43 protein-coding genes, 2 tRNA genes, 2 rRNA genes and 1 pseudogene (2 of these 48 cut by a window edge) are annotated in these 57671 nt (G+C 39.7%); 7 read left to right on the plus strand and 41 right to left on the minus strand.

What is annotated here, in order from left to right:
* The 9 genes from ABWU87_RS10005 to ABWU87_RS10045 form a co-directional block, all read right to left on the minus strand.
* Nucleotides 1-707, minus strand: the 5' portion of a protein-coding gene (locus ABWU87_RS10005; RefSeq protein ID WP_353334452.1) for a branched-chain amino acid aminotransferase. The gene continues 316 nt to the left of window position 1, outside the view; 707 of the gene's 1023 nt are visible here — the first part of the coding sequence; its start codon is at nt 705-707; the stop codon falls past the left edge of the window.
* Nucleotides 708-826: 119 nt separating this feature from the next.
* Nucleotides 827-1027 carry an exodeoxyribonuclease VII small subunit gene (gene xseB, locus ABWU87_RS10010; protein WP_353330370.1) on the minus strand — a complete coding sequence of 67 codons (201 nt, stop codon included), beginning with the start codon at nt 1025-1027 and terminating at the stop codon, nt 827-829.
* Between the two features lie 16 nt (nt 1028-1043).
* Complete coding sequence (xseA, locus tag ABWU87_RS10015) at nt 1044-2279, minus strand: exodeoxyribonuclease VII large subunit (RefSeq protein ID WP_353330372.1); 1236 nt, start codon at nt 2277-2279, stop codon at nt 1044-1046.
* Nucleotides 2280-2290: 11 nt separating this feature from the next.
* Nucleotides 2291-3661, minus strand: coding sequence for a S8 family peptidase (locus ABWU87_RS10020; protein ID WP_353330374.1), 1371 nt, complete (start codon nt 3659-3661; stop codon nt 2291-2293).
* Between the two features lie 240 nt (nt 3662-3901).
* On the minus strand, nt 3902-4381 hold the full coding sequence (ispF, locus tag ABWU87_RS10025) for a 2-C-methyl-D-erythritol 2,4-cyclodiphosphate synthase (protein ID WP_353330376.1): 480 nt from the start codon (nt 4379-4381) through the stop codon (nt 3902-3904).
* Complete coding sequence (porV, locus tag ABWU87_RS10030; protein WP_353330378.1) at nt 4378-5556, minus strand: type IX secretion system outer membrane channel protein PorV; 1179 nt, start codon at nt 5554-5556, stop codon at nt 4378-4380. The genes ispF and porV overlap by 4 nt, the downstream gene beginning before the upstream one ends.
* Before the next feature lie 42 nt (nt 5557-5598).
* Nucleotides 5599-9324, minus strand: coding sequence for a type IX secretion system sortase PorU (gene porU, locus ABWU87_RS10035; protein WP_353330380.1), 3726 nt, complete (start codon nt 9322-9324; stop codon nt 5599-5601).
* Between the two features lie 132 nt (nt 9325-9456).
* Complete coding sequence (locus ABWU87_RS10040; RefSeq protein ID WP_353330382.1) at nt 9457-10074, minus strand: fumarylacetoacetate hydrolase family protein; 618 nt, start codon at nt 10072-10074, stop codon at nt 9457-9459.
* Entirely contained in the window at nt 10071-10724 is a 654-nt protein-coding gene (locus tag ABWU87_RS10045) for a redox-sensing transcriptional repressor Rex (RefSeq protein WP_353330384.1), read from the minus strand. Before ABWU87_RS10045 ends, ABWU87_RS10040 begins: the two co-directional genes overlap by 4 nt.
* 127 nt (nt 10725-10851) lie before the next feature.
* Here ABWU87_RS10045 and ABWU87_RS10050 point away from each other — a divergent pair, with 127 nt between their 5' ends.
* Entirely contained in the window at nt 10852-11199 is a 348-nt protein-coding gene (locus ABWU87_RS10050) for a translation initiation factor (protein WP_353330386.1), read from the plus strand.
* A 172-nt stretch (nt 11200-11371) separates the two neighbouring features.
* On the opposite strand, the gene tsf is transcribed toward ABWU87_RS10050, so the two are convergent.
* The 9 genes from tsf to ABWU87_RS10095 form a co-directional block, all read right to left on the minus strand.
* The gene (gene tsf, locus ABWU87_RS10055) at nt 11372-12196 is read right to left on the minus strand and encodes a translation elongation factor Ts (protein WP_353330387.1); all 825 of its coding nucleotides are present in this window, start codon (nt 12194-12196) and stop codon (nt 11372-11374) included.
* A 29-nt stretch (nt 12197-12225) separates the two neighbouring features.
* Nucleotides 12226-13065, minus strand: a complete 840-nt coding sequence (gene rpsB, locus ABWU87_RS10060; RefSeq protein WP_353330389.1) for a 30S ribosomal protein S2 — start codon at nt 13063-13065, stop codon at nt 12226-12228.
* Nucleotides 13066-13186: 121 nt separating this feature from the next.
* A complete protein-coding gene (rpsI, locus tag ABWU87_RS10065; RefSeq protein WP_353330391.1) occupies nt 13187-13573 on the minus strand; it encodes a 30S ribosomal protein S9 in 387 nt (128 codons plus the stop codon).
* A gap of 6 nt (nt 13574-13579) precedes the next feature.
* On the minus strand, nt 13580-14041 hold the full coding sequence (rplM, locus tag ABWU87_RS10070; RefSeq protein ID WP_353330393.1) for a 50S ribosomal protein L13: 462 nt from the start codon (nt 14039-14041) through the stop codon (nt 13580-13582).
* A gap of 457 nt (nt 14042-14498) precedes the next feature.
* On the minus strand, nt 14499-15905 hold the full coding sequence (asnS, locus tag ABWU87_RS10075; protein ID WP_353330395.1) for an asparagine--tRNA ligase: 1407 nt from the start codon (nt 15903-15905) through the stop codon (nt 14499-14501).
* 64 nt (nt 15906-15969) lie between these two features.
* A complete protein-coding gene (locus ABWU87_RS10080) occupies nt 15970-17463 on the minus strand; it encodes a pseudouridine synthase (RefSeq protein ID WP_353330397.1) in 1494 nt (497 codons plus the stop codon).
* 66 nt (nt 17464-17529) lie between these two features.
* Entirely contained in the window at nt 17530-18876 is a 1347-nt protein-coding gene (gene purB / locus ABWU87_RS10085) for an adenylosuccinate lyase (RefSeq protein ID WP_353330399.1), read from the minus strand.
* Between the two features lie 137 nt (nt 18877-19013).
* Nucleotides 19014-19088: transfer RNA gene (locus ABWU87_RS10090), tRNA-Val, on the minus strand.
* Between the two features lie 32 nt (nt 19089-19120).
* Nucleotides 19121-19195, minus strand: a tRNA-Val gene (locus ABWU87_RS10095).
* A gap of 407 nt (nt 19196-19602) precedes the next feature.
* Here ABWU87_RS10095 and ABWU87_RS10100 point away from each other — a divergent pair.
* Nucleotides 19603-21918 carry a TonB-dependent receptor gene (locus ABWU87_RS10100; RefSeq protein ID WP_353330401.1) on the plus strand — a complete coding sequence of 772 codons (2316 nt, stop codon included), beginning with the start codon at nt 19603-19605 and terminating at the stop codon, nt 21916-21918.
* Nucleotides 21919-22365: 447 nt separating this feature from the next.
* Here ABWU87_RS10100 and ABWU87_RS10105 read toward each other — a convergent pair whose 3' ends face one another.
* The 4 genes and pseudogenes from ABWU87_RS10105 to ABWU87_RS10120 all read right to left on the minus strand — a co-directional run.
* A complete protein-coding gene (locus ABWU87_RS10105; RefSeq protein WP_353330403.1) occupies nt 22366-23571 on the minus strand; it encodes an MFS transporter in 1206 nt (401 codons plus the stop codon).
* 191 nt (nt 23572-23762) lie between these two features.
* Complete coding sequence (locus tag ABWU87_RS10110) at nt 23763-24323, minus strand: sugar O-acetyltransferase (protein WP_353330405.1); 561 nt, start codon at nt 24321-24323, stop codon at nt 23763-23765.
* Between the two features lie 102 nt (nt 24324-24425).
* A complete protein-coding gene (locus tag ABWU87_RS10115) occupies nt 24426-25187 on the minus strand; it encodes a YaaA family protein (RefSeq protein WP_353330407.1) in 762 nt (253 codons plus the stop codon).
* A gap of 234 nt (nt 25188-25421) precedes the next feature.
* Nucleotides 25422-25775: pseudogene (locus ABWU87_RS10120) on the minus strand (glycoside hydrolase domain-containing protein); the annotation flags it as partial.
* 184 nt (nt 25776-25959) lie between these two features.
* Between ABWU87_RS10120 and trpS the strand changes: the two are divergent.
* Nucleotides 25960-26949 carry a tryptophan--tRNA ligase gene (gene trpS / locus ABWU87_RS10125; RefSeq protein WP_353330409.1) on the plus strand — a complete coding sequence of 330 codons (990 nt, stop codon included), beginning with the start codon at nt 25960-25962 and terminating at the stop codon, nt 26947-26949.
* 1399 nt (nt 26950-28348) lie between these two features.
* Here the strand turns inward: trpS and ABWU87_RS10130 are convergent.
* The 10 genes from ABWU87_RS10130 to tig all read right to left on the minus strand — a co-directional run bounded on the left by ABWU87_RS10130 (nt 28349) and on the right by tig (nt 44194).
* On the minus strand, nt 28349-29119 hold the full coding sequence (locus ABWU87_RS10130; protein ID WP_353330411.1) for a C40 family peptidase: 771 nt from the start codon (nt 29117-29119) through the stop codon (nt 28349-28351).
* Nucleotides 29120-29147: 28 nt separating this feature from the next.
* On the minus strand, nt 29148-31004 hold the full coding sequence (mutL, locus tag ABWU87_RS10135) for a DNA mismatch repair endonuclease MutL (RefSeq protein ID WP_353330413.1): 1857 nt from the start codon (nt 31002-31004) through the stop codon (nt 29148-29150).
* Nucleotides 31005-31031: 27 nt separating this feature from the next.
* Nucleotides 31032-32690 carry an OstA-like protein gene (locus ABWU87_RS10140; protein ID WP_353330415.1) on the minus strand — a complete coding sequence of 553 codons (1659 nt, stop codon included), beginning with the start codon at nt 32688-32690 and terminating at the stop codon, nt 31032-31034.
* Between the two features lie 24 nt (nt 32691-32714).
* A complete protein-coding gene (locus tag ABWU87_RS10145) occupies nt 32715-34088 on the minus strand; it encodes a peptidylprolyl isomerase (protein ID WP_353330417.1) in 1374 nt (457 codons plus the stop codon).
* 313 nt (nt 34089-34401) lie between these two features.
* Complete coding sequence (locus ABWU87_RS10150; protein ID WP_353330419.1) at nt 34402-36324, minus strand: peptidylprolyl isomerase; 1923 nt, start codon at nt 36322-36324, stop codon at nt 34402-34404.
* Nucleotides 36325-36670: 346 nt separating this feature from the next.
* On the minus strand, nt 36671-38146 hold the full coding sequence (gene guaB / locus ABWU87_RS10155) for an IMP dehydrogenase (RefSeq protein ID WP_353330420.1): 1476 nt from the start codon (nt 38144-38146) through the stop codon (nt 36671-36673).
* A 206-nt stretch (nt 38147-38352) separates the two neighbouring features.
* Nucleotides 38353-40533 carry a DNA helicase RecQ gene (recQ, locus tag ABWU87_RS10160; RefSeq protein ID WP_353330422.1) on the minus strand — a complete coding sequence of 727 codons (2181 nt, stop codon included), beginning with the start codon at nt 40531-40533 and terminating at the stop codon, nt 38353-38355.
* 158 nt (nt 40534-40691) lie between these two features.
* The gene (gene clpX / locus ABWU87_RS10165; protein WP_353330424.1) at nt 40692-41945 is read right to left on the minus strand and encodes an ATP-dependent Clp protease ATP-binding subunit ClpX; all 1254 of its coding nucleotides are present in this window, start codon (nt 41943-41945) and stop codon (nt 40692-40694) included.
* Nucleotides 41946-41979: 34 nt separating this feature from the next.
* Nucleotides 41980-42654: an ATP-dependent Clp endopeptidase proteolytic subunit ClpP gene (clpP, locus tag ABWU87_RS10170; RefSeq protein ID WP_353334453.1), complete on the minus strand. Its 675-nt coding sequence runs from the start codon at nt 42652-42654 to the stop codon at nt 41980-41982.
* A gap of 184 nt (nt 42655-42838) precedes the next feature.
* The gene (gene tig, locus ABWU87_RS10175; RefSeq protein WP_353330426.1) at nt 42839-44194 is read right to left on the minus strand and encodes a trigger factor; all 1356 of its coding nucleotides are present in this window, start codon (nt 44192-44194) and stop codon (nt 42839-42841) included.
* A 574-nt stretch (nt 44195-44768) separates the two neighbouring features.
* Here tig and ABWU87_RS10180 point away from each other — a divergent pair.
* Nucleotides 44769-45014 (plus strand): RNA recognition motif domain-containing protein, encoded by a 246-nt coding sequence (locus ABWU87_RS10180; RefSeq protein ID WP_353330427.1) that lies wholly within the window; start codon nt 44769-44771, stop codon nt 45012-45014.
* Nucleotides 45015-45107: 93 nt separating this feature from the next.
* Nucleotides 45108-45998: a CPBP family intramembrane glutamic endopeptidase gene (locus ABWU87_RS10185; RefSeq protein ID WP_353330429.1), complete on the plus strand. Its 891-nt coding sequence runs from the start codon at nt 45108-45110 to the stop codon at nt 45996-45998.
* A gap of 116 nt (nt 45999-46114) precedes the next feature.
* Here the strand turns inward: ABWU87_RS10185 and lptB are convergent, their stop codons facing one another.
* The gene (lptB, locus tag ABWU87_RS10190; RefSeq protein ID WP_353334454.1) at nt 46115-46876 is read right to left on the minus strand and encodes an LPS export ABC transporter ATP-binding protein; all 762 of its coding nucleotides are present in this window, start codon (nt 46874-46876) and stop codon (nt 46115-46117) included.
* A 167-nt stretch (nt 46877-47043) separates the two neighbouring features.
* Between lptB and ABWU87_RS10195 the strand changes: the two genes are divergently transcribed.
* Entirely contained in the window at nt 47044-47787 is a 744-nt protein-coding gene (locus tag ABWU87_RS10195; RefSeq protein ID WP_353330431.1) for an MlaE family ABC transporter permease, read from the plus strand.
* Entirely contained in the window at nt 47784-48557 is a 774-nt protein-coding gene (locus ABWU87_RS10200) for an ABC transporter ATP-binding protein (RefSeq protein ID WP_353330433.1), read from the plus strand. Before ABWU87_RS10195 ends, ABWU87_RS10200 begins: the two co-directional genes overlap by 4 nt.
* A 164-nt stretch (nt 48558-48721) precedes the next feature.
* On the opposite strand, the gene der is transcribed toward ABWU87_RS10200, so the two are convergent.
* The 8 genes from der to ABWU87_RS10240 form a co-directional block, all read right to left on the minus strand.
* Entirely contained in the window at nt 48722-50035 is a 1314-nt protein-coding gene (gene der / locus ABWU87_RS10205) for a ribosome biogenesis GTPase Der (RefSeq protein ID WP_353330435.1), read from the minus strand.
* Nucleotides 50036-50076: 41 nt separating this feature from the next.
* A complete protein-coding gene (era, locus tag ABWU87_RS10210) occupies nt 50077-50958 on the minus strand; it encodes a GTPase Era (protein ID WP_353330437.1) in 882 nt (293 codons plus the stop codon).
* 75 nt (nt 50959-51033) lie between these two features.
* Nucleotides 51034-52038 carry a beta-ketoacyl-ACP synthase III gene (locus ABWU87_RS10215; protein ID WP_353330438.1) on the minus strand — a complete coding sequence of 335 codons (1005 nt, stop codon included), beginning with the start codon at nt 52036-52038 and terminating at the stop codon, nt 51034-51036.
* An 89-nt stretch (nt 52039-52127) separates the two neighbouring features.
* Complete coding sequence (gene rpmF, locus ABWU87_RS10220) at nt 52128-52313, minus strand: 50S ribosomal protein L32 (protein WP_073403522.1); 186 nt, start codon at nt 52311-52313, stop codon at nt 52128-52130.
* A gap of 11 nt (nt 52314-52324) precedes the next feature.
* Nucleotides 52325-52900, minus strand: coding sequence for a YceD family protein (locus ABWU87_RS10225; protein ID WP_353330440.1), 576 nt, complete (start codon nt 52898-52900; stop codon nt 52325-52327).
* Nucleotides 52901-53055: 155 nt separating this feature from the next.
* On the minus strand, nt 53056-54228 hold the full coding sequence (locus ABWU87_RS10230) for a sensor histidine kinase (RefSeq protein WP_353330441.1): 1173 nt from the start codon (nt 54226-54228) through the stop codon (nt 53056-53058).
* 392 nt (nt 54229-54620) lie between these two features.
* Nucleotides 54621-54731: ribosomal RNA gene (gene rrf / locus ABWU87_RS10235) — 5S ribosomal RNA — on the minus strand.
* Between the two features lie 106 nt (nt 54732-54837).
* Nucleotides 54838-57671 (minus strand): 23S ribosomal RNA (locus tag ABWU87_RS10240); it runs 48 nt beyond the window's last position.

Here is a 57671-nt window from a genome sequence, read left to right on the forward strand (position 1 = left end):
GTGACATATGTATTGTTCTTGACACCAAAGAAATTGGCAGCTCCACATTCGTCAATGTACTTTTTCTCTTTTGCATCAAGATAAAACTCGGAAGAGTAACCCATATCATGAGCTTTTTTGTTGGCTCTCAAACTGGCCGCATAATTTCCACCAATCTTGAAAATTCCCGTTCCAAGGGGAGCAGCACGATCGAATTCACGGAAAATTACATAAGGATTACATGAGAATCCGCCTTTAAAATATGGACCAACCGGAGTTACGAAGATAATAAAGGTATATTCTGACGCAGGATGTACCCCCACCTGAGCGCTTGTTCCTATCAAAAGCGGACGGATATAAAGTGATGCACCGCTTTCATAAGGTGGAACGAATCGTTCGTTAAGTTTTACCACTTTCAGAACTGCCTCTTTGTACATCTCTACTGGAAGTTTTTCCATTAGAATTCCATCGCAGGACGCTTGCAGACGTTTCGCATTTTCTTCCAGACGGAAAATACGTATTTTACCATCTTTTCCTCTAAAGGCTTTCATTCCTTCAAAGGCTTCCTGCCCATAATGTAAACATGTAGCAGCCATATGCAGATTAATGTATTCGCTACTACTGATTTCAAGTTCTCCCCACTTGCCGTCACGGAAATTGTACCGTACGTTATAATCTGTTTTTATGTAACCAAAAGACAGATTAGCCCAATCTATTTGTTCCATTATGTTTATTGTTTTAGTAAGTTCGTTATTGAGTAGCAAAAATAACTTTTTAATTTCATATTTCCACTTAATAGTCTAAGAAAATTACAAAACCCGGCCTCTCAGGCTTGCAGTAATATAAATCAGTCAGATTCCTCCTCCATTATTCGCTTTATTTCCTGATCTGTTTTGTAAAGTTTATCTTTGCAAAAGCTAACCAGTTTCTGTGCTTCTTTAAGCTTCTCACTCAACCGGTCGATGTCAAGTTCATCTTTTTCCACCGCAGAAACGATATCTTCCAGTTTTTTCATTGCTTCTGCATAGGATTGTTTTTTCTCTGCCATATCTGTTTCTATTTGGTTATTTAACTTCACTAATCACCTCTCCTTTTGCAAGACGAGTGGTAATTGTATCACCCAGCCTCAACTGTGCACTATCCGTCACGACTTTTCCATCTTTAAGGGTCAGACTGAATCCACGTTTAAGCACCCTTTCAGGAGATGCATCACTCACCTTCTGCTCAAGTAACAGCAGCCTGTGCTGTTTCCGGGTAAGAATCTGGATAATTCCGTTATATATTTGTTGCATCTTCTGCTTTATCTGATACTCTTCCCGAAGTATACGGTTTTCCACAACCAATGGCAACCGACTGGTGAGATCAGTTAGCCGGCGTCGTTCCTGCTCCATTCTACCGGTCAGGGAAGAAGTCAGGGTGCCAGCCATCTCTTCAAGCAATACAGCAGCCTGATGCATGTGAGTTATCAGAAACTGCGCTGCCGCCGTCGGGGTTTTTACCCGAGTATGTGCAACAGAATCAATCACCGTATCGTCTCTTTCGTGTCCTATTCCAGTAATAACAGGCAAAGGAAACTGGGCACAATTGGCTGCCAACAGGTAAGTATCAAAGCCGGAAAGGTCGGATGTGGCTCCCCCGCCCCGGATAATCACCACAGCATCGAAATCGTCTCGCCTGCTGTTCACGGCATTCAGGGCAGAGATTACCGATTCCTCAACCTGATTTCCCTGCATTAGAGCCGGGAAAAGATGTGGGTAAAAGACAAATCCATAAGGGTTTTCCAGTAGCTGGTTACAGAAATCACCATATCCGGCAGCCGTTGAAGAAGATATCACGGCAATTCTTTGAGTAAGCATTGGCATCTCGAGTTCCTTGTTGAGTGTAAGCACCCCTTCCTCTTCCAGTTGCTTCAGAATTTCCCGTCTCTTCCGGGCCATATCTCCCAGCGTGTAAGTGGGGTCGATATCGGTTACAGTAAGACTGTAGCCATAAAGTTCGTGAAACTCAACAGACACCTGTACCAAAACCTTAATGCCCGAAACGAATGCCTGACCGGTGCTTTCCTCAAAATAGGGTTTCAACAGTCGGAAAACATTGGCCCAGATTGTTCCTCTTGCTTTAGCAATGAGATTATTGCCCCGTGCATCTTTCTGCACAAACTCCAGGTAACAATGACCCGAAGAATTAGAACGCACATCGCTCAACTCGGCCTGAATCCAATAAGTATCGGGCAAAGCTTCATTTAATGCCTGTCTTACCAAAGCATTTAGTTCGTAAAGAGTGAGCGGAGCTCTTTCCATATCAAGGAGTTTTATTGATTGGCTACTTCAGGATGAACAGTTCGGTATGCTTTATATACATCAGGTATTCCATATCCGTACACATTATTGGGTGTAGCAGAATTATCGCACGAATGACGGACCAGTTCAATCAACTGCTTCGCAGTCAGTTCAGGACAAGATTGCCATAAGCAGGTGAGCAAGCCACAGAAGGTGGGAGCCGAGAAAGAGGTTCCATTGGCATTCCCTATCTCTCCATTTGTTCTAAGTAAAGACGTTTTTTGACCAATAGCCGAAACATCAGGTTTCACACGGTTATCGGTAGTATTACCAACCGAAGAGAAAGGAGCCAACAGTAACTCTGAGTCAATTGCCCCTACGGTAATTACATTAAATGCATCGGCCGGAGGAGTAATTTTCTTCCAAGAATTACGTCCTTCGTTACCGGCACTGCACACCACAACCATTCCTTTATCGGCAGCCATACCAGCCGAACGTGAAATCATTGCCTTACGTCCATCCAAGTCCTGATAATTATAGTTTTTTGAAGTATCATCAAACTTCTGGTAACCAAGAGAGGTGTTTACAACATCAACTCCCACACTGTCGGCAAATTCAACAGCAGCTGCCCAGTAATCCTGTTCAACCAGGCTCTCTGAATCGATATCTTCTGAGCGTAATAGCCAGTAAGAGGCCTCGGGAGCAGTTCCTACAATAGAGAAAGGAGCATTGGATGCCATGCAGGAAAGCACCATCATTCCATGACTATTCTCCTCGTAAATGTCCGAATTGGGTTGTACAAAATCACGTGTGCCCAACAATTTTATAGATTTCAGTGCAGCTAGTTTATTGGCATTCTTATAACCACCGTCTATGATTGCAACCGTCATCCCTTCGCCACGGAATCCTGCCTGATGCAGTTTCTGTCCGTTATGAATCTCTATCTGCCGAAACGCTTTTCCATAGAAGTTTTCTGTTCTTTCCATTTTGTTCGTCACCGAATCCTTGCGTGCGGCATCCGAAGACATTGCTCGTTCTTCTCCTCTCCATACAAGCTCCACCCCTGAGACAAATGGAAGTTTTATTAGTTTCTTAACCAGCATGGAATCGGCACAACTAACAGTCACGGTGTTGTTCCACTTGCTTGTCACCAAGACCTGAGCCCCGGTAGAACGAATAGCCTTGATGTATTGGCCACATACGGGAATATCGGTAGAGTCGACCGCCAGCTTTTGTTTTGCACGGCGTTCCAATGACTTCTCTGAAAGAAACTTCTCGGGTTTGTTAAGTGAATACTCCGTACATTTCTTGTCAGCCAGAGTGATGCGGAACTTATAGCTTACTTTTGAGCTAGCGATAGTCGAAAGCAAAAGAGCCATCGCTATCAGACTTATTTTTTTCATTTTTCAAGTATATTTAATTACATATTGGTCGTCTATGCAAAGATAGTGTTTGGATAGATGATAAAGAACAGTTATCACCAATAATTTAGAAAAGAATAACCATCAATTGATAAAAGCTTGTACAAAAGATTGCATTCTTTTGTACAAAAGAATAATTTGTTCTGTACAGAAGAATGCAATCTTCTGTACAAGGAAATAAAAAAAGAGCCCGAAGCTCTTTTTTTCTATGACTATAACTTATTATTCTTTAGTGATAAGTACCGTAGCGTAGGCTGATATTCCTTCTTCCCTACCTGTAAAACCAAGCTTCTCGGTGGTGGTAGCCTTAATAGAAATATCTTCCTCGTCTACCTTCATTACTTCCGCCATCGCTTTTTTCATGGCCGGGATATGAGGATTCAGCTTGGGACGTTCGGCACATACGGTGATATCCATATTCCCCAACTCGTACCCTTTGGAACGTACTAGCTCTATTGTACGCGAAAGCAGAATTTTACTGTCAATATTCTTGTATTCTCCGGCAGTATCGGGAAAATGAAAGCCAATATCCCGCATGTTTGCAGCTCCCAGTAAAGCATCGCACACTGCGTGTAACAGGACATCCGCATCAGAATGTCCCTGCAATCCTTTTTCATGTTCGAGCTTTACGCCCCCAAGCCATAATTCACGACCAGAAACCAATGCATGCACATCAAACCCAAAACCGACTCTTACTTTCATTTCTTGCCAAAAATATCTTTAATACCATCTAAATCAAATGAGAGGGAGAAGCGAAGCGTCTGGTCGAGCGGATTGCTTTGTGCTGTTGAAATAAGGTATGCTGCATCAAGAGAGAATACATTCATCTTGAAACCAGCTCCTACAGAGAAATATTTTCGATTGCCCTTATTCGCATTCTCATAGTGGTAACCACCACGAACGGAGAATTGCTGGTGATAAGTATATTCTGCCCCAACAGACCACTGAACCTCCTGGAGCTCTTCCTTGAAGCCACCCGGGGCATCGCTGAACGACTTAAAGATTCCGGAAATGGGCGACAGGTCTTTATAATCTCTCTGGAGACGGTCTTCATAATCAGTAGCACTTTCATTTGCTCCCTGTATCGGACGTGTGGGAACCAGCAATTTGTTCGCATCTGCACTAATGGCAAAGGTGTTATACTCATCCATCGGGACCAATAAAGAGGCACCCAGACGAAGGTTCGTAGGAATAAATTCGCTGCTGTTGCCACTATCATACGAAATTTTGCTACCGATATTGGAGATGTTCATACCCCAGGCAAAGTTACATTCACGTTGTCCAAGGATTACATATCGATTGTAATACATAGCCACATCAGCTGCAAAAGCCGATCCCGGAGTTACATCCTCTTCCTGTTTGTAAGCCAGGTCAGAATAAATGAAACGGAGAGCTACTGCCGCAGAAAAATGTTCTGAAAGCATACGTGAATAGCCTACATCAAAAGACATTTCGTAAGGGTTAATGGAATACCCCCCATTACCGCTTCCATCTTGTCCCACGGTAACTTCACCCAACGAAAAATATCTCAGTGAAGTACTCAGGGCCTGGTATTCACCAATACGATAGTATCCTGCCAGATATGCAAGATCGATGTCGTTAACAAGTTTACGCAACCACGGAGTGTACGAAAGCGAAACTCCGGCACGGCTGATGGTAAACGGATACTTTGCCGGATTCCAGTATTGTGAGTTCACATCCGGATCGGTGGCAACACCAACATCTCCCATACCACCACCTCTTGAATCGGGTGCAATGGAAAGAGAAGTCACACCGGTATTAACCGGGTTGAACTGGTTCTTTGTTTCTTGTGCAATCAAGCGCACATTTACCAGAAGCAAAGCTGCAAATAGGATATATACTTTCGATTTTCTCATATATAATATATTCTGTTCTTATAAAACTTTTTATCTAAACAATTATTGTGCAAGGATAACTATTTTTCCTGCACTGCTATCAGTTTTGCTTCCTCCTGATGAAATGGATGCACGGAACAGGTAGACTCCCGGAGCTAGTCTCTGGCCACCGTTGCTTGTGAGATTCCAATCCACATAATAATAGCTATTTGCGCTCATGCCGCTTTCGGTATGCGTCCACATCACACGGCCGGAGAAATCGTATACCATTAATTTAACATCAATATTCGATTCTGGCCTATCATGGCTTAATACAAAGGTTGTATTTTCACGTGCCGGACTCTTGGTACATACTACGTTGAACAAATCCGGACTCAGGCCTTTTACCACCTCAAACTCCAAGGAGGTTGAGGAAGAGTTATTCAGGATATCCCATGCACGAAAGAATAATGTATGTTTCCCCTCTGGCAAAGCAGAAAAGCCATAACGCACCTGCCCTTTAGTAAAATCGCCAAAATAAGATTCATAATAATTATTGAGCACATAAGTATAGGCTGGTGAATTATCAATCATCACAACGATATCGTGACCTATTCCGTTTCCTACCGTATTGATGCCATCTTTATCTTCAAGCTCTGCGACTAGATAAGGTGTTTCATTCGTCTTTCCTCCATAGACAAAATCGGGCGTATTAAGATAAAGGTTGATTTTCGGCCCCAAAGTATCGGCATTTTCCATTCCAGACTCTGTTCCTCCAATCAGGAAATTACTGTATGCACCATTTGCCTCCCGCCCTGTTGTGCCATCAGCAGCATAGAGATTAACCAATCCCTGAAGGTCTGAATAGTTTATATCTTTTGGAACGGGGAAATTAAATGTGAAATTACCTGATTTAATGGAATCACTACCCGAGAAAAGTTTTTTCACTCGCTGAGAAAATGTAAAACCTCCCGGGATGGTTTCTCCCAAATTGTTTGGATCAGGTATTCGTCCTGTTCCATCATTATTCAGGGTTGTGACACTCTCTTTATTGTCAAACACAGTAGGATATACTTTCCCATTAAAATCAGTCAGCGTATTTCCATCATTGTCGGTAACACGTCCTTCTACTGTTACTTTCCCACCGGCCTTAATGGAGATATCACTAGCCGAAGCCTCTTTGCCATTAAACTTATCCACTACAATCTTACAATCGGGATAGGTCAGCATTAGTGCAGGATCGCCAATCAATGAAAACTTGAGTTTATTTAAATCGCCACTCAAATTTGGATCGCATTTTGATAAGCGCATAATATCGCCCAAACGCAATCTATTCCCATTTTGTTTAGAGAACAAGTAATTACATATAACCTTATTAAGATTTGAATTATTTTGGGCATACACAACTCTGGAAGTCGTAAATAGGCCAATAGCTCCGCCTTTTTCATTTAAAAATGCGAGTTCACCTGCGGATGTACTAACATCATCGTACCGACAGAAATCACAAGTTGCAGTTATCCAAAGTGGTAATTTTGGCGAATTCAGACCAATTATATCCGATGATGTCAGCAAATTCTCTGCCGACCATCCACCCGGACCTCCGTGACCTGTATAGTTAACTACGAACATTCCTTCCTTGAAAAGCTCAAGTAACCGTTTGGTTGCTTGTTTATAAGTGTGTCCGGTAGCAGTCGTTTCCCATTTATAGGCATCTTGATAAATTCGATTTACCTGATATTCCGGATAGAGTCTTTCAATTTTACCCGCAAGTTCCTCGGCTTGGCTCATATGAAGATTATTGTCACCATCATCGGCGGCAAAGCAAAGAGTGTTTTTCCATGGAGCCAGCTCTTTATTATTCATATAGGCAATTGTTTTGTCAACCATCCTGGAGGCATCAGTAATTGTACGAACCGGGAATCGACCTACTCCGATATCCATCCCGTCATATTCCAGACTTGTACCTTCACTATCATCCAAAACTCCCATATAATCATCTGTTACATAAGAATAGGTTTCCCATGTAGAGTTTTTAGATTGATAACACAAAAGAAAATCATCCGGCGAATATCCTTGCCAGGATGGGGTAATCATCCGATTGTCCCAACTGCAGTCTCCGAAGAGTAAAAGATAGCGCGGCAACTTATTGGCAGATTCCGAAGATACGGCACGATCATAAAACATCTTCATCAACCAACGGTATGCAGTAACATCCGGGGTGCCGGAAGAAAATTCATTATAAACCTGATCGGCCTTTAACACGTGCACAATCATTCCATCTTTGGTCCGATGAGCCTCGGCCAATCGTTCAGCCTGCGAAAGGAATGCGCCGTTCGAAGGCACTATTATCACCATATCGCATTGCTGTAATGCATGCAGATTCTGACTGCTGACGGGGCCAACGACTTCAACACTCTTGAAAGCAGCACCGGTAACATCAACAGCTACCAGTTCACGCAATGAAGAGTTATCAACAGTCACAGAGTAAGTACCATTTGCAAGAGAACCATTCACCTGTTTATAGTCGCCAACATCTGTCACATCCCATATCTTCACGTTACTATTTGCTCCAGATAGTTTATATGTTACCGTTTTACCAAGAGAAGAGGCATCTCGGAAAGCCGTATACGAGCCATACAATGAGAGATTGCGTCTATAGTTCAACTGAATATAATTCAGCCTTCCGGAAGCTCCCGACTCCCGAGTATGTGTCAAAGTTACGGTTGTCTGTTCACTCTTATCTCCGCTCCAAAGCAAGGTTCCACTTCCTGGCTGAGCTTTACAGTAGGAGTCTCCAGATGGTGTTGGACTTATAGCAAATTGTCCGCGTCCGGTTCCGTTGATATCTACAGATACGGAACTTACTGCAGATGTTCTCGCCGCAAATGCAACTGTGCAATAAGCATCTTCATTTGTTATTCCTGGTAAAGTAAAAGTATAGCTTTTCTTATTACCGGAAATATAATCATAGCTATCATAAAGTTCTCTTCCCGAAGAGGTCCAGTTATACACATCTTTTTCATACAATGCATAATCATCAAAACTGTTTACGATAGTAGCATTATCTGAAGAGAGCGATTCCTGAACAGGAAAAGATATTGGTGTTTCCTCCCCTTCTGACAAGAAGTAATATCCGTAACTTGAGTAATAATTGTCTGTATGCATAAAACGGGAAAGAGCGCTTGTTGCATCCCAGCTTACAACTCCTCTGCCGTAAAATAGCACATAATCTTTCTCACGCCATAATGGAACTTCAGGCAAATCGTCATTCTTGGTTTGAGTGAAACTTTCGGGCAAAAGTGCTCCTCCGTATCCATACAATCTTACTTTAGCCGGATTAGTGAATCCCATTTTTGTCAGTTCAGCATTGGTAATTTTATAAACACCTGATTCAGCAATACGAATCTTTACCCATTTTCCTGTTGCCAGAACAGAGTTTGTGATGAAAGAATGCCTCTTGGATGCTGTTCTTTTCTGGATTATGGGAGTTTTTACCAATGTGAGTTTAAACGAATTAATTCGCTGATACGTTTTATCCCGATAGACTATTGGGACAAAAGAGACTTCGAGAATTCCTTTTTTTGCTGAAACAAAAAGTCGGGTTTGAGGTACGGGGTATTCATTCAGCGATTCATTTGCAACGGGAAGTAGAGCACTCTCATTTTTCGACAATAGCTGAAACTCGGGATATTCAATTTTTACCTGATATGTATAGTTTGCATAATCGTCACCCAATTCAATATTCTGAATGTAACGTGGTAAAGAACTTCCGGGAACATAGTGGGCATCATCAAAGGAGAGTTGTTTCATCACCGATGCATTTTGCCATTTCAGCGAAATAAAATTCTGCGCTGACACCGACAAAGCAAAAAAGAAAAGTAAAAGGGAAAAAATAGAGTATCGGCTACACATACACCCTCCTGTTATTAAAATGCAATTTAATTATCTGATATCGAAGTCGAGTACCTTTTCTTCATCCAAATAACCTTGCAAATTTTGACCGATTGCCACAGGGCCAACCCCAACCGGAGTTCCTGTAAATAATAAGTCACCTATTTTCAGCGTAAAGAAACGGCTGATATAAGCTATTATCTCATCAACCTTAAATAGCATATCCGCTGTATTCCCTTGTTGAACCCTTTTCCCATCAATATTCAGATGAAAGTTTATTTCCTGAATATTATTGAACTTATTGACAGGAACGAATTTGCCAATCACAGCAGAATTATCAAATCCTTTACATATCTCCCAAGGATTTCCTGATTCACGCAGCTTACGCTGAAGATCTCTGGCAGTAAAATCAATGCCAACCGTTGCCTCATCATAATATCGATGAGCAAAACGTTTTGGAATGTTTTTACCCAATCTGCTTATTTTGACAACCAATTCTGTTTCATAATGAATTTCCTTTGAGAAATCGGGGATAAAGAACGGTTTGCCATCTTTGAGCAAGGCAGAATCTGGTTTCATAAAGATAACCGGCTCTTCCGGTAGAATTAACGTAGAATCCAGCTCTTTATTGTGTTCAGCGTAGTTCATCCCTACGGCTATAATCTTCATTTACTTGACCTGTTAAAATTTAAACGATTAAACATCACCGCCAGATGGGCATACAAAGAAGTATTCTGTACCACGATATTTTCAGGAACACGGATACGGAATGGCGTAAAATTCCAAACTGCTTTTATACCACCTTCGACCATTTTGTCTGTTATATCCTGAGCAATTTCAATTGGGACAGTAAGTACACCGATATTCACATCGTACTCTTCCATTTTTTTCTGAAAATCATCGGAATGAAAAATGGGAATGCCATTTATTGCCTGTCCGATAAGTTCGGGATTGACATCAAATGCGGCTACAATCTTAAGACCGAAATGATTCAAACCGGTGTCACGCAGAAGGGCTCCACCCAGGCTACCAACTCCAAACAAGAATGCCCTGTGCTCGTTTGTGAAGCCCAAAAAGTCTTCAAGCACAGCAATCAGTTCGTCCACTTCATAACCCACGCGTGTACGTCCTGAGATATTTACATACGATAAATCTTTTGCTATCTGAGATGCATCAATGTTTGTTTCCTTTGAAATTTGTGTAGAAGAGACATAATGCTCACCTTTCTTTTTCAACAGCTTCACATTGGAAAGATACCAGGGAAGCCTGCGCAAAGAAGGTTCAGGTACTTTTATCGCTTTTAGTTCGTTATCGCTCATAGCACTCCATCTATAATTTGGTAACTACAAAAATACACTATTTTTTGAAAACTTACCATCAATAAAGAAAAGATTATTTTGAACATATCTTTAAGTTTGTTACATTTGGAATCAAAATATGAAAATTATGAAAAAGAATGATTGGAAAGACCGTTTGAACATTGTCTATTCAACCAACCCTGACTTCAATTATGAAGAAGATAACGACGAAGAAAAGGCGACTATAGATCCTGCAAAGCAAAACCTCAGAGTTTCGATTGATAAGAAAAACAGAGGTGGAAAAGTAGTAACATTAATTACCGGATTTATTGGCACAGAAGAAGACCTGAAAGAACTGGGTAAATTTCTGAAAACAAAATGCGGAGTGGGTGGTGCGGCCAAAGATGGTGAAATTATCATTCAGGGAGATTTCAAGCTCAAAATTATTGAGCTATTGAAGAAGGAAGGATATACCAAGACAAAACCTGTTGGATAGGCAATTACATCTATTGATAAATAAAAGATGTTCAGAAAATGGGGAATGCTTAATAATAGCATTCCCCATTCTGTTTTATTGAGAACATCTCCTGTATAAAATCCTGCAATAAAAAAAGCGGCTGAACAGTTAAATCCATTCAGCCGCCATATAGTTTTCTAAAATCTTCTTATTAGTCTGCGTTCAAAGTGAAACGTTTGAAGTTAAGCACTGTCAGATCTTTGTTTACGCTCTTCAGATACTGAGCAACAGTAACCTTAGGATCTTTCACGTATTCCTGTTCCAACAAGCAAACTTCTTTGTAGAACTTAGCAATACGACCTTGAGCGATACGTTCGATCAGGTTTTCAGGTTTACCTTCTTCACGTGCTTTGTCAGCTGCGATTTCTTTTTCACGAGCCAGAATGTCAGCAGGAACACCTTCTTCGTTTACTGCGATAGGGTTCATTGCAGCTATCTGCATTGCAACTTCGTGAGCAACTTGTGCATCAACGCCAGCAATATTGAAAGAAACTGCAGTAGCCAAACGGTTTCCCGGGTGAATATAGATTGCAGTAGAAGAACCTTCTACAACACCGTATCCATCCAATTCCATTTTTTCTCCAGTAATACCGCTTCTGTCAGTAACAGCATCAGCAACTGTTCCTTTACCAAGAGGAAGAGCTTTTACTTCGTCAAGAGAAGCACATTTATTTGCGATAGCAAGATCAAGGATTTCGTTAGTCAAAGCAACGAAATCTGCATTCTTTGCAACGAAGTCTGTTTCACATTTCAATGCGATAACTGCAGCAAATTCGCCTGCAGCTTTTGCTATTACACAACCTTCTGAAGCTTCACGATCAGAACGTTTTGCAGCAACAGCCTGTCCTTTTTTACGAATAATTTCAATTGCCTTGTCAAAATCGCCTTCTGCTTCTGTTAAAGCATTCTTGCAATCCATCATACCGGCACCTGTCATTTTACGCAGGTGGGTAATATCTGCCATTGTTACAGCCATAGTCTTTTATGTATTAATTGATCTAGTTATTAAGCTTCTTCATCATCTTTCAAGAAAGCAGCAGCTTTAGCAGCATTGATTGCTTCCTCATCGTTTTTGTCCAATCGTGCTTTAGCAGCCGATTTTCTCTTTCCCTTGTTTGCAGGAGCTTCACCAGCCGCTTCCATATCAATCTTTTCAGCTTTTCTTTCTTCGAGACCTTCGCTCATTGCAGTGCAGCAAGCTTCCAGGATCACTTCGATAGATTTTGTAGCGTCATCATTTGCAGGGATCACGAAATCGATGTTTGAAGGATCAGAGTTTGTATCAACGATAGCAAATACTGGAATACCTAAACGATTAGCTTCACGAACTGCAATATTTTCCTTCATTACATCTACAACAAACAGTGCAGAAGGAAGACGAGTCAAGTCGGCGATTGAACCTAAGTTCTTGTCCAACTTAGCACGTTGACGAGAAATTTGAAGAACTTCTCTTTTAGAAAGGTTTGAATATGTACCATCGTTAGTCAATTTGTCGATAGTAGCCATCTTCTTTACAGCCTTACGGATAGTTGGGAAGTTAGTCAACATACCACCTGGCCAGCGCTCGATTACATAAGGCATATTAACAGAAGCTGCTTTTTCAGCAACCACCTGTTTTGCTTGTTTTTTAGTAGCAACAAAAAGTACTTTCTTTCCTGATTTAGCAATTTGCTTCAAAGCTTCAGCAGCTTCTTCAACTTTTGCAACAGTTTTGTGGAGATCGATAATGTGGATACCATTACGTTCCATGAAAATATAAGGAGCCATAGCAGGGTTCCACTTTCTTCTTAAGTGTCCGAAGTGACAACCGGCTTCTAATAAATTATCAAAATTTGTTCTTGACATTTTTTTAATTTTTAATCGTTTACTTTCTTTTTTGTTTTATAACCAACCGTCGGGTAGCCTGCCTAAGAGTCCCGATAGTTTAGATACTAAACGCTTACTCCTGAAAATTATCCAGCAAGTATTAACGTTTACTGAACTGGAATCTTCTACGAGCTTTTGGTTGACCCGGTTTCTTACGTTCAACAGAACGTGGATCGCGTGTCATGAAGCCTTCAGAACGAAGAGCCTTCTTATCTTCAGGGTTGATTTTCACAAGAGCACGAGCAATTGCTAAACGCAGAGCTTGTGATTGTCCTGTGAAACCACCACCGTACAAATTAACCTTGATGTCATACTTCTCAGCTGCACCTAATTTGTTCAATGGTTGTTTTACAACATATTGAAGAATGGTTGATGGAAAGTACTTTGCAAGGTCTCTCTTGTTAATAGTAATCTTTCCGGTACCTTCGCTTACGAATACGCGAGCAATTGCGCGTTTACGTCTGCCTAATGCATTTACTACTTCCATTATTTATTATTTAAGTAAGTTAATATCAATTGACTTAGGGTTCTGTGCAGCATGTTTGTGTTCGCTTCCTGCGTAAACGTACATGTTACCTAAAAGCTTTGCACCTAATTTATTTTTAGGAAGCATACCCTTTACTACTTTTCTCAATAACTTGTCTTCACCATTAGGTCTTGCGATCAAACGGGCAGGAGTTATTTCTCTCTGACCACCAGGGTAGCCTGTATATGACAAATAAACTCTGTCATTCCATTTGTTTCCTGTCAACTTCACCTTGTCGGCATTGATAATAATTACATTGTCACCACAGTCTACGTGAGGAGTGAAGTTTGGTTTGTACTTACCTCTCAACAGTTTGGCAACTTTTGCACCTAAGCGTCCCAACACCTGGTCTGTCGCATCAACTACGACCCATTCCTTTGTTGCGGTTGCTTTGTTTGCAGAAATGGTCTTATAACTTAAAGTATCCACTGCTTAATTGTTTTTAAATTGTTAACTACTAATAAACATAAATATTCATGCTGATTACAGGCTCCCCGGACAAAGGAACCTTAATTAGCTATGAATTAATCTCTTATCCTTTTAGATAATAATCGGCTTGCAAAAGTACTGCTTTTCTTTGAAACGGCAAACTATTTCACTTATTTTTTCTTTTTAACGACTTTGAGCTAAAAGCTTATAAAGGAATATATTATGAAACAAGCTAATAGACAACACCCAGTACAACAAGTTTCAATAAGTTATACATCGAAGTCCAATATATTAAAGCAAGCTTCTCAATAATCTCTCTTACTCAACGAAGTTGTATATTTTTAACAACAAATCAGAAAATCAAGTTCTTTAGTAGCACTCCTCTAAAAACAGATAAAGGATGGCGCAAATTATGAAAAGCGCCATCCTTTATTATTGCAACAAAGAAAAAATCTCGTTAAAACTCTGCATTGCGAGGTGTTCTCGGGAAAGGAATCACGTCGCGGATATTGGTCATTCCGGTTACAAAGAGCAACAAACGCTCAAATCCTAGTCCAAAACCTGAGTGAGGAGCAGTACCGAAGCGTCGGGTATCGAGGTACCACCAGATATCTTTGGTTGGCACTCCCATCTCTTCAGCCCTTTTCGACAATTTATCATAATCTTCCTCGCGCTGTGATCCACCTATAATCTCTCCAATTTTCGGGAATAATACATCCATCGCACGAACAGTCTTGCCATCATCGTTCTGTTTCATATAGAACGATTTTATCTCTTTCGGATAATCAGTTAAAATTACCGGGCGTTTAAAATGATCCTCAACCAAATAGCGTTCGTGCTCAGAAGCGAGGTCTGCACCCCAATATATCGGGAATTCAAATTTATGACCGTTAGCAACAGCCTCTTCAAGAATTCTGATACCATCGGTATAAGGCAGGCGCACAAATTCATGTTCAAGAACAAATTCCAGGCGTGAAACTAGTTCTTTATCAAACATATTGTTCAGGAATTGAATATCTTCCATGCAGTTATCCAATGCCCATTTCACACAATATTTAATAAAGTCTTCCGCCAACTGCATATTTTCTTCAATTTCATTGAAGGCAACTTCTGGTTCAATCATCCAGAATTCGGCCAAGTGACGGGGAGTATTTGAATTTTCTGCACGGAAAGTAGGACCAAAGGTATAAATTGACCCCATGGACATTGCAGCAAGTTCTCCTTCCAGCTGCCCTGACACAGTCAAACTAGCTTGTTTTCCGAAGAAATCGTTATCGTAATTGATAGACCCATCTTCATTTTTCTTCAAATCATACAGATTCATCGTAGTTACCTGGAACATCTGTCCAGCACCTTCACAATCGGATGCAGTGATAATCGGCGTATGAAAATAGAAAAAACCACGTTCATGGAAGAATTTATGAATTGCAATAGCCATATTATGGCGAATTCTGAACACCGCACCAAACGTATTTGTACGTGGACGAAGGTGTGCAATTTCACGAAGAAACTCCATAGAATGTCCCTTTTTCTGCAAAGGATAAGTGTTTGGATCGGCAGTACCAAGTATTTCAATTTCATTTGCGTGAAGCTCAGCTGCCTGCCCTTGTCCCATCGACTCCACAAGCTCTCCGTTTACACTGATACAAGCTCCTGTAGTGATCGGTTTCAGGAATTCTTCTCCAAATTTATTTATATCAATTACAATCTGAATATTATTGATGGTAGAACCGTCGTTTAAGGCGATAAAGTTTACTTGTTTACTGCCCCGGCGAGTTCTGACCCATCCCTTCACGTTGACAATTTTCCCGAAGCAATCCATCTTCAGGACATCAACAACTCTTGTTCTACTAATCTTTTCCATAAAATCTTTACTATATTATTATATAAGTCAGGGGCATATTTGCATACACCCCTCTCTTTTACTATTATTCAAAAGCACCCATGCGAAGCATATTCACTTCCTGTTCAGTAAGATATCTCCATTCGCCACGACGAAGTCCTTTTTTGGTAAGACCGGCAAAGAATACGCGGTCCAGTTTTATAACTTTATATCCTAGTGATTCGAATATACGGCGAACAATACGATTCTTTCCTGAGTGAATTTCAATTCCCACTTGGTCCTTATCGTTTTCTGTTGCATAGCTAATTGCATCAGCATGGATCTCACCGTCATCAAGTGTAACACCAGCGGCAATCTGCTCCATATCATGTTTAGTTACATTTTTATCCAGATAAACATGATAAATTTTCTTCTTTAAATACTGAGGATGAGTTAGTTTAGATGCCAAATCGCCATCGTTTGTAAGCAGCAGCACACCGGTAGTGTTACGGTCAAGGCGACCAACCGGATAAATTCTCTCTGTGCAGGCTCCTTTCACTAAATCCATCACTGTTAGTCTTGCCTGAGGATCATCAGATGTTGTCACACAATCTTTTGGTTTGTTAAGCAAAACATAAACCTTACCCTCAATGCTCACAGTTTGATCATGGAATTTAACCACATCGCTGCGCTTCACTTTGGTTCCAAGTTCAGTTACTACTTCTCCATTTACAGACACAACTCCGGCTGAGATAAACTCATCAGCTTCACGACGAGAACAAACTCCAGCATTAGCCAGGTATTTGTTAAGTCGAATTGGTTCGTTCGGATCTGTAAATTGTTCTTTATATTGAATCCGTTTCTTTTCGCTGTACTTAGCGTTCGGATCATAATCATCTGTTCTTCTACGGATTGGACGGGCAAAAGATTGCGATCTGCCTTCACCTGTGGAGAATCTTGGACGACGTGGCCTGTCATCTCCCTCTCTTTGGATAGATGGGCCTCCGTAATTGCTGTCTGGTCGACGGAATCTAGGACGATTTCCGTTTTCACCCTCCTGATTTTCATTTCTTCTCCAGGGCTTATCTTCGCGATTGAATGACGGACGATAAGGTCTGTCACCTCCTTCGCGGTTAAAGCGTGGTCTATCACCACCCTCACGATTGAAAGAAGGACGTGGACGATCACCACCTTCGCGATTGAAGGAAGGGCGTGGTCTATCACCACCTTCACGATTATAGCGTGGACGGTCGCCACCTTCACGATTAAAAGAAGGACGCGGTCTGTCACCACCCTCACGATTGAAAGAAGGACGTGGTCTATCACCCCCCTCACGATTGAAACGTGGCCTGTCACCGCCTTCACGATTGAAGCGTGAACGATCACCACCTTCACGGTTAAAAGAAGGACGTGGTCTGTCACCACCTTCACGGTTGAAACGTGGGCGATCTCCCCCTTCACGGTTAAATCTACTGTTAAAAGAAGGTCTACTGTCATCACGACGGCCAAAGCCCTCTCTGTTAAATGACTTATTACCATCACGGCTGGCGCTTCTATCATCATTGTTAGAATCTCGCCAATTTTCTCTGTCTGTGCTCATTTTTATTCGAATAAAATTAGAACTTATGGCCTCGCGGCCTTTTTTTTAAATAACTCTCAATATAAATTAAACTCCTGTATAACTATGAGGTGTTATACGTCTTAACTCTTTCTTAATCTCTTCGCTCACATCAAGCCCCTCGATAAAATCTTTAATTGAAGATTCAGTGATAGCCTGATTGGTTCTCGTCAGAGCTTTAAGCGCTTCATACGGATTTGGATATGCTTCTCTGCGAAGAATGGTCTGAATAGCCTCAGCCACTACACTCCAGCAGTTATCCAAATCATTATATATAGCTGTTTCATTCAGGATTAACTTACGCAATCCCTTCAATGAACTCTGAATTGCAATTATAATATGCCCAAATGGAACGCCTACATTACGGAGCACCGTTGAATCAGTCAAATCGCGTTGTAGACGGGAAACCGGCAACTTAGAAGATAAATGATCAAGAATGGCAGTTGCAATTCCAAGATTTCCTTCTGCATTTTCAAAATCAATCGGGTTTACCTTGTGAGGCATTGCACTTGATCCAACTTCGCCGGCTTTAATTTTCTGCTTGAAATATTCCATAGAGATATACATCCAGAAGTCACGGTTCATATCAATCATAATTGTATTGATACGTTTCATCGCGTCAAAAATAGCCGATAAGTTATCGTAGTTTGAAATCTGGGTTGTATATTCTTCACGCTCCAATCCCAACTTTTCTGAAACAAAGCTATTTCCAAAAGCTTTCCAGTCAATAGACGGATAAGCCACATGATGCGCATTGTAATTGCCGGTTGCTCCACCAAATTTAGCTGTTACTGGACATGCTTTCAATACAGCCAACTGACGTTCCAGACGATAAGCAAACACCATAACCTCCTTACCCAAACGGGTTGGCGAAGCAGGTTGTCCATGAGTTTTCGCAAGCATGGAAACTTCCGACCAGTCGTCAGCATATTGCTTCAATTGTGCTATCAACTCTTCCACTAATGGATAATATGCATTTTGCAATGCTTCTTTTACTGATAATGGAACAGATGTGTTGTTAATGTCCTGCGAAGTCAATCCGAAATGTATAAACTCTTTATACTCATCCAGACCACCCAGTTTGTCAAACTCCTCTTTCAAGAAGTATTCAACAGCCTTCACATCGTGATTTGTAACACCTTCAATATCTTTAATTCGTTGTGCATCAGTCTCAGAAAAATTACGATAGATATTTCTCAAAGATTCAAATACTTCGGTACCAACACCTTTCAATTGCGGTAACGGCAGTTCACACAAGGTGATAAAATACTCCACCTCTACCTGCACACGATATTTAATCAATGCAAATTCAGAAAAGTAAGAAGCCAAAGCTTCAGCTTTGCCCCTATATCGGCCATCAATCGGTGAGATCGCCGTAAGTAAATCAAGTTTCATAGTGTAATGATAATTATCAGGTTGCAAAATTAACTCTTTTATTTGAATAGGGAGATATGGTTTTGAAAAAAAAATTGTATTAAAGAGGTAAAGAAATAAAAAAAGCCCTGCAAGAAACACTTGCAAGGCTTGATAAGTGGGCGTTGACGGATTCGAACCGCCGACCCTCTGCTTGTAAGGCAGATGCTCTGAACCAGCTGAGCTAAACGCCCGTTTGATCAACGAAAGTCTCTGGGTTTTGAAGTGGGCGTTGACGGATTCGAACCGCCGACCCTCTGCTTGTAAGGCAGATGCTCTGAACCAGCTGAGCTAAACGCCCGAGACACTTTCGTTTTCAAAAGCGATGCAAAGATATGGCTTTTCCTGAAACCTGCAAAACTTTTAGCACTTATTTTTCTAATTATTTTTTGCAAAAACAGACAATCACCTGTTCTTCAGCAATAAATGAACCAAAGTTTTTTTAACCCATTTTAGACATCCAGAACCTTCCATCCTGTTTTATTTCCTCCAACCATAATTTATAGTCTTCGATTATCCAATAATTCGGATTATATGTATCAGTAAGTAACAATGGTGTTTTGCTGATTACATTAACTTGATGCAGACAAATCATTTTCTGTCTAAAGAATAAAATCATTGCAACCTTTTTCCTGTTCATTCCGTCTAAAGAAATGTAGCGCTTACAAAGTAATCTGATTTCTATTAATTACAAATGATTTTACTGAAATGAAAAAGATATATTGTTTATTAGTTGCAATAATTGTTTGCCAGGCTTTATCAGCCCAGTCATTACAAATTAAAGGGCGAATTATGTCAGCAGCTCTCGAACCAATTGAGTTCGCAAATGTAATTCTAAAAAAAAGCGACTCTAGCTTTGTCACTGGAGGAATGACCGACATTAAAGGAAAATTCAGCATGGAGAATCTTAAATCAGGTGTTTATAGTCTTCAAATTTCAAGCCTTGGATTTAAAACAAAAAATCTTCCAATAGCCGATTTTACTAAAGATATTGATTTAGGTAACATTAAAATAGACTCAGCAGCAGTAGCACTTAATGAAGTGGTGGTAAGCGCCGCCAATGTTATTAACAAAAATGACAGAAAAATTATCCTTCCCTCTTCGGCCCAGATGAAAGCTTCAAGCAACGGATTCAATCTTTTGCAGCAGTTACAGCTTAAGCGTATTCAGGTGGATGTAGTAAGAAATACCATTAGTGCGTCGGGAGGAGGAGAAGTTCAGCTCCGGATTAATGGAGTAAAAGCCAGTGTCCAGGAGGTGATAGCATTGCGTCCTGAAGATATTCTTCGCATTGAGCATCACGAAGATCCGGGATTACGTTATGAAAACGCCGAAGCTGTAATCAATTATATTACTCGTCGACACGAGAGCGGAGGTTTTATTTCCTTCGATTTGAATAACTCTCCCCATACTTTCTTCAGCAACAACAGCTTTAATGCTAAAGTCAATCACAAAAAATCAGAACTGGATTTATTCTATTACGGAGGCATCAGAGACAGATTTCATATGTGGAGAGAAAACTCCGAGACCTTTAATTACCCTGAAGAAAAGAGCTTTACACGTTTAGAAGACGGAATTTCAGATCTTTTTTCCACGAACTGGCACTACATGCACCTGAATTATAATTATCAGGAACCAAACAAATGGTTCTTCAATGCCACGGTTCGAGGCAATCTTCACAATAACCCTAAAGCTAATTTTCAAAGTTTGCTTTATCCGGCAGGAAATAAAGAGCAAGGAGTACACATGACCGATAAATCATCAAGCTGGGAACACGCGCCATCACTTGATCTCTATTTCCAACGTAACCTCAAAAATCAACAATCAATTATACTGAACGTAGTAGGAACTTATATAGATACAAACTCCAAAAGATCTTATCAGGAAGTAAAAAGCAATGAAACTCTGACCAACTTCTTTACGAACGTGGATGGAAACAAATATTCACTCATTGGCGAGGGTATTTACGAAAAGGAGTTTAAAGCCGGAAAATTAAGCGCAGGGATAAAACACACCCAAAGTTTCACTAATAATGACTATTTTTCGGATAGCAGAATAACGAAAACTGAGATGAAACAAGCTGATACATATATATACACTGAATTTCAGGGGAAAATGGAGAAGTTTAATTATTCTTTCGGGATAGGCGGTTCACGGTCATGGTTCAGTCAGGCTGGCGATGGATACCAACGATACACATTCCGACCTACCTTAAGCCTAAAATACAATTTCAGTGATAACTCTTTTCTTCGTTACCGAGGAAACATATACAGTAACCCGCCTTCATTATCTGAATTAAGTGATGTGACACAGGCTATTGATTCATTACAAGTTCGCAGAGGGAACAGCAATCTGAAACCATATACAGCTTATACCAATTCGCTGACTTACGATTTCCGCAAAGGGATATTCAGTGGGAGTTTAATGGCCGCACATTGGTATTACACCAAACCCATTATGGAAGAAACACGGTTTGTAGATAATATGTTTGTCCGTACCAAAGACAATCAAAAAAGTTGGCAAAAACTGAACACGGAGGCAGAGCTCACAATCAGTCCGATTAAGGACCATCTTTCCGTGAAGTTGGTAACCGGAGTCAACTACTTTGATAGTAAGGGAAACAACTATCACCATAGTTATACAAATTGGTATTATAGAGTAGAGGCGAATGCTTCTTACAAAAACTGGTCAGCTTTCTTCCAGGCGCAGAATCACGAAAACGATTTTTATGGAGAGACTCTAAATTATGGTGAAAACTTCCACATTGTTGGTTTGATGTACAAGCACAAGCAATTATGCATTGGAACATATATGCTTGACCCATTTGTAAACGATTACAAAGTTGGAGGTGAAAACAGAAACGCTTTAGCTCCTTCCAAAAACTGGAAATATATTAAGGAAAGTTCGCAATTGTTTGTGCTTAAGATATCCTACAATTTCAGCTTCGGTCGAAAATATCAATCGGCACAAAAGAAATTAAATAACCAGGATACTGACTCTGGTGTAATGAGTGGAAGTAAATAATAGTTTTCAGAAGCCGGATATAATGAATTCCCGGCATAAAAAAGGGCGTTGAGATAACGCCTTTTTTTATTTTATCCTTCACTAGATCGTTTATTTTAGATAATTTAATAAAATATTTAGTTGCTGATGCAATTTTTGGTTTTAAATTGCGACTAATAACTATAAACTCTGAAAAAATAAAAAATTTCATCATCAGAAACCAATCTTTATTATGCAACATATAAAAAAGAAAGGTTGCATAATACTAATGAAACTTCAAAGGAGCCGTTATGGCTCTTATAAGTTAGGGTTAGGTAAAACGGGATGTTGTGATAACATTCCGTTTTTTAATTATAATCCATAGTGAAATTAGACAATACAGATTCCCAAGTTTTTATTTTTCTTTTTAATGATCTCAATTCTTTGCCTAAATTTCATAAAGTATCATCATAAGTAATATGTATGCTTTTATATGCTTATTTTATGAATTTTGTAGTGCTGCATAATAGATAAAAAAATCAGGATAAAGAAAAATCCAATCAAGGTCTCTCCAAAAAGCATCATTTTAACACCTCCATAATCATGTAGCCATCCGTCAATGGCCGTCATATATGCAAGCGGAATATTACCAATTGAAGACAGTAATGCATATTTGGTAGCAGCAAGTCCATGACCAATAGCATGTAAAATAATTGTGGAGTATGCTGCACAGTTTACACCACACATAAAGCCATAAGTCAAAACCCCTATTATGTATGAAGACTGAACGAAGTCAGATATACCCATTAAAAGCGTTATTACAGCCAAAGAAGCACCAGAACCAAAATAAGCACTCCATCGGCCATACTTATCAGAAATATAACCTCCAAACAGTCCCCCCAATCCGCTGGCAATTCCAAACATTGTTCCGGAGATAAGCGCTACCAGATCAGGATTCACAGACCAATCCTTTGCTACTGAGGACCAAAGAAATTGAGCTGCTCCTACACCTATTGGGGTAAAGATTATTATGGAAGAAAACAAAGAAACAGGAGAATGAACAAGTTCCTTAATATCAACACCAATAAGCTTTATTCTTTCTAGTATCTTTTTATCCGATACCGCGTTTACAGATGGTACATAATAAAGAGCAAAAGTACAAAAGAGTATTGCCAAAACAAGTACAATAATAGCCACCTGATACGAAAAATGATTAGAAAGCCATAAACCGGCCCCACCACCAATTCCAACTCCTGCTAAATTAGCAGCCTGAGAGCAACCTGAAGCCATACCCTTCCGTTCTTTTTTCACGGTTTTTGCCATAAATCCACCTACAGGCGACACAATAAACGTAGATGCTGTTGATGATACAAAAGCAAGAACCATTATTATTGCTTTACAACTCAGAGTAAGAGGGACAAAACAAAATAATAATAAAGTAAAAGAACTTGAAGTAATTCCGATGATATACCATTTATGCAAAGTTAAAGATAAATCAGTCATTGGCCCCCAAAGAAAACGCCACACATTCGAAAATACAGCCAAGGCCGTAACAACAGCTGCTGTTGAAACTGTAAATCCATTTTTCACTAGCAAGAATGGCAAAGTTACACCTGTAAAACCACCACTAATTCCATATGGCAAAACAAGAATCAAATAGATAAATGGGCTTGAATACTCTCGTTGGATTGACATATTACTTCAAGATTTATAAGAAGCGGAGGTTTACTTATAAGCATTAGTCTATTACAGCTTTTCCGATGTAACAACCCAAATCACATTGTGCACTAAAAGTGTTATTTACTACAAATTATTCCATTATAAAACAATAATAAACTATATAAAGTTGCAAAAAAGGGATATCAAATAATAGCTAAAACTCATATTCAATCTCCATTCAGCTTTCTTTTTACAATCGCCGGATTCCCTACCGCAAGTGAATCATCGGGCAGGTCTTTTGTTACCACACTTCCTGCACCGATAATGCAACGATTGCCGATAGTAACTCCCGGACAAATAATAGCACCACCGCCTATCCAACAATCATCTCCTATTGTTACTGGGTGGGCGCTCTCAACCGGTTGGCGACGATCCAGATAGTTCATCGGATGTTGTGGCGTATAAATTTGCACTGATGGGCCAATCAAGGTATGATGTCCAATTTTAACAGGTGCTCCGTCAAGAATTACACAATTAAAATTAATAAAGACATTTTCGCCTAACTCAATATTATAGCCATAGTCACAATAAAAAGGAGGACAAACCATAGCGGTCGAATGGCTATTGGGAAGCAGCTCATCCAAGGTCACCCGCAAATCTGGGGATCCCAAATATAACGTATTTAGTTTTGCGATCAGCACCTTTGCTTTTGAAAGTTCAGCCATCAACTCCGGATCGGAAGTGTTTGCCAGCTCTCCATTTCGCATCTTTTCTTTTTCCGTCGCCATTTTGTATTAATTTATAAAAGGATCAAAAACATATCAATCAGAGCATAGAGGTTATTCTATCATCAACAACACACTTGCATCGCTCAATGTTTCACGATTCAATCAATTGGTAAAAACAGGCCGCTTTTCATTAGATAATTCAGCATTGAAAGAAAATCCTTCCCAGCTGAACCCTTTCAAATCTTCAGACTTCTCAATACGGTTTTTCAGAATAAATCGGGTCATCTCACCCCGCGCCATCTTTGCATAGATAGTTACGGTTTCAAGTTTCCCATTTCTCCACATTTTAAATTCGGGTGTAACAACCGTTATTTCTTTTTCCATTCTTTTCCAGTCAAACGAAGGCTGCACATCCATACTAGCCAGATTAACCAGCACTCCTCCACTCGCACGAATCTCTTCAATGAAAGGAGTGGCAAGTCTTGACCGCCAAAAATCAGACATCGTCACACCACCAAGTTCCGGAAGCTTCACATCATATTCCATACGATAAGCCTTTATTCTGTCCAGCGGACGCAACATTCCGTAAAAAGGAGAAGCAATGCGTAGATGTTTCTGCGCATAAAAGAAATCTGAATCCGTAAAATCGGACGGAGCAATGTGCTGAAATACCATCCCTGTATATGCCAATAAAGCAGGACGAGCAGGAGTCTCGTCGGCATGAAACACTTCAATTCTTTTATAGGTCTCGATTGCTAGTTTCGGGCTAATTTTCAACAATCCTTCCAACCGATCGATCGAATAGCTGGCCATATACAAGGCTATCCGGGCGGCCTCATCGGCAAACCAAGGTTTGGTACCATAAGGCGCCTGCCTCGACAGGCGCGTATTGATAGTTTTAGCGGGTGAAATTAGAATCTGCATAAGCTATACTATTTAAGAAACATCTTACCAACTCTACTGGTAAAGCGTTGCAAGTTACAAAATAGAACAATAATTTATCAAAAGAAAAGCAATTGAATCGTTCCAAAACATAAGTTTTTCGGTTGTATTGTACTTCCTTATTCATTTTTAAGGACGTACCAGAAAAAAGAAAGAGGATGTCGCCCTATTTAGACATCCTCTTTTTCAGTTCTACTTATATAATAGCTGTCTTATTTAATTCTCCTGCAAAATAAGAAGCCATCCCTGCTTACTTTTTACAGGAATTGTATCGTTCACTCCAAAAGGTACCGCCTGCTGAAAGTCCTTAATTTCAGGGGCATCCAAGATGGTATTCCCGGGAGTCAGCCCTAAGGTCTTCCAGTCGAACGAGAGTTTAATATTTTGATCTTTATCATTAAAGTTGCCAATGGCAATAAGAGTTTGCTTCCCCTTGACATATACGGTGGCTTTCACGTTTGCATGGCTGGTTTTCACAGGAGACTCTTTATCCCAGTAACCAATCATTTTGGCATCGGTAATACCGAATGTTTTCCAGAGATTCCATACCGGACGTGGCGAAAACTCACCATAGGAGTTTCTCTATATACTATTCCCCAATAGCGCTTGCCTCCATCTTGAAGGATCTAGGCCATTTGTCTAAAGGGAATTCCGGGAACAGTTACAAACCATAAATGAAGAGGTATAAAAATTTATTCTGTTTTTCCTGATTATTTCATATCTTTGCAAAAAAATTTTTAGAAACAAAAGAATTATGGAAACAGTTGTTAGTGGAATTCGCCCAACGGGTAACCTGCATTTGGGCAACTACTTTGGAGCAGTGAAGAGTTTTCTGCAGATGCAGAACGAATATAATTGTTATTTCTTTATAGCAGACTGGCATTCCCTTACGACTCATCCTAAACCAGAAGATATCGTAAAGAGCGCCCGCACTATCCTTGCGGAGTATCTCGCTTGCGGAATCGATCCGGATAAAGCAACCATCTACATACAAAGTGATGTAAAGGAAGTGTTGGAACTTTACCTGTACCTCAACATGAACGCTTATCTGGGAGAACTGGAGCGTACCACTTCTTTCAAGGAAAAAGCCCGCAAACAACCAGACAATGTGAATGCAGGACTGCTGACTTACCCAACTTTGATGGCTGCAGATATTCTTATCCATAAAGCAGTGAAGGTACCAGTAGGAAAAGACCAGGAACAAAACATGGAAATGGCCCGCAAATTTGCTCGCCGTTTCAATACTATATACGGAACAGAACTGTTTCCCGAACCGGCTTCTTACTCACTGTCGGATAAAGCAATCAAGGTTCCAGGACTGGATGGTTCAGGAAAGATGGGAAAATCGGAAGGCAACTGCATCTATCTGATGGATGATGCCGAAACTATCCGCAAGAAGGTGATGAAAGCGGTAACCGATGCAGGACCTACAGTGCCCAACAGCGAAAAGCCCGAAGTGATTCAGAACCTCTTTACTTTCATGGATATCGTTTCAACAAAAGATACTTATAATTTCTTTAATGAGAAATACAACGACTGCTCTATCCGTTATGGAGATATGAAGAAACAGCTGGCAGCAGACGTTATTGCCTATACCGAACCTATTCGCGAACGCATAATGGAATACTCTTCCAATACTGAACTGCTTGCAAAGATTGCCAAACAAGGAGCTGAGAAAGCACAAGAAAGTGCAGCTAGAACGCTGAAGGAAATCAGAGAGGTAATCGGATTCCGCGAAATCTGATAATTCACACAACACAAATATATGGGGGCTATTTTTATAGCCCTTTTTTTGTTATCCCTACCCCACTACCGGTTTCATACAGCACTATCACGAGTAACGAAATCAACGGAATAAGTCCGGCAAAAGAAAAGGATAGCACACAACCTTACTAACAGGATATTTGTTCCTCCTCAGTGGATTAGTGGTGCTACTGGCAAGAACTAATCTGTTATACAGGAAGAACTAACCAAAACAGCGGCAATGATTAGTCCAATCATGTACATGTTCCTCTCCAATCTTGTACAGGTTTGGATTCAATCTTGTACATGATTACCTCCTAATCTTGTACAAGATTGGGGTAATAGTCTGTGTTGGCAGGATTAATTCATTGCCCAGTTTCTCTAATCGTTGGATTTTGGTTGACTAATGTTATTCTAAATTCTGTAATGGGTTGACCAATGAATTCTTAACACTAATTGATGTTGTCTTTCATATTTATAACACAGATAATCAGCTACATAATGCGATACGATTACCTACAGTGGTGTAGATGGTGCAGAGAAAACGACTGTTTTCGGTTTCAGAAAATGAAATTTGAAAATTCTTCAAAAAGATTTTTTTTCAAATATGAAATTTTGAAACCGAAAAAAGGGCTATTTTAGTACACCATCTACACCACCATTTTAAATAAAGAACTTTAGGCTGGGTTCCCATTGTATTTTTTCGATTAAAATTCAGCGATTTCAAATTCCACCTCAGCCTCACAATCATTTTCTTGCTCTCGGCAATGCCCAACTGAGCCTTGATACTCACTACCTGCTTCAAAAATAGCGAAACAGGTTCAACAGTCTCGACAATGGCCAACCTGCCTTTGAGATACCCTATCTACCAGGTTGCCAAGAACCAAACATTACCCCCATAACCGCTTGATAGTCTTAACTATACATCCAGACTTGTAAATAATTTTAGTGTCAGTAGTGTCAGTAAAAATAAGGTTTATCCAGTTTCAGATAATGAAAAATAAAAATTCTTCAAAAAAGATTTTTTTCGATTTACGATTTACAGAACGAGAAAAAGAATGTTTTCTCTGCCACACTACCACTAAAAAACTTTACATTTCTCTTACATAGGGAGGTATAGTTGCTTTATCAGCCTCAACTTTTGAAGCTTTTATGCTGTTTATCAGAAGAATAGAAATCAAAAACAACTGAATGCCAAAATCAGATGGATGAGCAATCGGGGTTAACATCTAACCCGGTTCCCGGAAAGGTGACACATTCTGGACATACAGTAAACACTCCAAGAGAGAGACAGAGATAAAGAAAGCCGGAACGGCATTCAACGGTGCAGTTCCGGCAAGAAGTTTACTTGCAGGATTGAAAGATCCAAGACCTACAAGATATTAGTTGCAAATGAGACTCTACAGGAATCGTTTAATGAGTCGCAGATTGTGAGTATACATATTCCGTTCTTCACTGAAAATGCCTTCTCCATCGAGTTTGTCAATATGTACATTGCCCGAGCAGTGGATTATATATCCAGGCTCAGCCACCATTCCCACATGCGAAATTTTTCCATCGGCATGATCAAAGAAAGCCAAATCGCCCGGCAAGGCTTCCGAAACAAATGGCACAAGTTCTCCTTGTGTTGCCTGATGGCTGGCGTTACGAAGAATCTGGAGCCCATGCATACGCATTACCACTTGTGTCAATCCGGAACAGTCCATGCCCATTGCATTTTTACCACCCCACAGGTAAGGAGTGTTCAGAAAACGACGGGCCGTATCGAGCAATGATTCATTCTGCGGCAGAACATCGGCCGGATTCAACCGAAAGCGGTCGTTCTTCACACGAAAGGTTCCGTCTTCATGGTATTCCGGAAGCACACTTCCTCCAGTCAGCAATATTTTTTCACCAGTATTCTCGTTCACTGCCTGAGAAAAAAGGGTGGTCACCACCGGCTGAAGGGTTGGATCGTAAGCATCAAACTCTTCCTTGCTAACAGGAGTAAGCATTTTGGTGGTTACCCAGCCTACATAGCCTTCGGCTTTATTGATTATCTTACTCCAGCTTCCCCAGGATTCAGTCACGGTACAGCTCTCTCCGAAAAGGAGTTCTGTCATCATCTCCGAGCATTCATCATGATCCGCCCGTAGAGGGATGTTTGGCACAAAACAGATAGCGTATTCCATAGATCTTATATTTTATATAAGTTATCAGTTACTTAAAGAGTCTTTCAATATCTTCCTCTTTCAGCACCGACAAGATAGTTTTTCCATCGGGAGTAAAGTTGGGGGTTGCACAAGCAAAAAGTGAATCGACCAATCGGGTCATTTCATCACTATTTAATACTTGCCCGTAAACGATAGCAGCTGCTTTAGCAAGTGTCAGAGCAAGCGCATTGTGCACTTCATCTTTGACATCGCAGCCTTTTTCCATGGCTGTATGAACCATATTTCTGATAAGCTGAACTGGTGACAATCCTTCAATTCCTGTAGGGACACCATTTATGGCATAACTGCCTCCGCCCAAATCGCTCAGATCAAAGCCAATGGCAGACAAGTCTTCTGAGATCTCTTGCAAAACTACAGTTTCGGAGGGCGGAAGTTCCACGATTTCAGGAAAGAGCACTCCTTGAGTAACTCCCTGACGAGTCCTTATCTGTTGCAAATAGCGGTCAAACAGCACCCTGATATGTGCACGGTGTTGGTCAATTAGCATCAATCCGGATTTCACCGATGTCAAGATAAACCGGCCTTTAAACTGAAACTGAAGGGAGCTTTTCTCTGACACAGGCTCTTCATCATATAATGTTGCCTGTTCTGGTTCAGGCTCCTCTTCCTGGAAAGCCGGATATTCTATAACTTCCAGTTCATAATCGGGCTCAGCATAGTGAGATTTTTGTTCCAAACCACTGTACAACTTTTCCCAATCATTATCCGGACGAGAATAGGAGGACGAAGGTATTTTCTGAAATGGATTGAAGTTCGGATTGAAATTGAGCTTAGGCGGTTGAATGGGTGCCGCGCCATTATATGCCGGAATATCAGGCATACCTTCCATATCGAAATCGATAGAAGGCACCTCGTTAAACTTACCCAGCGACTCTTTCACTGCTGCTGCAAGTATTTGCCAGATAGGCACCTCATTTTCAAACTTGATTTCCGTTTTTGTCGGATGAATATTCACGTCAATATCACCAGGCTCTACATCAAAATAAAGAAAATAAGAAATTTGTTCACCTGCAGGAATCAGTTTTTCATAAGCTTCCATCACCGCTTTGTGAAAATACGGATGGCGCATATAACGTCCGTTAACAAAGAAATACTGGTGCGCTCCTTTCTTTCGGGATGAATCGGCCTTGGAAATATATCCCGATATCTTGATCAGACTAGTGTCCACATTCACATTAAGCAGTTGCTGATTTATCTTCTTTCCAAACACATTAATTATGCGTTGACGAAGAGATGAAACCGGCAGATTGAAAAGTTCTGCGTCATTACTGTGAAGAGTAAAAGCTATCTCTGGATGCACAAGCACTATACGTTCAAACTCAGTGAGAATATTGCTCAACTCAGTTTGGTTTGATTTCAGGAATTTACGGCGCACTGGCACATTAAAGAATAGATTCTTCACTGAGAAGTTACTACCCTTCGGGCAGGAAACTGTTTCTTGTCGCTCCACTTTTGAACCGGCTACCGAAATTATGGTTCCCAGCTCATCATCTTCCCTGCGGGTTTTAAGGTCTACCTGTGCCACTGCGGCAATTGAAGCCAGCGCTTCACCGCGGAACCCCATTGTGGTCAGAGCAAAAAGATCGGCTGCATCGCGAATTTTGGAAGTGGCATGACGCTCAAAGGAAATCCGAGCATCAGTTTCAGACATTCCCTTACCATCATCAATTACCTGAACACAGGTTCTTCCTGCGTCAGTAATCAGAATATGTATCTCTTTAGCACCGGCATCTATAGAATTCTCGACTAGTTCTTTCAGGACTGAAGCCGGACGTTGAATTACTTCACCGGCAGCAATCTGATTGGCTACTGAATCGGGTAACAAACGAATAATATCACTCATAATAAATAATCAGCTAGTTGCATTGAATTACTTTTTCAGCAATCCATGATTAGGCAAAGGTATCGATTTTCTTCCTTTATTCTTTAAAACCTGATCGGCTTTTTTGCCTCTCCATTCAAAAATGTCATCCTTATTTAACGGTCGGATAAAATCAAACCAGGCAAAATTTTCCAGCTTCATTTTCTCTGGCGGAATCATCAGCATGGGATAAAGAGTACCGTTAGAATTGGGGCTCATAACCATTTTATCCATCTTTTTTTCTTTCAGATAAATGGTAAGAAGACTGGTTTCTGAAACATTCATGCCAATCATTGTTGAATCCTTTTCTTCAGGATAATATACCAAACGAACATTCCCTATTACGTCAACCTTACGCATCTCACCTCCTACAAAGTAGGCTTTCATTTCCTTACCTGTAACCTGGTTATAGTGAATTGAGTCTTTCTCTTCAATGCTGAGTGCCTGGTTCACAATATGTGCCCAGTCAATTGTACTGTCGTTCATATAGACACGAATCTCTTCTCCCAGCAACTGTCTGTTTCCGTTCCAAAGAATCGGGTCTTTATACATAATCAAGCAAGAATCTTTTGTAGTAAAAAACAGCGAGTCGCACACTCCCTGTATATCTTTGCGGTAAAAACGTACTTTATTGTATCCTCTCACTTCGCGATACATGGAATCGGTCTTGATGTGAAAAGTATTCATTTTCAACGTATCGCCATGCAGAAACAAGCTGTCACCCTGCGAATAGTCAACAGCCAGTGCATGTTTGGTAGCCAAGGCATCCCCTTTCAGTTCGTTGTAAAAACAGTAGTCGCCTTTCAGAAAATTCTTGTTTACAGAGTCGGTTAGTATCACATTTTTAAATGCCTCTCCGTATCCTTTCTTTCGATCGTAATAGATACTGTCACCTATCAGTCTTTTGCCGTCTTCATTGTTCAGGATCGGGCGATCAATCAGCTGAGCCTGATCAGCTCGAGTGTTATAATATCCTTTGCTGGTAACAATATGGTTTTTTTCGCTGTCAATTTTTGAGGGTCCCACAATATGGGCAATTGATGTCGCAGTATTGTATTTCAGTGTATCTGTTTTAAGCGTAAAACGTGGGTTGACTAACTTCACATCGAAATTAAACACCGCATTCTTGGTTGATGGGCTGTACTCACCCCAGTCGGAGGTAAGCACATTTTCCTTATCCAGCAGTGTCCCACCTTCAAAATAATATGCTTTATCAAGTACCCGATCGTAATCCAAGCTATCTGTGAGCAAGGTGGTTTCTCTGTTTACCAGCTTCACATTCTCGCGCAGAATGGCCAGCTCTTTGTAGCCATCATATTTCAGATAATTACCATAAACAAAGAGAGTATCGCCCTGCTCCATATGTATATTACCGAATGCCTCAAAGGTATTTGTCTTTTCGTTAACATAGGCACTATCACAATACATATACATGCCTTTATGACGAATTTTCACGTTTCCCTGTAGCAAGGTAATATCTGGTCTGAGCATTGCATCACCTATAGTCTCATCAGCATTAAGAATGTAGACCATCTCTTTCTGGGTCTTTTTCTTTTTCTTATCGGCAGGCTTTGCTGCTATTAAACAAACGCCAAACAGGCACAGAACACTGATCAGTAGTGTTCTGTGCCTGCTTATTGAATATCTTTTCATATTATTCTTCAGCATATAATCTTTGTGCTATTTGCTTCATTACTTAATCCAACCCGGATATTTAAAGTTGCAGTTTTTCCAGTTATCATTGATACGGATATAGGTTGTTTTCTGTTTTTGTTTGATCCACTGATCCAGTTTCTCAGCTTTCATCTTTGCAAGCACCACATCTTTCAGAGTCTGATAATCATCTTTCATATTGGCTTTATGTCCGTCGATTCTGTTTTTCAACTTAACAATTGCGCAGACTTCTTTCCCTTTATCATTAATCATGGTAAAGGCTTTGGAAATTTCTCCTACGTTCAGTTTATCAACAGCCTTGGCAACTTCTTGAGGCAACTGATTCATTTCGAATCGTGCGCTTGTTGCTCCTGTATTCTGGTTGGTAAAGTTCATCAGACCATTATTATTACGTGTGTCTTTATCATGAGATAATGCAGAAGCAGCTTGATCGAAAGTAAACTTGTCCTTGCGAATATCGTTTGCTATTGAATCCAGACGATTGTTTGCAGTCTGAAGATCGGAAGCAGACACTTTCGGCTTCAGCAAAATATGACGGCAGTTAACCTGATTACCACGTTTTTCTATCAGCTGGATGATGTGATATCCATATTCGGTTTCTACAATCTTTGAAACTTTTTTGGGATCAGTAAGACTAAAAGCCACTGCAGCAAATTCAGGCATCAATGCACCTTTTTCCATAAATCCAAGTTCACCACCACGGCGAGCACTTCCCGGATCTTCTGAATATAGAATCGCTAACGAAGAGAACGGAGTTTCACCAGAGGTAACACGATCTGAATACTCGCGTAATCGCCTTTTCACATCTTCAATCTCTGCTACAGGTATTTTAGGTTCTTGAGTTATAATCTGAACTTCTACCTGAGTGGGAACATACGGAACGCTATCTTGAGGTAATCCTTTGATATATCTACGCACCATAGCAGGAGTCAGTTTTATATCTCCTACTAATTTATGCTGCATTCTCTGTACAATCAACATCTCACGAGCACTCTCGCGTATTGCCTCCCGAATCTGGGTATAGGTTTTATTATACATCTCTTCAAGTCTCTCCTTAGAGCCAATGTTGTATATAAGGCTGTTTATTTTCCAGTCAACTTGGGAAAGAACCTCAGAGTCGGAAACTTGTACACTATCAATGGCAGCCTGGTGAAGATACAATTTCCGGATCGCGATCTGCTCGGGAATTACACAATATGGATCACCATCAATCTTGTTCCCATAAAATTGTGCATCCAATCGTTCTTCTTCCACATCCGATTTTAAAATGGCCTCATCACCTACGACCCATACCACTTCGTCGATTACATTTTCCTGGGCGTACACTTTTGTCTGTGCAGCGCACAACACCAACAGTAATCCAAGCGTTTTAAAGTTCACAAACTTTTTCATTCTTTCAATTTAAAAATAATTAATCATTTTTATTGGCGCCGTATCTTCTCTTCAAAACTTTTGGACCGATTTTCATTTAAAAAAATCCAGTACTGTTTATTTTGACTATTCATAAATTAAAACCGCCAATCAAGAAGTCTCTCAGGACACATAAAATACAGATTAAAGACCTTCATTATCAAATAATCGCATTTGTATATTTTTAGATCGACCTTCTCAACTTCTTTTACAGAAAGGTTCCAGAATGTTTTCTGGAAACCATTTAAAATTCAAAATACAATATAAAGCGAAGATAATGCAATAATCAATCTGTTCAATGATTATTAACTGTTTTTAAAACCTCTTGGTTAATTTCAACTTTATATTTGCCTCTTAGCTCTTTAATCCAATTCTCCTCAAGGTAGTTCTGGTAATCGGCAGTAACAGGTCCCCGAACATCTTTATAACTTTCCGGGCCATTCTTTAGCAGTTTGCCAAATGTCACAGTAACAGGGTAATCTTTAATCGGCTCGAAACCTCCTGATTTAAACTGAATTTTATCTACATATTTGTTGTCACCCTTTATGTATAATCCTTTTTCCACTTTAACAACAGAAACAGAATCATTATTCAAGGTTTTACGTATCACATTAGCCCATTCCTCTTCCGGATACTTTTTAAGTAGCTTTTTAACAGCTTTTGCAGTTTTATTGTCTTTACAGTGAACTACTATACCACGGAAACGGGGAGATTCCCATTTATAATTCGCCTTGTTTTTCAGAAAGAACTCTGCCAACCCAACATCATCCTTGGATGCTTTATCCCACACCTTACGGTTACTGATATCAAACAAAAGAATTCCATCGCGATACTCCTGCATCAGGTGTCCAAATTCCGGATGCTTTTGTTCCAGTCTGCTATCTTCGTAATTCAGGATAGAATTTTGGGTGTATTCTTTCAATTGTTTTTCAAGGTTACTTGGATGATCTTTTGTCCATTTGATGAATTCCTGTACCGGGTAAACTTTTCCATTAATTGTGAAAAGATCACCAGAGAGGTTCAGGGCATTGACAGATGTAAGTGAATCTCTGCCGGCTTCGATATTTTTCATCAGATTTTTAAGATCATTTAACGATTTTTCATTGTATGAGAAATTGTACTCTTTCTTCAGTTTCTCAGCGAGTGCTTCCGTACCTTTATCGCCACGTCCCTGATTTTCAAGACGACGTTCTATCTCTTCCTTTTTTTCCTCAAAAGATTCAATCGGTTTTTTATCTATCAGCTTTAAAATATGTAATCCGCTGGGTGAATGAAAAGGTTTTGAGATTTCATCTTTTTTTATTGAGAAAGCTACATCCTCAAACTCTTTAACCGTTTGCCGGAAGCCAATCCATGGAAGTTCTCCTCCACGTGAAGCCGTTCCTTTATCATCAGAAAACTTTCGTGCCAAATCAGCAAAATCAGCCCCCTGCTGAATTGCGTTATAAATGGAATCCATTTTCTGGGTGGCACTACTTTCTTGTTCTTTGGTAGCATTTTGAGGAAGATATTTGAAAATATGGGCCACAAGTACTTTTCCCATATCAGGCCTGCGGTTAGTCACTTTAATTATATGGTAGCCAAAATCTGAACGTACAGGTTTACTAAGTCCTCCTGCTTTCAAAGCATAAGCTGCATCTTCAAATGGAGTAACCATTTGCATAGCTGTGAAATAGCCCAACTTCCCTCCGTTTTGTTTCACAGAGGGATCTTCAGAAACTTCCCGGGCAACCTTTTCAAAATCTTCACCTTTCAGAATTCTCTGACGAGCTCGCTCAGCTTTATTGTATGCATTAAGAGAATCTTGCGGAGTTGCGTTAGGTTTGCAACGAATCAGTATATGCGATGCTTCGACATTCTCTTTAAGACGATCATATATCTGTCGGGCATAAGCCTCATCAATCGAATCATCTGTAAGATAAGGTTTAGTCAACTGCTGCCGGTATCCAAGGAATTCATTCAGGAAGGTTTTAGTTGTATCAACCCCTTCAGCCTCGGCCTCTGCAACTTTCAGTTTGAAGTTCACAAACAGATCTACATATTCATTCAGCGTTTTCTTATCAAGTCCATTGTTTGAATTATTCTTGTTATAAATGTATTCAAATTCAGATCGGGTAATCTCTTTGTTGTTTATTTTCATCAGGACCTGATCTTTTTGCTGTGAAAAAGCACAAGCACTAAATGCTAAACCTGCAAATAAAACAATATTTCTTTTCATTATTCGTGTTTTATTAAATACTACTATTAACAAACTGGGATAACAATCAATAATTCAACGGCGAAAATACGTAAAAATTGCGTATCGCGACTGATTTTCATTTGTTTTTATTACAAAGGACACCAAATAATTATCAAAAAACATCCACTATCAAGATATGATACTTCATCAGTACATAAAAGAGACCTGAGAAATATTTCAAAAAGTTGAATTAGCCCATCCAAGAATGAGGAGAAATAAGATGAATGGCAAACGTATCTGGGAATTATGAAAATGACATAAAAAGAGGGAAACAACCTTACAGTTCAGGTTATTTCCCTCTAATATTATGCTGATTATAATCTTCTTATTCTGGTCGACTATAGTTCGGAGCTTCACTTGTGATAGTTACATCATGCGGATGGCTTTCGAGTACACCAGCACTTGTTACGCGTGTAAATTTCGCATTATGAAGTTTATCAATATTTTCTGCGCCACAATATCCCATGCCAGAACGAAGTCCACCACATAACTGATAAATAACTTCGAACAGAGTTCCTTTGTAAGGAACGCGAGCAGCAATACCTTCCGGAACCAATTTTTTAACATCTGTTTCTCCACTCTGGAAATAACGATCCTTAGAACCATTTTCCATAGCTTCAAGCGACCCCATTCCGCGATATGATTTGAATTTCCTTCCGTTGAAGATAATTGTTTCACCCGGGCTTTCTTCCACACCTGCAACCAATGAACCGATCATTACTGAATAACCACCTGCAGCCAATGCTTTTACAACATCTCCTGAATATCTAAGGCCACCGTCAGCAATTAAAGGAACACCTGTATCTTTCAACGCTTTTGCAACATCATACACCGCTGAAAGTTGAGGAACGCCCACACCTGCTACCACACGGGTTGTACAGATGGAACCCGGGCCGATACCCACTTTTACTCCATCAGCTCCAGCTTCCGCCAATGCTATTGCTGCATCAGCCGTTGCAATATTACCAACAACAATATCTACCTCAGGAAAACGCTTTTTTGCTTCCTTCAACTGATCAATCACACCTTTAGAATGTCCGTGGGCAGTATCAATAACAATAGCGTCCGCACCAGCATCAACCAATGCTTGCATTCGTGCAAATGTATCGGAGGTAACACCCACTCCTGCTGCAACACGAAGTCTTCCCTTTGAATCTTTGCAGGCCATAGGTTTGTCCTTCGCTTTTGTAATATCTTTATAAGTAACCAATCCAACTAGTTTACCTTCTTTATCTACAACAGGAAGTTTTTCAATCTTATGTTGCTGTAAAATTTGAGATGCAGCTTCTAAGTCAGTTGACTGATTGGTTGTTACCAAGTTTTCTTTTGTCATCACCTCATCAATGCGCTTATTCATATCACGTTCAAAGCGCAAGTCACGGTTGGTTACAATACCAACCAGCTTTCTGTCATCATCAACAACCGGGATACCACCAATTTTATACTCTGCCATCAATGACAAAGCATCACGTACTGTTGAACCTTGTTTGATTGTTACAGGATCATAGATCATACCATTCTCGGCACGCTTTACAATTGCAACCTGCTTTGCCTGAGCCTTGATAGACATATTTTTATGAATCACGCCAATACCACCTTCACGTGCAATGGCAATAGCCATTTTCGCCTCGGTTACAGTATCCATCGCTGCAGTTACAAAAGGGATCTTTAATTCAATGTTTCGTGAGAACTTAGTCGTGAGATCGACATTACGGGGTAATACCTCAGAATATGAAGGGATTAAAAGTACGTCGTCGTAAGTTAATCCATCCATGACAATTTTTTCTGCAATAAATGACATAGGGTTTGCTTTTAGAAATTATTGCGTGCAAATATACGAATTATTCTTTTTCGTGTAAGAAAAAACCTCCTATTTTTTTTGAATAATTATAATAATAAAGCGCAGATTATACAAATTACAATTTACTTGATTAAAGGAAACACTTTTATAAGATCCTAATCAGCAACAATTTGTATGATCTGCGCTTAAAAAAGTCATCTAGACTTTTAGTTTGCCATTTCTGAGATAAATTTGATTCTCACCAAACGAATTTCATCTTCGGAATAATCTCCTCCCAACTCTTCAATAGCATCCTCAATCCTGTCGGTAACCGATTCTTTGAAATAATCATAGATATCCTGCATATGGTCTTCATCCATAATTTCATGCAAAAAATAGTCTATGTTCAATTTAGTTCCTGAATAAACTATCGCTTCGATTTCATTTAGCAGATCACCAAACTCAATCCCTTTGGAAAGGGCTATATCATCAAGTGCCACTTTCCTATCAATGCTTTGAATGATTGACACTTTTAGCTTCGATTTATTGGCTACAGTCCGAACGCGTAAATCTTCAGGACGGTCAATTTCATTCTCTTCGCAGTGCTTTTTAATCAGCACACAGAATTCTTGTCCGTAACGTTTTGCCTTTCCTGCACCTACACCTGGTATATTCTGTAACTCTTCCAACGTAACGGGATAAATAGTCGCCATTGCCTCGAGCGAAGGGTCTTGAAAAATAACATAGGGCGGTACATCAAGCTTTTTGGATAATTTTTTTCTCAGATCTTTCAGCATCGAATAAAGAGCCGGATCAACAGCACATGTTGCTCCACCTCTCATCGGAGTTTCCTCTTCAGCCTCTTCAAAATCGTTATCCTCTGTTATTTTGAACGATTTCGGATGTTTCAGGAATTTGCGTCCTGCATCCGTTACTTTTAATAATCCATAATTTTCGACATCTTTGCTTAGATAGCCAGCTATCAAAGCTTGACGAATAACAGCATTCCATGATTTATCTTCTTCGCCCATACCAGATCCGAAAACCTCCAGGTCTTCGTGTTTATGAGCTAACACTTCGGAAGTTTCCCTTCCTTGTAATACATCGATAATATAGTCTGCTTTAAAGTTTTCTTTTACTGCCAAGATTGTTTCAATCACGGCACATAATGAATCCTGAGCTTCCACTTGTTTCTTAGGGTTTAAACAATTGTCACAATTTCCACAATTATCTTCCGAATATTCTTCGCCGAAGTAATGTAACAAAGACTTTCTCCGACATACGGAAGATTCGGCATATGCAGCGGTTTCCAGCAGAAGCTGCTTGCCTATTTCCTGCTCTGCAACAGGTTTTCCCTGCATAAACTTTTCCAGTTTCTGCAAGTCTTTATTGGTATAGAAAGTTATACACTGACCTTCGCCGCCATCACGTCCCGCACGCCCGGTTTCCTGGTAATAACCTTCCAGGCTTTTGGGAATATCGTAATGAATTACAAAACGAACATCTGGTTTATCAATTCCCATACCAAATGCGATAGTAGCAACTATCACTTCGATTTTTTCTTTCAAGAAATCGTCTTGATTCTCGGTTCTAGTTAACGAATCCATGCCGGCATGATATGCTCTGGCATTGATTCCGTTTGCCTGTAATATTTCAGCCAGTTCTTCTACTTTTTTCCTACTAAGGCAATAGATAATTCCCGATTTACCGGAATTAGCTTTAATATACTTGATAATCTCCTTGTCAATACTATTATTCTTAGGACGTACCTCATAATAAAGATTGGGACGATTAAAAGAAGATTTAAAGACAACTGCATCAGTCATCCCCAGATTCTTTTGTATATCATGCTGCACTTTCGGCGTTGCCGTAGCAGTTAAAGCAATAAGTGGAGCTTTTCCTATTTCATTTATAATTGGACGAATTCGCCTGTATTCAGGACGAAAATCATGTCCCCACTCTGAAATACAGTGCGCCTCATCAACAGCATAGAAAGAGATTTTTACATTTTTAAGGAACTCCACATTTTCTTCCTTTGTCAACGATTCAGGGGCAACATAGAGCAACTTAGTTTTTCCGGAAATAATATCTGACTTAACCTGATCAATGGCTGCTTTATTCAATGAAGAATTTATAAAATGAGCTACCCCATCTTCTTCACTGAAATTTCTCATCGCATCCACCTGATTTTTCATCAGGGCAATTAAAGGAGATATAACGATTGCCGTCCCTTCCATAACCAGGGAGGGGAGCTGATAACATAAAGACTTACCACCTCCGGTGGGCATAAGTACAAACGTATCATTTCCGGCCAATACATTATTAATTATTGCCTCCTGATTTCCTTTGAATGTATCAAAGCCAAAATAAGTTTTTAGTTGTTCCGTTAAATTAATCTTCTCTGCCATTTTCATTAAGTTGTTTGGTGGCTGTTCTTCATGCGCAATTCGAATCCATCGGATGAATTCAAACAAAGTTATAAACAACTTCTTAAATAATACGTATTTCTAACAGATAATTTTTCAAAAAAAAGTGGGCTATATCCCAATTATATTTATCTGCAAGTTTAAGCTGTTTGCAAGCGAGCTATATTTGCTTTTTCCAACTGCTGTTTCGCATATTCGAGAGTTACATTATACTCTGTTATACCCTGAGAGGGAATTTCAAACATTACATCCGTAATTATCGTCTCAACAATAGAGCGCAAACCACGGGCACCCAATTTATATTCAACAGCCTTGTCCACTATATAATCATAAACTTGCTCCTCAAAAGTAAGCTTAATGCTATCCATTTCGAAGAGCTTGATATATTGCTTAATGATCGAATTTTTAGGCTCTGTTAAAATAGCTCGCAAAGCATTTCTATCCAGAGGATTCAGGTATGTAAGCACAGGCAGACGACCAATAATCTCTGGAATTAATCCAAAGGATTTCAGATCCTGAGGAGAGATATACTGCATCATGTTTTTCTTATCAACGACCGCAGTTGCTTTTGCAGCACTATATCCAACTACATGGGTATTAAGACGCTGTGCAATCTTCTTCTCAATACCATCGAATGCACCTCCACATATAAAGAGAATATTCTTGGTATTTACCGGAATCATTTTTTGGTCCGGGTGTTTACGACCTCCCTGAGGAGGGACATTCACAACTGCTCCTTCCAGCAATTTCAATAATCCCTGCTGAACTCCCTCTCCACTTACATCACGTGTAATAGAAGGATTATCTCCTTTTCGGGCAATTTTATCTATTTCGTCGATAAAGACAATACCTCTTTCTGCTTCTGCAACATCATAATCGGCCACTTGCAACAAACGAGTAAGGATGCTCTCAATATCCTCACCTACATAACCAGCTTCCGTTAAGACAGTAGCATCAACAATTGTGAAAGGCACATGCAACAACTTAGCTATAGTCCTTGCTAACAGAGTTTTGCCGGTACCGGTGCTTCCTACCATGATAATATTTGATTTTTCAATCTCTACATCATCACCGCTATCTTTTTGTAACAGGCGTTTATAGTGGTTATAGACCGACACAGACAAATAACGCTTAGCATCGTCCTGGCCTATTACATACTGATCCAAGAATTTTTTAATATCAATAGGTTTAGGTAGTTCCTTAAGATTTAAAGGTTTCCCGGATGTTGATTGTTTACTTGTGCCAATAGCCTCCTGAGTGATTTCGTAAGCTTGTGTGGCGCAACTGTCACAGATGTAGCCACTCATCCCCGTAATCAAGAAAGCGACTTCACTTTCAGTGCGTCCACAAAAGCTACATCTCTTTTTGTTTTTTGATGATTTTGAATCTTCCAATGTTCGTTTTATAAATTATCTTTAATATCTTTAATTATAAAGCCGCAGGTTTTCGTGACAGTACCTCATCAATCATGCCATACTCTTTTGCCTCCTGCGCGGTCATCCAGTAATCACGGTCAGAATCCTGCCATACTTTATCAAAATCTGTTTTGGAATGATCTGCAATAATTGTGTAGAGCTCCTTTTTCATTTTCTGAATTTCGCGGGCAGTGATTTCAATATCCGAAGCCTGTCCCTGAGCTCCTCCCATTGGTTGATGAATCATCACACGTGAGTGTGTGAGTGCTGAACGTTTTTTATCAGTGCCAGCCACCAGCAGGACTGCTGCCATTGAGGCCGCCATACCTGTACAAATTGTAGCTATATCACTGGATACAAACTGCATAGTATCGTAAATCCCAAGTCCGGCATATACTGAACCACCAGGAGAATTAATATAGATAGAAATATCTTTTCCCGGATCTGCAGAATCAAGATAAAGCAACTGGGCTTGAAGCGTATTAGCTGCATAATCATCAATTTGCGTGCCCAGGAAAATAATTCGATCCATCATCAAACGAGAAAACACATCCAACTGGGTTACATTTAGTTGTCTTTCTTCCAAGATATAAGGATTCAAATAGCCATTTTGTGATTTAATCACTCCATCTAACACCATACTGTTTATTCCGAGGTGCTTGGTTGCATATTTTCTGAAATCGTCCATCATGATTGTATTTTTTTAAATTTACACATAGAAAAGAGGCTTTTGACCATCCTTCATTAGAGCTAACAAAATTATAAAAATAAATCAGACTAGTCTAGTTTATTTCTATTTCAGCTCATAAAAAGTCAAAAGCCTCCTCTTTTTTTAGAAAGATTTAGCTAAATGCTACTTTCAAAAGAAACTCCTATTGGAACATCTTATTGAACTCTTCCATTGAAACGGTTTTATTGTTCAATGTAACTTTCGCTTTCAATGCAGTAGCAAGTTTTGCTTCAACGGCACGGTTAACCAGACCTTCAGCACTTTCTTTCTTCTTTAACATTTCCTGAGCGTAGTTGTTCAAAATATCTTCTGGAACATTAAGCATTCCGTATTGAGCAAACTGAGCTTTTGTTGCTTCTTTCGCCATATTAACGATATCCTCCTGCTCAATCTTAATCTCATTATCTTTCACCAGTTGTTCTTTTACAAGATGCCATGTCAACTCTTCAATGCTCTTATCGTAGTTTTCTTCAACAAATTCGGCACCTTTATCCTGATGGTTAAGCATCATGATTCGTTTCAGTAACGTATCCGGGAATTCCAGTTTGCCAATCTTGTTCATCAACAACGTGCGCACATCTATCAAGAACTTATAGTCGCTATCTGCAACAAATTGTTCTGCTATAGATTCTTTAACTTTTGCACGGAACTCTTCAACTGTTTTAACAACACCTTCACCGTAAACCTGGTCAAAGATTTCCTGAGTTAATTCCCCTTCTACGAAACGTGTAATTTCTTCAACCTGGAAGCTGAAATTACCTGTATAGTTAGCAACAGCCTCTTTTTCAATTTTCAGAAGAGAAGCAATTTCTGCTTCATGTCCGTCGAACGCTGTATTTGGATTGAACACCAATACATCATTCACTTTAGATGAGCTGAAAATGGCTTTCTGATCATCGTTCTTCATATATGCAGGCATCAATACTGCTCCTTCAACCTGAAGTCCACCTTCTTTAGTGTTTCCTTCAGCATCAAGTTCAGCGATCAACCCTTTCAGCATATCTTTATCCTGATATTCGTCAACCTTTTCATATTTGCCGGCACGTTGAGTATAAGCTTTTACCTGTTGATCAACCATTTCTTCAGTTACATCAATAGTATAGAAATCAACAGCATCTTTATCAGATACCTCTGCTTTGAATTCCGGAGCCAAAGCTATATCGAACAAGAAATCAAATTCATCCATTGTTTCGAAATCAATTTCCGTTTGTTTATCCTCATTTGGAAGTGGTTCACCCAGAATGTTTACATTATTCTCTTTAATATAACCGTATACAGTTTCAGAAAGAATTTTATTAATTTCTTCCGCCTTAACAGCCTTCCCATACATTTTCTTCACAAGTCCCATAGGAACCATACCCGGACGGAAACCCGGAACATTTGCCTTCTGACGGAAAGTCTTCAGTGATTTATCAACTTTTTCCTGGTAATCAGCCTTTTCAAGCTTTACAGTAAGCAATGCACTTACTTTGTCAATGTTTTGCAATGAAACGTTCATTCTGACAATTATTTATTTGATTTATACTTTATCTATAAAGAGGGTGCAAAATTAGTGTTAATCTTTCAATTATCAAATTTCTATCTGAAAATTATTCCAGCGTTATATTCTTTTAAGCCAAGGGCTTGCACATTTTAACGGTACAAATTTATTAATCCTGAGCCATCATTCATATTCATAAATTCTATTCTAATATGTTTATTACCTACATCTTATACAGCAAAAGATTCATAACCTGCAAAGATTGAACGGCTATTAAATAACAAAAACACAGATCGATCAAAAGACATTTAAACTATTCTGTCCGTAAATAAAAAATAATCAGATTTCTTTTCCCATTGAGATATATCAAAAAGACTTTTTATTTAAAAAAATTATAGAAAAAGATTGTCTATTCAAAATAATTGTTTTTCTTTGTCGGGTAAAGATGATGATTAGTTCTTGATTTCAATCACATAGTTTTTACTCTCGTTCCCATTAACGCTTCTGTAAACTCTCTGTTATTTAGAATCTTTGCATTATAAATCATCTTTCAGAGAGTTTTATTAATTTATTTATCCTTATTAGTCAAATTATGAATATTTACGTTGGAAACCTTAATTATCGTGTTAGGGAAGCAGATTTACAACAAATTATGGAAGACTATGGTACAGTAACATCTGTTAAAGTTATCATGGATCGTGAAACTGGAAAATCTAAAGGTTTTGGGTTTATTGAAATGCCAAATGATGAAGAAGCTTTAAAAGCAATTACAGAATTAAACGGAGCTGAATTTGAGGGACGAACATTAGTTCTGAAAGAGGCAAAGCCCAAAGTTTAATAAATAGAATTATAGAAAATTGAAAGCCTTCTGTCGCTCATCCGACGGGAGGTTTTTTTCTGCTACATAATGTTTTACTAAACTTACCTATGAATGAAAAAAGGTCTATTTGAGAAAATCGGAGGATTCGCACAACTTTCTCTATTAGCGCTATTATTTTTGTTTTGTGCCATTCTGTGCATAACAATACTTAAACTTCTACCACAGTTCTTCTCAGGGATGGCAGAAACAGATATCTTGCGCATTACATTACTGATTCAGGATCTGTTTCTGTTTATTCTCACACCTCTGATTGCACAGTTCCTACTTTGGGAAGAATCTACATCCATGACTCTTCAGCTTCGCATTCCCCATTTTTCCATACTATTATGGGGAGTTATTGCCATTATTTCTATTATCCCGCTCATTGATCAGCTTAACAGTTGGAATCAGAGCATTCATCTGCCTGAATTTATGAGCTCAATCGAAAAATGGATGATTGATTCTGAGAAAGCAGCAGAAGATACCACCAAACAGTTATTGAATGTAAACAATTGGAGTGATTTTTTGAAAAACATCCTTATTATTGCGGTTATGGCAGGTGTAGGAGAAGAATTATTATTCAGAGGAGTACTTCAAAAAATTTTTATTAACTGGACACAAAGTATCCATTGGGGGATACTACTTGCTGCGATAATTTTCAGTACCATTCACTTTCAGTTTTTCGGTTTCTTTCCCCGAGTGGTACTGGGCATGATACTAGGTTACTTATACATCTGGAGTAGAAGCATTTGGGTGCCAGTTATTTCACATGCAATGAACAATGCTCTGACCGTCATCTTTACTCCAAACACATTCAACAAAGGAAACCATCTAATTGAAACAATATCCAAAACCCAGAACAATATTTGGTATACATTAGGAGGATCTATTCTTTTTGCATTTAGCATGTGGAAGATCTGGACATATTATCGCAGAGAAACTGAATTAAGTATAGAAAGCTAAAGACTGACTGAATAAAAGTTAAATATTTAAAGAAACACCTCTTATGATATCTATAGTAAAAGAATAGCCGGTTCTTGCAAATTGAGAACCAGCTATTCTTTTTGTCATATAAAGAGTCAGTCTTTTGCTTCAAAGTCCTTACGCCGAAGAACAAAACTGTTACTAAGATATTTCTCTCTCACAATCTTATTTTCTGCCAGTTCCTCAGGAGTTCCCTGAAAGAGGATCTTTCCTTCAAACAAGAGATAAGCTCTATCTGTAATACTTAATGTTTCCTGTACATTATGATCTGTAATCAGGATACCAATATTTTTATCTTTCAGCTTCCATACAATGTGCTGAATATCTTCGACAGCAATCGGGTCTACTCCAGCAAACGGTTCATCAAGCATGATAAATTTTGGGTTGATAGCCAAACATCGTGCTATTTCGGTACGGCGACGTTCACCTCCGGACAGTTGGTCGCCAAGGTTTTTTCGCACTTTCTGCAAACGAAACTCTGCAATCAAGCTTTCAAGTTTCTCTTTTTTATATTCTTTGGAAGTATTAGTCATCTCTAATACAGCCATAATATTATCTTCAACCGTCATCTTTCTGAAAACGGACGCCTCCTGAGCCAGATAACCAATGCCGTTCTGAGCACGTTTATACACAGGATATTTAGTTATTTCGAGATCATCAAGAAAGATTTGTCCCTCGTTGGGTGTAATAAGCCCTACTGTCATATAGAACGAGGTTGTCTTTCCGGCTCCATTCGGTCCCAATAGTCCCACAATCTCTCCTTGCTTCACATCAATTGAAACATGACTTACCACCGTTCGCTTTCCGTATTTCTTTACCAGATTCTCTGTTCGAAGCACCATCTTGGTCTCTTCAATAGATTCAGCAGCAGGTTTTGCCGGTTGTTCAGTCAATTCATCGATAGTATTTTGCTCAACCGTTGTTTCAGTAACTCGTTCTTCAGTCATTGTTATACATTATTTTGCGGCAAATGTAGCAAAAATATGCATAAATTAGTGTACATTTGCCGACAAATTAAGATATTATGTTCAAAGCTTTAAAGACTTTTGGGAGATATCTCATGCTAATGGGCCGTACCTTCTCTCGCCCTGAAAGAATGAGAATGTACATGAAACAATTCGTTACTGAAATAGAGCAACTGGGAGCTGATTCTGTAGGCATCGTATTGCTGATTTCTTTCTTCATTGGTGCAGTAATCACCATACAAATCAAATTGAACATTGAAAGCCCCTGGATGCCCCGCTGGACAGTTGGTTATGTAACCCGCGAAATCATGCTGCTAGAATTCTCCTCTTCCATCATGTGTCTTATTCTGGCAGGGAAAGTAGGGTCAAACATTGCCTCGGAGTTGGGAACAATGCGTGTGACCCAGCAGATTGATGCATTGGAAATAATGGGAGTGAATTCTGCTAGCTACCTAATTCTTCCCAAGATATCAGCACTCGTTATATTTATTCCGATATTGGTAACCTTCAGCATTTTTGCAGGAATTATTGGTGCATATTCCACCTGTTGGTTTGCCGGGATAATGACAGCTACCAACCTTGAGTATGGTTTGCAATATTCATTCGTAGAATGGTACGTGTGGTGCGGCATCATCAAATCTCTATTTTTCGCATTCATTATCTCATCAGTCTCTGCATTCTTTGGATATACCGTTGAGGGCGGTTCCATTGAAGTAGGTAAGGCCAGTACAAACTCGGTGGTTACAAGTAGTGCTTTAATCTTATTTGCAGACATTATTCTCACTCAACTTTTAAAAAAATGATAGAAGTAAAATCATTATATAAGTCATTTGACGGCAGAGCAGTATTGAAAGATATAAATGCGACATTTGAAAACGGAAAAACTAACCTGATTATAGGACAAAGTGGTTCTGGAAAAACTGTGTTGATGAAATGCATTGTGGGATTACTTACCCCTGAAAAAGGCGAATTGCTTTACGACAACCGCAACTTCCTGTCGATGGGTAAGAAGGAAAAAAAGCTACTGAGAAGCGAGATGGGAATGATTTTTCAGAGTGCAGCGCTCTTTGACTCAATGTCGGTTCTTGACAATGTGATGTTTCCGCTAAATATGTTCTCCGAAAAATCACTTAAAGAAAGAACAAACCGTGCAATGTTCTGTCTAGAACGTGTGAATCTACTGGATGCAAAAGCAGCATTCCCGGGAGAGATCAGTGGAGGTATGCAGAAACGTGTTGCTATTGCTAGGGCTATTGCCCTTAATCCACAGTACTTATTCTGTGATGAACCAAATTCCGGACTGGACCCGAAAACTTCACTGCTGATTGATGAGCTGATTCAGGATATTACCAAGGAATACAACATGACCACTATTATCAACACTCACGATATGAACTCGGTGATGGGAATCGGGGAGAAGATTATCTTTATTTATCAAGGAGCTAAAGAGTGGGAAGGTACTAAAGATGATGTTTTCACTTCTACCAACAAGCGACTGAACGACTTTATCTTTGCATCCGATTTTTTCCGAAAGGTAAAAGAAGTAGAGGTTCAAAATATTATTGAAGGATAATATGCTTCAGTAAAATAAAAGTTTTATCTGATATAATCAAAAAACGTTCATATTAATATCCATAATTTAGAGAGCTTTTCTATAGTAGTTCACAACAAGACATACGTTGAGGTCAATTATATAATAAGGGCTGATTCAACTTTTGAATCAGCCCTCATTATATTCTATTTCTGTCTTATAAATATGTTAATAGGAGTTCCTTCCAGATTCCATTTTTCGCGTAATTTATTTTCCAGAAAACGCTTATACGGATCTTTTATATATTGCGGTAGATTTGCAAAGAATACAAAAGATGGCACTTGCGTATTAGGTAACTGAGTCACATATTTAATCTTGATATATTTTCCTTTGGTTGATGGAGGGGGATAGGCCTCGATCAGCGGAAGCATTTCTTCATTCAATCGAGCTGTTGAAATCTTTGTTGATCTATTCTCAAACACTTGCTTGGCAGCTTCCAGCACCTTAAATATACGCTGTTTAGTTAGTGCTGATGCAAAAATAATTGGGAAGTCAACAAAGGGAGCGAACCGACTACGAATAGCATTTTCAAATTCTTTCATTACCTTATCGGTCTTATTCTCTACCAAATCCCACTTATTAACAACCACAACCAGCCCCTTGGCATTTTTTTGAATCAAAGAGAATATATTCAAGTCTTGGCTCTCAACACCTCGGGTAGCATCCAGCATTAAAATACATATATCAGATCCTTCGATTGCCCGGATGGAACGAATCACCGAATAATATTCTAAATCTTCATTTACCTTGTTTTTCTTTCGGATGCCAGCAGTATCCACCAGATAGAAATCAAACCCGAATTTTTCATAACGAGTATAGATGGAGTCTCGTGTCGTACCAGCTATTTCGGTTACGATATTTCTTTCTTCACCAATAAATGCATTGATGATAGAAGATTTTCCTGCATTAGGACGCCCAACTACTGCAAAACGAGGAATATCTTCATCAAGAATTTCCGGAGTCTCTTTTTTGAATCTAGAGACTATCAAGTCCATCAAATCGCCAGTACCGCTTCCTGAGAGCGAGGAGATACATTGAGGGTCTCCCAGACCAAGGCTATAAAACTCAGGAGCATTATATTGAAGCTCATTGTTGTCCGTTTTGTTTGCCACGAGTATTACAGGAGACTTGGTACGACGTAAAATTGAAGCAACCTGCATATCAAGGTCAGTCACTCCATTCATAACATCAACCACAAAAAGAATAACATCTGCTTCGTCCACAGCCAGCAAAACCTGCTTACGTATTTCCTCTTCAAAAATATCATCTGAGTTAACAACCCATCCTCCTGTATCAACTACAGAGAATTCACGCCCCAGCCATTCTGATTTACCGTATTGACGGTCACGTGTCGTCCCGGCTTCGTCATTAACAATAGCCTGACGAGTTTTTGTCAAGCGATTAAAAAGCGTAGATTTTCCAACATTAGGACGACCTACTATTGCCACTAAATTTCCCATAGGTTACAACTTTAATTTACGACTATCACAGTCGGTGAATACTAATCTAAATGGTAGCCAAAGTTCTTAAGTTCTTTATCTGAACTTCTCCAATCCTTGTCTACTTTTACAAAGGTTTCCAAGAATACTGATTTCCCAAAAAACTTCTCTAATGAGCGACGAGCTTCTGTCGCCACTTTCTTCAAGGCCTTACCTTGTTTGCCGATAATGATGCCTTTTTGGGAATTACGTTCGACATAAATTACGGCGTTGATACGAATCAACTTTGGTTCTTCTTTAAACTGTTCAACCACAACTTCCACTGCATAAGGTATCTCTTTATCATAATAAAGCAATATCTTCTCACGAATAATTTCCGTAACAAAGAAGCGTGCAGGTTTATCAGTCCATTGATCTTTATCAAAATAGGGAGGAGAATCAGGCAACAATTCCTTAATTCTGCGCATAACATAATCAACATTAAATTTTGTAATTGCAGAAATAGGGATAATCTCAGCCTGAGGAATCTGTTCCTTCCATTCTTCAACCAATGCTTCCAGCTTTTGCTGGTCAATCAAATCTATTTTATTTATAAGTACTAAAACAGGGAATGTCTGTTGACGAACTTTTTCAATAAACTCATTATGTTTGTCCCGCGTTTCAATCACGTCTGTTACATAAAGCAATATATCTGCATCCGATAATGCTGATGTTGAGAAGTTCAGCATTGATTCCTGCAACTTATAGTTAGGTTTCAAAACTCCCGGCGTATCAGAAAATACAATCTGCATTTCATCAGTATTCAGAATACCCATAATACGATGACGAGTAGTCTGAGCTTTAAATGTCGCAATCGATATCCGTTCACCAACCAATACATTCATCAACGTAGACTTTCCTACATTAGGGTTACCTACAATATTTACAAATCCAGCTTTGTGCATACATTCAGTTATTCAACGAGACAAAAAAACGCATCGAAAATGGGATGCGTTCTTTTATATCAGGTTATTATTTACTTATTTATCTGCTCCATCATACCCCCATTTCACATATACTGCTCCCCATGTGAAACCTGCGCCAAAAGCAGTAAAGAGCATGTTGTCGCCTTTCTTCAGCTTTTTCTCAAAGTCCCAAAGACAGAGAGGCAATGTTCCAGCACTGGTATTCCCATAGCGCTGAATGTTAACCAACACTTTTTCTATTGGAACCTCCAGACGGTTAGCTACAGCATCAATGATACGCATGTTTGCCTGATGAGGTATAATCCAATCGATATTATCTTTATTCAGATTGTTTCTTTCAGCAACAGAAGCTGTTACCTCAGACATATTTGATACAGCATATTTAAACACAATCCTACCTTCTTGGTAAAGATAATGCATTTTATTATCTACTGTAAAATAGGATGTAGGACAAACAGATCCACCTGCCTTTAAGTGCAGGAAGGGAAGTCCCTTACCATCAGTACGTAAACAGGAATCCATAATACCATAGTCCTCTGTAGTAGGTTCAATCATACATGCAGCAGCACCATCACCAAAGATAGGACAAGTGGCTCTATCTGTATAATTAGTAATTGAGGACATCTTATCCGCTCCAACAATAATGATTTTCTTATATCTTCCTGATCGGATAAAAGATGCTGCAGTTTCCATTGCATAAAGAAACCCACTACATGCACCTTTTAAATCAAATGCAAACGCATTTTTCAGGCCAAGTTTATCGCAAAGAATAGCAGCGGTTGATGGAAATTGATAATCAGGAGTTGTAGTAGCAACAATAACTAAATCAATATCATCAGGATTTGAGCCAGTTTTCTGCATTAACTGCTTTGCTGCTTTTCGAGCCATGTAAGAAGTACCTAACCCTTCTTCATTCAGAATGCGACGTTCTTTGACCCCTATTCTTGTCATAATCCATTCGTCATTGGTATCTACCATTTTAGATATCTCATCATTAGTCAAGATATAATCGGGTACATATCCACCAACGCCTGTGATTACTGCATTAATTTTTTCCATTAATTTTGTTTTGATTGTAATATGCATACTACAAAACAGCCCGGGAGAATACTCCCTGGCTATATTTTATAAGTATACTGAAAATGCTATTAGATAGCTGCTTCTTTTTCAATTGCAAGCTTACCTCTGTAATAACCGCAAGCGCCACATACTGTGTGGTAAACATGCCATTCACCGCAATTTGGACAAATTGCCAATGTTGGAGCTACAGCCTTATCATGAGTTCTTCTTTTTGCTGTTCTTGTTTTTGATTGCTTTCTTTTAGGATGTGCCATTTTTCTAAACTTTAATTATTATCTAATATTTTCTTTAATTCATTCCATCTAGGATCTATAGATTCTTCTACGTCCTCAATTTCGGTATCAACCGAAGTATCAACCTCATCAACATTAAGTTCATCATCCGAGGTTGTTCGCAGATGCTTGCTAAGTTTACCTACCATACCTTTATTGCATTTTCCGGGAGCATGAACATGCTTCATAGGAATTGCCAAAGCAATAAACTCGTACATAAACCAAGCAACATTAATATATCCTTCATCTTCAGGAACAATAACAACATTGTTATTCTCTTCTGCATAATCACTACCAAAGCGCACAAATAGTTTATCAGTAGTGGCTATCGGGATCTCCATTTCGTCAAGACAACGATCGCATGGGACCAGTACCATTCCTTCAGTTTGGAACACAAGCTCAAAAACTCCAGTAGTTCTTTTAACAGCAAGATTTACGTTAACTTTACCTTTTTGAACTTCTGGACCGTCAATATTTGCAAAGAATATATTGTCAAGCAAAAACTCATAGGTACAAGAGTTTGCCTGCATTGCTTTCAAATCAACTTTATATTTATCGAACTTTCCCAAAGCTAATTATATATTTTCTTGCAAAGGTATAAAAAAAGCGGAAACATATATTAGATTATGCTTTAATTTTACCTTAGAAGCAAGTTGTTAAACACAATTCGGGCGACAAAGATACAAATAATAATCCTCATAAAGCATAAATGTGGGTTAAATATTTATTTTTTAAGTTCTATTCGAAAGGTTGTCCCTTTATTCAATTCTGAATAGCGAACAAAAATCTTTCCGTGATGGTATTCTTCTACAATTCTTTTTGCTAAAGAAAGTCCTAGCCCCCACCCTCTTTTCTTAGTAGTATATCCTGGCAAGAAAACGGTTCTGTATTTAGACTTAGGAATTCCTTTTCCTGTATCAGCTATATCTAAATAGACTTTCGTATCATTATCTTTTACAGATATTGTAATTTTCCCTCGACCACCCATTGAGTCAATAGCATTTTTACACAAATTCTCAACTACCCACTCAAATAGTGACGGATTTAATTTAGCAGTAGCAGGTGTAGTCAGATAATCTCTAACAAAGATAATCTTTCCCGAACATCTTTTTGAAAGATAATCAATAACGTTGTCTAGAACAGAGTTTAGTTCACATGCTTGGGGTTCAGGCATGGAGCCTATCTTTGAGAATCTTTCAGCTATCAGTTGTAATCTGTTGATGTCATTCCCCATTTCCGAAATAAGCTCATCCTGTGCATATCGTTCCTTCAGTATTTCAACCCAAGCCATCAAAGAGGAGATAGGCGTGCCTAACTGATGTGCTGTTTCTTTGGAAAGACCCACCCAGACTTTATTTTGTTCCGCTTTTTTTGAACTTAATATGGCAAAAATGGCAATTACAACAAAAACCATCACAACCCCTAACTGAACATAAGGATATGTAGCCAGCCGCTTAAGCATTAAAGAATCATCATAGTAAATTTCAATATAATCGCCCTTAGTAGCATTCGATTTATCAGATTGAGATCGAAGGTAGATCCTTATTTTATGATTACGATATCCAAAACGTTCTACAAGCGCCTTTAAATGCTTTTCTTTATCAGAAGGAGAGAAGGAAATATTCCGGTAACTTTGGACACGTCCTTCTTTATCTGTGACAATTACGGGGATTGTATTATTCCCATTCAAAACTTTAAGAACAAGTGTCAGGTCCGCATCTTCATTTGCATTATTAAATGTTCGCATAGCCTCAGACCAGACTTCCATTTTATGTCTTTCTTCTGCTGATAAATCTTTTACCAAGATATGAGAAACAACCAACGACAAAATAGCTATCGCTATTGCAACAATAACTAATACTATTTTTACCTGTTTTATTCGATCTACAAATTGCATTATTAATACATTTCTGATTAGTAAAACGCAATATTACAAATTATATTTCAATGTTTATTCAAATTATTCATTCTAGAGAAAAGTGAGACTGATTTTTCGTATTCAAAACAGATTATTTCAATAATCTTTAATCAGTGGCTAATTGAGCATACACTAAGACTTGACGATTCAGAAAGATTAAAAAGACATTTTCCTTACAAGTTAATTATACACGATCATCTTATCGTTTAGAATTAACAACTCCATCATTCTGTATTATTTCTGAGGATACTCAGAACATTCCGTGGTTTTGGCTCTTGTACAACAATTGTTCTGCCATCCGGCGCAAGCGGTTATGATATGCAGCAACAAAAAAAAGTCCCGACCATGTTTCCATGACCGGGACTCGGATAAAACGGCGGCTACCTACTCTCCCACTGTTACGCAGTACCATCGGCGTGATCAGGCTTAACTTCTCTGTTCGGAATGGGAAGAGGTGGAACCCTGATGCTATAGCCACCTTAATATTTTTTTGATCTTACTCTCTATTAAGATAACACAATGCAAAAGCAATAAAGAAGCCCTTTTATCAATAAAAGAGCAAAACATATAGCCAACCATACAAAGGCTCGAAGAAAGTGTACGGGCAATTAGTACTGCTCGGCTTTGACATTACTGTCTTTACACCTGCAGCCTATCAACGTTGTCGTCTTCAACGACCCTAAGAAATCTAATCTTGTGGCTGGCTTCGTACTTAGATGCTTTCAGCACTTATCCAATCCCGACTTAGATACCCGGCGATGCACCTGGCGGCACAACCGGTAAACCAGCGGTCAGTCCAACACGGTCCTCTCGTACTAGTGTCAGAGCCACGCAAATTTCATACGCCCACGATAGATAGAGACCGAACTGTCTCACGACGTTCTGAACCCAGCTCGCGTGCCACTTTAATGGGCGAACAGCCCAACCCTTGGGACCTTCTCCAGCCCCAGGATGTGACGAGCCGACATCGAGGTGCCAAACCGCTCCGTCGATATGAGCTCTTGGGAGCGATCAGCCTGTTATCCCCGGAGTACCTTTTATCCTTTGAGCGATGTCCCTTCCATACGGAAACACCGGATCACTATGCTCTAGTTTCCTACCTGATCGACTTGTCGGTCTCCCAGTCAAGCACCCTTATGCCATTACACTCTGCGGACGGTTACCAATCGTCCTGAGGGTACCTTTAGAAGCCTCCGTTACACTTTTGGAGGCGACCACCCCAGTCAAACTACCCACCAAACAGTGTCCTCGTAACCACGAGTTAGAACTCAAATAATCAAAGGGCCGTATTTCAACAGCGGCTCCACAAACACTGGCGTGCCTGCTTCAAAGCCTCCGGCCTATCCTACACATCAATTACCCAAATTCAATGTTAAGCTATAGTAAAGGTTCACGGGGTCTTTTCGTCCCATCGCGGGTAATCGGCATCTTCACCGATACTACAATTTCACTGAGCTCACGGTTGAGACAGTGTCCAGATCATTACACCATTCGTGCAGGTCGGAACTTACCCGACAAGGAATTTCGCTACCTTAGGACCGTTATAGTTACGGCCGCCGTTTACTGGGGCTTCAATTCAACGCTTCTCTTGCGATGACATCTCCTCTTAACCTTCCAGCACCGGGCAGGTGTCAGGCTATATACGTGATCTTTCAATTTTGCATAGCCCTGTGTTTTTGTTAAACAGTTGCCTGGACCTATTCTCTGCGCCCTCATTGCTGAGGGACCCTTTATCCCGAAGTTACAGGGTCAATTTGCCTAGTTCCTTAACCGTGATTCACTCAAGCGCCTTAGTATATTCAACCCGACTACGTGTGTCCGTTTACGGTACGGGTACCTTAAGGATTAAGTTTAGCGGATTTTCTCGGGAGTATGCTTACATGCACTATCCAATCACCACAAGGGCTCTCGGTACTATCAGGTTCGACTAGTCTTCCGGATTTGCCTGGAAATCTAATATCTACACCCTTCAACCAGCTATTCCGTCAGCTGGCGGCACTGTCACGCCTCCGTCTCCACGTCACTCCTTAAGGTAGTAAGGGAATATTAACCCTTTCTGCCATCGGCTTCGCCATTCGGCTACACCTTAGGACCCGACTAACCCTGATCCGATTAGCGTTGATCAGGAAACCTTAGTCTTTCGGCGAGGGGGTTTCTCACCCCCTTTATCGTTACTTATACCTACATTTGCTTTTCCACACGCTCCAGCAGAGCTCACGCTCCACATTCAACGCTGAGTGGAATGCTCCCCTACCAACCATTACTGGTTCCATAGCTTCGGTAAATTGCTTATGCCCGATTATTATCCACGCCAAACTCCTCGACTAGTGAGCTGTTACGCACTCTTTAAATGAATGGCTGCTTCCAAGCCAACATCCTAGCTGTCTTAGCAATCTGACTTCGTTAGTTCAACTGAGCAATTATTTCGGGACCTTAGCTGATGGTCTGGATTCTTCTCCTCTCGGGCACGGACCTTAGCACCCATGCCCTCACTCCTGATATTAAACTAATGCGCATTCGGAGTTTATCAAGACTTGATAGGCGGCGAAGCCCTCGCATCTTATCAGTCGCTCTACCTCACATTAGTAATTATCAAGGCTGCACCTAAATGCATTTCGGGGAGTACGAGCTATCTCCAAGTTTGATTAGCCTTTCACCCCCACCCACAGTTCATCCGGAAGCTTTTCAACGCTTATCGGTTCGGTCCTCCAGTTAGTGTTACCTAACCTTCAACCTGACCATGGGTAGATCACTTGGTTTCGCGTCTACTACCACTGACTAAAAACGCCCTATTAAGACTCGCTTTCGCTTCGGCTGCAAAACTTAGTTTCTTAACCTTGCCAGTGACAGTAACTCGTAGGTTCATTATGCAAAAGGCACGCCGTCACAGCTAAAAGCTGCTCCGACCGCTTGTAGGCGCATGGTTTCAGGGACTATTTCACTCTTCTATTCGAAGTGCTTTTCACCTTTCCTTCACAGTACTGGTTCACTATCGGTCTCTCGGGAGTATTTAGCCTTACCGGATGGTCCCGGCAGATTCACGCAGAATTCCTCGTGCTCCGCGCTACTCAGGATACCACTATGGTATACATTAGATTCATGTACGCAACTATCATGCTCTATGGTGACACTTTCCAGAGTCTTCCATTCTCTAATGTAAGTCCAACAACGTGGTCCTACAACCCCATAAATGCCGTAACATCTATGGTTTGGGCTAATCCGCGTTCGCTCGCCACTACTTACGGAATCATTCATTTATTTTCTTCTCCTACAGGTACTAAGATGTTTCAGTTCCCTGCGTTCGCCTCCATCTATGATGGATAATATCCCTTCAGGATATTGGGTTGTCCCATTCGGAAATCTTCGGATCAATGGTTATTTGCACCTACCCGAAGCTTATCGCAGCTTATCACGTCCTTCAT

Origin of the sequence: Bacteroides sedimenti (genome assembly GCF_040365225.1) — a bacterium.
Classification (GTDB): Bacteria; Bacteroidota; Bacteroidia; order Bacteroidales; family Bacteroidaceae; genus Bacteroides; species Bacteroides sedimenti.

Coding starts and splice junctions, on each gene's coding strand:
- xseB (WP_353330370.1), bottom strand. CDS start 1,027: ATGGCAGAGAAAAAACAATCCTATGCAGAAGCAATGAAAAAACTGGAA.
- xseA (WP_353330372.1), bottom strand. CDS start 2,279: ATGGAAAGAGCTCCGCTCACTCTTTACGAACTAAATGCTTTGGTAAGA.
- ABWU87_RS10020 (WP_353330374.1), bottom strand. CDS start 3,661: ATGAAAAAAATAAGTCTGATAGCGATGGCTCTTTTGCTTTCGACTATC.
- ispF (WP_353330376.1), bottom strand. CDS start 4,381: ATGAAAGTAAGAGTCGGTTTTGGGTTTGATGTGCATGCATTGGTTTCT.
- porV (WP_353330378.1), bottom strand. CDS start 5,556: ATGAGAAAATCGAAAGTATATATCCTATTTGCAGCTTTGCTTCTGGTA.
- porU (WP_353330380.1), bottom strand. CDS start 9,324: ATGAAACAACTCTCCTTTGATGATGCCCACTATGTTCCCGGAAGTTCT.
- ABWU87_RS10040 (WP_353330382.1), bottom strand. CDS start 10,074: ATGAAGATTATAGCCGTAGGGATGAACTACGCTGAACACAATAAAGAG.
- ABWU87_RS10045 (WP_353330384.1), bottom strand. CDS start 10,724: ATGAGCGATAACGAACTAAAAGCGATAAAAGTACCTGAACCTTCTTTG.
- ABWU87_RS10050 (WP_353330386.1), top strand. CDS start 10,852: ATGAAAAAGAATGATTGGAAAGACCGTTTGAACATTGTCTATTCAACC.
- tsf (WP_353330387.1), bottom strand. CDS start 12,196: ATGGCTGTAACAATGGCAGATATTACCCACCTGCGTAAAATGACAGGT.
- rpsB (WP_353330389.1), bottom strand. CDS start 13,065: ATGTCAAGAACAAATTTTGATAATTTATTAGAAGCCGGTTGTCACTTC.
- rpsI (WP_353330391.1), bottom strand. CDS start 13,573: ATGGAAGTAGTAAATGCATTAGGCAGACGTAAACGCGCAATTGCTCGC.
- asnS (WP_353330395.1), bottom strand. CDS start 15,905: ATGGAAAAGATTAGTAGAACAAGAGTTGTTGATGTCCTGAAGATGGAT.
- ABWU87_RS10080 (WP_353330397.1), bottom strand. CDS start 17,463: ATGAGCACAGACAGAGAAAATTGGCGAGATTCTAACAATGATGATAGA.
- purB (WP_353330399.1), bottom strand. CDS start 18,876: ATGAAACTTGATTTACTTACGGCGATCTCACCGATTGATGGCCGATAT.
- ABWU87_RS10100 (WP_353330401.1), top strand. CDS start 19,603: ATGAAAAAGATATATTGTTTATTAGTTGCAATAATTGTTTGCCAGGCT.
- ABWU87_RS10105 (WP_353330403.1), bottom strand. CDS start 23,571: ATGTCAATCCAACGAGAGTATTCAAGCCCATTTATCTATTTGATTCTT.
- ABWU87_RS10110 (WP_353330405.1), bottom strand. CDS start 24,323: ATGGCGACGGAAAAAGAAAAGATGCGAAATGGAGAGCTGGCAAACACT.
- ABWU87_RS10115 (WP_353330407.1), bottom strand. CDS start 25,187: ATGCAGATTCTAATTTCACCCGCTAAAACTATCAATACGCGCCTGTCG.
- trpS (WP_353330409.1), top strand. CDS start 25,960: ATGGAAACAGTTGTTAGTGGAATTCGCCCAACGGGTAACCTGCATTTG.
- ABWU87_RS10130 (WP_353330411.1), bottom strand. CDS start 29,119: ATGGAATACGCTATCTGTTTTGTGCCAAACATCCCTCTACGGGCGGAT.
- mutL (WP_353330413.1), bottom strand. CDS start 31,004: ATGAGTGATATTATTCGTTTGTTACCCGATTCAGTAGCCAATCAGATT.
- ABWU87_RS10140 (WP_353330415.1), bottom strand. CDS start 32,690: ATGCTGAAGAATAATATGAAAAGATATTCAATAAGCAGGCACAGAACA.
- ABWU87_RS10145 (WP_353330417.1), bottom strand. CDS start 34,088: ATGAAAAAGTTTGTGAACTTTAAAACGCTTGGATTACTGTTGGTGTTG.
- ABWU87_RS10150 (WP_353330419.1), bottom strand. CDS start 36,324: ATGAAAAGAAATATTGTTTTATTTGCAGGTTTAGCATTTAGTGCTTGT.
- guaB (WP_353330420.1), bottom strand. CDS start 38,146: ATGTCATTTATTGCAGAAAAAATTGTCATGGATGGATTAACTTACGAC.
- recQ (WP_353330422.1), bottom strand. CDS start 40,533: ATGGCAGAGAAGATTAATTTAACGGAACAACTAAAAACTTATTTTGGC.
- clpP (WP_353334453.1), bottom strand. CDS start 42,654: ATGGACGATTTCAGAAAATATGCAACCAAGCACCTCGGAATAAACAGT.
- tig (WP_353330426.1), bottom strand. CDS start 44,194: ATGAACGTTTCATTGCAAAACATTGACAAAGTAAGTGCATTGCTTACT.
- ABWU87_RS10180 (WP_353330427.1), top strand. CDS start 44,769: ATGAATATTTACGTTGGAAACCTTAATTATCGTGTTAGGGAAGCAGAT.
- ABWU87_RS10185 (WP_353330429.1), top strand. CDS start 45,108: ATGAAAAAAGGTCTATTTGAGAAAATCGGAGGATTCGCACAACTTTCT.
- ABWU87_RS10195 (WP_353330431.1), top strand. CDS start 47,044: ATGTTCAAAGCTTTAAAGACTTTTGGGAGATATCTCATGCTAATGGGC.
- ABWU87_RS10200 (WP_353330433.1), top strand. CDS start 47,784: ATGATAGAAGTAAAATCATTATATAAGTCATTTGACGGCAGAGCAGTA.
- der (WP_353330435.1), bottom strand. CDS start 50,035: ATGGGAAATTTAGTGGCAATAGTAGGTCGTCCTAATGTTGGAAAATCT.
- era (WP_353330437.1), bottom strand. CDS start 50,958: ATGCACAAAGCTGGATTTGTAAATATTGTAGGTAACCCTAATGTAGGA.
- ABWU87_RS10215 (WP_353330438.1), bottom strand. CDS start 52,038: ATGGAAAAAATTAATGCAGTAATCACAGGCGTTGGTGGATATGTACCC.
- rpmF (WP_073403522.1), bottom strand. CDS start 52,313: ATGGCACATCCTAAAAGAAAGCAATCAAAAACAAGAACAGCAAAAAGA.
- ABWU87_RS10230 (WP_353330441.1), bottom strand. CDS start 54,228: ATGCAATTTGTAGATCGAATAAAACAGGTAAAAATAGTATTAGTTATT.